Below are 56,012 nucleotides of genomic sequence, written 5' to 3'. Positions count from 1 at the left end.
AGCGAAACGCATTGGGTTGGTCGATAAGCCGAACTATCGTAAACGTCACCAAGGATTAATTCCGTTGGTTGGCGGTATTGCGGTCTATGCCGGTCTATGTTTCGCTTTCTTTATATCGGAACAAAAGATTGCACACAGTGAACTTTACCTCACCTGCGCGGGCATTTTAGTGTTCATCGGTGCCTTGGATGACCGTTTTGATATCAGCGTTAAGATCAGGGCGTTAGTTCAGGCATTGGTAGGCATTGCCATGATGGTGTGCGCCGGTTTGTATCTGCGCAGCTTTGGCCATGTACTGGGTAACTGGGAAGTCTTACTGGGTCCCTTTGGCTATTTGGTGACGCTGTTTGCGGTATGGGCGGCTATCAATGCTTTCAATATGGTTGACGGCATTGATGGCTTGCTGGGTGGGTTGTCGTGTGTCTCCTTCGGTGCGCTAGGCCTGCTGCTGTACCTGAGCGGCCATAACGAGCTGGCGTTCTGGTGCTTTGCTATGATCGCTGCCATCGTTCCCTATATTTTGCTCAACCTCGGTATCCTCGGCCGCCGCTATAAAGTGTTCATGGGCGATGCCGGTAGCACCCTGATCGGCTTTACCGCCATTTGGTTGCTGCTGCAAAGTTCGCAGGGAGCCACTCGCTCGATCAATCCGGTGACTGCGCTGTGGATCATCGCGATTCCGCTGATGGATATGATAGCGATCATGTATCGTCGTTTGCGCAAAGGAATGAGTCCCTTCTCTCCCGATCGTCAACATATTCACCATCTGATCATGCGCGCCGGTTTTACGCCAAGGCAGGCTTTTGTGCTCATCACTCTGGCTGCCGTGTTGTTAGCTGCGGTTGGTGTGATCGGCGAGCGCCTGACTTTTATCCCTGAGTGGATTATGTTGGCATTATTCTTGCTTGCTTTCTTCCTGTACGGTTACTGCATCAAGCGCGCCTGGCGGGTTGCGCGGTACATTAAGCGTATCAAGCGTCGCCTGCGGCGTTCGAGCGATAACAAGCAAGTATCTTAACCAGAGGCTTTTTGGCTGTGATGAATCCAGAAACAACGTCTGACAAGCATACCCCGGCGGTGGATAACGAACTCGATATCCGCGGCCTGTGCTGCACCCTGTGGCGCGGCAAACCGTGGATTATCGGCATTGCGGTGCTGTTCGCGGCGGTCGCGTTGATCGTCTCTTATCTGGTTAAGCAAGAGTGGAGCGCGACCGCCATCACCGACAAACCCACGGTGAATGCGTTGGGCGGTTACTACTCCCAACAGCAGTTCCTGCGTAATCTGGACGTGCGCACGCTGCCGGCGACGGCCGGCGATCAGCCGAGCATCGCGGATGAAGCTTACAATGAGTTCATCATGCAACTGGCGGCTTACGATACGCGTCGCGATTTCTGGCTGCAGAGCGATTACTACAAGCAACGTCAGGAAGGGGATGCTCGCGCCGATGCGACGCTGCTCGACGAGCTGATCAACAACATCCTGTTTACGCCCCGCGACGACAAGAAAGTGCCGAACGACGGCGTGAAGCTGACGGCGGAAACCGCTGCGGACGCCAACCGCCTGCTGCGTCAATACGTGGCTTTCGCCAGCCACCGCGCTGCCCTGCACCTGAATGAAGAGATTCAGGGGGCGTGGGCCGCTCGCACCACCTCGATGAAAGCGCAGGTCAAGCGCCAGGAAGCGGTGGCGGAGTCGGTTTACAAGCGCGAGCTGAACACCACGCAGCAGGCGCTGAAAATCGCCGAAAGCCAGGGGATCAGCCGCGCGCAAACCGACACTCCGGCCGAGCAACTGCCGGATTCGGATCTGTTCCTGCTGGGCCGGCCAATGCTGCAGGCGCGTCTGGAAGGCCTGCAGGCCTCCGGCCCGACCTATGACCTGGATTACGATCAGAACCGTGCGATGCTGGCGACGCTGAACGTTGGCCCGACGTTGGATGAGAAGTTCCAGACCTATCGTTATTTGCGCACGCCGGAGGAGCCGGTAAAACGCGACAGCCCGCGCCGGGTATTCTGGCTGATTTTGTGGGGCGCGATGGGCGCTTTGGTCGGCGCGGGTGTTGCCTTGGCGCGTCGGCCGCGTAGTTAAAAAATAATATAATAATCTGATGCGGGGCGCGTGAGCGCCCCATTCGCAGGCGGGGCCTGCGATTAACCGACCAAAAGAGATTCGCTGTGAAAGTGTTGACTGTTTTCGGCACCAGACCTGAAGCCATTAAAATGGCACCGCTGGTACATGCACTGGCCCAGGATGAGGCTTTTGACGCAAGAGTCTGCGTAACGGCACAGCATCGTGAGATGTTGGATCAGGTATTGCGGTTGTTTGAGATCACGCCGGATTACGACCTGAACATCATGAAACCCGGCCAGGGGTTAACGGAAATCACCTGTCGTATCCTGGAAGGGCTGAAAGGGGTGCTGGAAGAGTTCAAACCGGACGTGGTGCTGGTGCACGGCGATACCACCACCACGCTGGCGACCAGCCTGGCGGCGTTCTATCAACGGATTCCCGTTGGGCATGTCGAGGCCGGGCTGCGCACCGGCAATCTGTATTCTCCGTGGCCGGAAGAGGCCAACCGCAAACTGACCGGCCATCTGGCGATGTACCATTTCGCGCCAACCGAGAACTCGCGCCAAAATCTGTTGCGCGAGCTGCTGCCGGACAACCGTATTTTCGTGACCGGCAATACGGTGATCGATGCGCTGTTCTGGGTGCGTGACCGTGTGATGAGCGATGCCGCGCTGCGAGCTGACTTGGCGCAGCGTTACCCGTTCCTCGATGCCGACAAGAAACTGATTCTGGTCACCGGCCATCGCCGCGAAAGCTTTGGCGGCGGCTTTGAGCGAATTTGCAGCGCGCTGGCGGAAATCGCCCGCAATCACCCGGAAGTGCAGGTGGTGTATCCGGTGCATCTCAATCCGAACGTCAGTGAGCCAGTGAATCGCATTTTGAAAGGCATCGACAACGTCATGCTGATCGAGCCGCAGGATTATCTGCCGTTTGTCTATTTGATGACCCAGGCTTACATGATCCTGACCGATTCCGGCGGCATTCAGGAAGAGGCGCCATCGTTAGGCAAACCGGTGCTGGTGATGCGCGAAACCACTGAACGCCCGGAAGCAATAGATGCGGGCACGGTGCGTCTGGTCGGCACCGATGTGGCCAAAATTGTTGAAGCGGTGACCCGGCTGTTGACGGACGAAAGCGAATATCACGCGATGAGTCGGGCGCACAACCCATACGGTGACGGACATGCCTGTCAGCGTATCCTCGAAGCTTTAAAGAATCATCAGGTGACACTATGAGTTTTGACACTATTTCGGTTATCGGCCTGGGTTATATCGGCTTGCCAACGGCGGCGGCGTTCGCTTCCCGCAAGAAAAAAGTGGTGGGTGTAGATGTTAACCAACATGCGGTAGATACCATTAACCGCGGTGCGATCCACATCGTCGAGCCGGATCTGGACAAAGTGGTCAAGGACGCCGTCGACGGCGGTTTCCTGCAAGCGGTAACCAAACCGCTGGCGGCCGATGCGTTCCTGATCGCGGTGCCTACGCCGTTCAAGGGCGATCACGAGCCGGATCTTGCTTATGTCGAAGCGGCGGCGAAATCGCTGGCGCCGGTGCTGAAAAAAGGCGATCTGGTGATCCTGGAGTCCACCTCGCCGGTAGGTGCCACCGAACAGATGGCGGAATGGCTGGCACAGGCGCGCAGCGATCTCAGCTTCCCGCAGCAAGCGGGCGAAGCGGCGGACGTGAATATCGCCTACTGCCCGGAGCGCGTGTTGCCGGGGCAGGTGATGGTGGAGCTGATTCAAAACGACCGTGTGATCGGCGGCATGACGCCAAAGTGCTCGGAACGAGCCAGCGCGCTGTACAAGATTTTCCTCGAGGGCGAATGCGTGATCACCAACTCGCGCACTGCCGAGATGTGCAAGCTGACGGAAAACAGCTTCCGCGACGTGAATATCGCCTTTGCCAACGAATTGTCGTTGATCTGCGCCGAACAGGGGATCAACGTCTGGGAACTGATCCGCCTGGCGAACCGTCATCCGCGGGTGAATATTCTGCAGCCGGGGCCGGGCGTAGGCGGTCACTGCATCGCCGTTGATCCGTGGTTTATCGTGGCGCAAAACCCGCAGCAGGCGCGCTTAATTCACACCGCACGCCTGGTGAACGACGGTAAACCGCTGTGGGTGGTCGACCGGGTGAAAGCGGCGGTAGCCGATTGCCTGGCCGCCACCGACAAGCGTGCGTCCGAGGTGAAAATTGCCTGCTTCGGCCTGGCCTTCAAGCCGAATATCGACGATCTGCGTGAAAGCCCGGCGGTAGAAGTGGCGCACCTGATCGCCGAATGGCACGTCGGTGAGACGCTGGCGGTGGAACCGAACGTTGAACAGCTGCCGAAGTCGCTGGCGGGCCATGTGACGCTGACGCCAATCGCTGAGGCGTTGCAGCAGGCCGATGTGATCGTGATGTTGGTCGATCACCAGCAGTTCAAGGCCATCCGGCCGGAAGAAATCAAACAAACCTGGGTGGTCGATACCAAGGGAGTCTGGCGTTGAAACGTATCTTGGTGACCGGTGGTGCCGGCTTTATCGGTTCTGCGGTCGTGCGACACATCATCGAAGCCACCGATGACAGCGTGGTGGTGGTGGATAAGCTGACCTATGCCGGCAACCTTGAATCGCTGGCGGTGGTGGCCGAGAGCGAGCGCTATGCTTTCGAACAGGTCGACATCTGCGATCGCGCCGAGCTGGATCGGGTATTTGCCCAGTATCAGCCGGACGTGGTGATGCACCTGGCGGCGGAAAGCCATGTCGATCGCTCTATCGATGGCCCGGCGGCGTTTATCGAGACCAATGTGGTCGGCACTTATACCCTGTTGGAAGCGGCGCGCCACTACTGGCAGCCGCTGGCGACGGAGAAGAAGCAGGCTTTCCGTTTCCATCATATCTCCACCGACGAAGTATACGGCGACCTGCACGGCACCGACGATCTGTTCACCGAAACCACGCCGTATGCGCCGAGCAGTCCCTATTCCGCCTCCAAGGCGTCGAGCGATCACCTGGTTCGCGCCTGGTTGCGCACCTACGGTTTGCCGACCCTCGTGACCAACTGTTCGAACAACTACGGCCCTTATCACTTCCCGGAGAAGTTGATTCCGTTGGTGATTCTGAATGCGGTAGCCGGCAAACCGTTGCCGGTATACGGCAACGGCGCGCAGGTGCGCGACTGGCTGTATGTCGAGGATCACGCGCGCGCGCTCTATCAGGTCGTGACCGAAGGCGTGGTAGGCGAAACCTACAATATCGGTGGCCATAACGAGCGCAAGAATATTGAAGTGGTGCAGACCATTTGTGATCTGCTGGAAGAACTGGCGCCGAACAAGCCGCAGGGCGTGGCGAACTACCGCGATCTGATCACTTACGTGAAGGATCGCCCTGGCCACGATATGCGTTACGCCATCGACGCCGGCAAAATCGATCGTGAGTTGGGTTGGCGGCCGCAGGAAACGTTCGAAAGCGGCCTTCGCAAAACCGTGGTTTGGTACCTGAACAACGAAACCTGGTGGCGCCGGGTGCAAGACGGTTCTTATGCCGGCGAGCGTTTGGGGCTGTCAGATTAATCTAACGCCGCGCCGCTTTGCGGCGGCGCGGCGGGTTTTGGAGTACGTATGAAAGGTATTATTCTGGCTGGCGGTTCCGGTACGCGTCTGCATCCGATTACTCGTGGTGTGTCCAAGCAACTGCTGCCGATCTACGACAAGCCGATGATCTATTACCCGTTGTCGGTGCTGATGCTGGCGGGGATCAACGACATTCTGATTATCTCCACGCCGGAAGATTTGCCTTCATTCAAGCGTTTGTTAGGCTGCGGAGAAGCATTCGGCATCACTCTCAGCTATGCCGAACAGCCAAGTCCCGATGGCCTGGCTCAGGCATTTTTGATCGGTGAAGAATTTTTGGCCGGTGAGCCGAGCTGTCTGGTATTGGGTGACAATATTTACTTTGGTCAGGGGTTCAGTCCCAAGCTGAAAAGCGTTGCGGCTCGTTCCACCGGCGCGACCGTGTTTGGCTATCAGGTGATGGATCCCGAACGCTTTGGCGTGGTGGAGTTTGACGACCACTTCCGCGCGCTGTCGATCGAAGAAAAACCGGTTAAACCGAAGTCTAACTGGGCGGTGACCGGCCTGTACTTCTACGATAGCCAGGTGGTGGAGTTTGCCAAACAGGTGAAGCCTTCGGAGCGCGGCGAGCTGGAAATCACCAGCATTAACCAGATGTATCTGGAACGCGGAGAGCTGAACGTCGAGCTGCTGGGGCGTGGTTTCGCCTGGTTGGATACCGGCACGCACGACAGCTTGCTGGAAGCCAGCAGCTTCGTGCAGACGGTCGAGAAACGCCAGGGCTTTAAAATCGCCTGTCTTGAGGAGATCGCCTGGCGCAATGGCTGGCTGGATGACGAGGGCGTGAAACGCGCGGCTCAGACGCTGGCCAAAACCGGTTACGGCAAATACTTACTGGATTTATTGCATGCGCGTCCACGCCAGTATTGAACCGCTGCAGTGGGAGAGCGACTTCTTCCACTTGGAAAGCGCCAAGTTACATTTCGATAACTCGGCGGCGTCTGTAGCTGAAGCTGATTTGAACGCTTATGCATTGGTGCAGGCCAAAATCCCCGCTTGCCGCCTGGAGTGGGCCGATGCGCTGTCGGCGCTGGGATTCCGGCTGGTCGAAGGGGAAGTGGACGTGGCACTGAACGTTGCGCCTGAAAGCACGACGGCCGATGGCGCTTCGGCGGCTGCGGTGCGTCTGGCCGTTCCCGAGGATATCCCGTCATTGCGCGCTGCCGCCGGTGAGGTGTTCGCCGCCAGCCGGTTTCGTGCACCGTGGTACGATCGCGCCGATAGTGGGCGATTCTATGCGGCCTGGATCGAAAAGGCCGTTCTGGGCACTTTTGATCATCAGTGCCTGTTGGCGCTGGGCGAACAGGGGCAACCCGAAGGCTTTGTCAGCCTGCGTGACATTGGCGGTCAGGAAACGCGCATCGGCCTGCTGGCGGCTTTCCCTGGCGCATCCGGCCGGGGCGTGGGCGCCAGGCTGATGGCCGCGGCGATCGCCGAATGTCGGCAGCAGGGGATGCAGCGCCTGCGGGTTGCGACACAGGTAGGCAATATCAGCGCATTACGACTCTATCAACGACAGGGTGCCGTGATTGAAAGCACCGCGTATTGGTTATACAGAGGTAGACATGATTCCATTTAACGCTCCACCGGTTGTTGGCACTGAACTGGAATATATGCAGGCTGCCATGGGCAGCGGCAAATTGTGCGGCGATGGCGGTTTCACCCGTCGCTGCCAGCAGTGGATGGAACAGCGTTTCGGCAGCGCGAAAGTGTTGTTGACGCCTTCCTGCACCGCGTCGTTGGAAATGGCCGCCATCCTGCTGGATATCCAGCCGGGTGACGAAGTGATCATGCCGAGCTTTACCTTCGTTTCAACCGCCAACGCCTTTGTGCTGCGCGGCGCCAAAGTGGTGTTCGTCGACCTGCGTCCAGACACCATGAACATCGACGAAACCAAAATTGAAGCGGCAATCACCGATAAAACCCGCGCGATTGTGCCAGTGCACTATGCCGGCGTTGCCTGCGAGATGGATACCATCATGGCGCTGGCGAAGAAATATAACCTGTTCGTGGTGGAAGACGCCGCGCAGGGCGTGATGTCGACCTACAAAGGCAAGGCATTGGGCACCATTGGCCATATCGGCTGCTTCAGTTTCCATGAAACCAAAAACTACACCGCCGGCGGCGAAGGCGGCGCGACGCTGGTGAACGATCCGGCCCTGATCGACCGGGCGGAAGTCATCCGCGAAAAAGGCACCAACCGCAGCCAGTTCTTCCGTGGCCAGGTCGATAAATATACCTGGCGCGACATCGGTTCCAGCTATCTGATGTCTGACCTGCAGGCCGCCTACCTGTGGGGCCAGCTGGAAGTGGCGGAACGCATCAACCAGCGCCGTTTGGCACTGTGGCAGAAGTACTACGACAGCTTCCTGACGTTAGCGCAGTCAGGGCGCATCGAGTTGTCGATCGTCCCGGCGGACTGCGAGCACAATGCGCACATGTTCTATATCAAGCTGCGTGATATTGAAGAGCGCACGGCCTTTATCGACTACCTGAAGGAAGCCGAAATCATGGCGGTGTTCCACTATATCCCACTGCACGCGTGCCCGGCCGGTGAACAGTTCGGTCGCTTTGCCGGTGAAGATCGTTACACCACACAGGAAAGCGCGCGCCTGGTGCGTTTGCCGCTGTTCTACAATATGTCTGATGTCAATCAGCGTACGGTAATCAATACCATTCTGAGCTTCTTCGCCTGATATGTCGTTGGCAAAAGCATCGATATGGACCGCCGGCTCCACGCTGATCAAAATCGGCGTGGGGCTGTTGGTAGTGAAACTGCTGGCGGTGGCGTTTGGCCCCAGCGGGGTGGGGCAGGCGGGTAACTTCCGCCAGTTGATTACCGTGCTGGGCGTGCTGTCCGGCGCGGGCATTTTTAACGGCATCACCAAATACGTGGCGGAGTACCACCAGGATCCGCAGCGTCTGCGTCTGGCGGTGGGCACCGCGTCGAGCATCGTGCTGGTTTTTTCGACCTTGCTGGCGCTGGTGTTTCTGTTCGCTGCCGAACCGATCAGCATTGGGCTGTTCGGGCATGCCGATTACGTCGATGTAGTGCGCGCCGTCGCCTTCATTCAGATGGGCATCGCCTACGCCAACCTGTTCATGGCGGTGCTGAAAGGCTATCGCGACGCGATGGGCAATGCGCTGGCGGTGATCGGCGGCAGCCTGATTGGCGTGGTGGCTTATTACCTGTGCTTCAAGCTGGGGGGCTATGAAGGCGCGCTGGCGGGGCTGGCGCTGGTGCCCGCGTTGGTGGTGTTGCCTGCCGGGCTGATGCTGTGGCGGCGCAAAACGCTGCCGCTGCGCTATCTGGCGCCGCGTTGGGACAAACTCGTGGCCGGCAACCTCGGCAAATTCACCCTCATGGCGTTGATCACCTCGGTGACGCTGCCGGTGGCCTACGTGATGATGCGTAACCTGTTGGCCGCCCATTACGGCTGGGATGAGGTGGGGATTTGGCAGGGCGTCAGCAGCATTTCCGATGCCTATCTGCAGTTCATCACCGCCTCGTTTACCGTCTATCTGCTGCCGACGCTGTCGCGGCTGACGGACAAGGGCGCTATCGCGCGCGAGATCGTGCGCTCGCTGAAATTCGTGCTGCCGGCGGTAGCGGTGGCGAGCTTTACGGTTTGGGTGCTGCGCGATTTCGCTATTTGGCTGCTGTTCTCGGACAAGTTTGTTGCCATGCGCGATCTGTTTGCCTGGCAGCTGGTGGGCGACGTGCTGAAAGTCGGGGCCTATGTGTTCGGCTACCTGGTGATCGCCAAAGCGTCGCTGCGCTTCTATATCCTGACGGAAGTCAGCCAGTTTCTGCTGCTGACGCTGTTCTCGCACTGGCTGATCCCGCTGCATGGCGCGCTGGGGGCGGCTCAGGCCTATATGGCAACCTACATCGTGTATTTCGCGCTCTGTAGCTGCGTGTTTCTTATTTATCGTAGACGAGTATGACCACACTGATTCACGTTCTGGGATCCGATATCCCGCATCATAACCAGACGGTGCTGCGCTTCTTCAACGACGTGCTGGCGCCGCGTCTGCCTGCTGAGCAAACGCGGCATTTTATGGTGGCGGCCAAGGATGTGGCGGCACTGGGGGATTTCCCCGCCCTGAACATTGAGCCCTACGCAGACAAGAAAAGCCTGGCGGCAGCGGTCATCGCCCGCGCCCAGGCCGATCGCGGCGCACGTTTTTTCCTGCACGGCCAGTTCAATCCGGGGCTGTGGCTGGCGCTGTTGAGCGGCAAAATCAAGGCGCGTCAGGTCAGTTGGCATATTTGGGGCGCCGATCTGTATGAGGACGCCACCAGCTGGAAATTCCGTCTGTTCTATCTGTTGCGCCGCATTGCGCAGGGGCGAGTAGGGAACGTGTTTGCCACTCGCGGCGACGTGATTCACTACCAGCAGCGCCATGCGCGGGTGCCGGCCTCACTGCTGTACTTCCCGACCCGCATGGATCCGGCGCTGACCGACGTTCACGTTGAGAAAAACCTGGCCGGGCCGATGACGATTCTGGTGGGTAACTCCGGCGATCGCAGCAATCGGCATATCGAAGCGCTGCGGGCGATTCATCAGCAGTTCGGCGCCGACGTGCGCGTGATCCTGCCGATGGGGTATCCCGCCAACAACGATGCCTACATCGAGCAGGTGCGCGCCGCCGGGTTGCCGCTGTTCGGCGAGAAAAACCTGCAGCTGCTCACGCAACAGGTGGCGTTCGAGGACTACCTCAATATTCTGCGCGCCTGCGATCTGGGCTATTTCATTTTCAATCGCCAGCAGGGGATTGGCACCCTGTGCCTGCTGATTCAGTTCGGCGTGCCTTTTGTGCTCAGCCGGCAAAACCCGTTCTGGCAGGATTTGGCGGAACAGCATCTGCCGGTGCTGTTCTACGGCGATTCGCTGGACGAGGCGGTGGTGCGCGAAGCGCAGCGTCAGCTGGCGGCGGTGGATAAACAGGCGATCGCCTTCTTCAATCCGAACTATGTCGACGGCTGGCAGCAAGCTCTGGCGTTGGCGGCGGGAGAAAGCTCATGACGTTGGCGCAATTCGGCGGCCTGTTTGTCGTCTATCTGGTCAGCCTGACGTTTATCCTGACGCTGACCTACCAGGAGTTTCGGCGCGTGCGCTTTAACTTCAACGTCTTCTTCTCGCTGCTGTATTTGCTGACGTTCTATTTCGGTTTTCCTTTGACCTGCCTGCTGGTGTTCCAGTTTGACGTCGAGGTGGTGCCGGTGGAGTTTCTGCTGTACGCCCTGCTGTCGGCGACGGCGTTTTACGCCATCTATTACGTCACCTACAAGACCCGGCTGCGCAAGCGCCGCACGGAGCCGCGCGCGGCGCTGTTTACCATGAACCGGGTAGAGACTCATATGACCTGGGTGCTGCTGGCATTGGTGGCGATCGGTACCGTTGGGATCTTCTTCATGCAGAACGGCTTCCTGCTGTTCAAGCTCAATTCCTACAGCCAGATTTTCTCCAGCGACGTGTCCGGCGTGGCGCTCAAGCGGTTCTTCTACTTCTTCATTCCGGCGATGCTGGTGGTCTATTTCCTGCGGCAGGATCTGCGCGCCTGGTTCTTGTTCCTGGTGGCGACGGTGGCGTTCGGTATTCTGACCTATGTGATCGTCGGCGGCACCCGCGCCAACATCATCATCGCCTTCGCGCTGTTCCTGTTTATCGGCATCGTGCGCGGCTGGATCACGCTGTGGATGCTGGCGGCGGCGGGCATATTCGGCGTGGTCGGCATGTTCTGGCTGGCGTTGAAGCGCTACAGCCTGGACGTCAGCGGCGCGGAAGCGTTCTATACCTTCCTCTACCTGACCCGCGATACCTTCTCGCCGTGGGAAAACCTGGCGCTGCTGCTGCAAAATTACGACAAGATCGATTTCCAGGGCCTGGCGCCGATCTTGCGTGATTTCTACGTCTTTATCCCAACCTGGCTATGGCCGGGCCGGCCGGACGTGGTGCTGAACTCGGCCAACTATTTCACCTGGGAAGTGCTGAACAACCACTCCGGGCTGGCGATTTCGCCGACGTTGATCGGTTCGCTGGTGGTGATGGGCGGTGCGCTGTTTATCCCGCTCGGTGCGATTCTGGTGGGCATGATCATCAAGTGGTTCGACTGGTTGTATGAGTTGGGCAAAACCGAGCCGAACCGTTATAAGGCGGCCATTCTGCAGGGGTTCTGCTTCGGCGCGGTGTTCAACATCATCGTTTTGGCGCGCGAAGGGGTGGATTCATTCGTGTCGCGCGTGGTGTTCTTCTGCATTATTTTCGGCACCTGTCTGGTGTTGGCGAAGTTGCTGTATTGGCTGTTCGATACCGCCGGGCTGATCAAGGCCAGAGTGACGCGCGCCCGCGCGCTGGCGTCTCCGCCTCGGGCCAACGGTCTTTTGTAAGGGTAATGAGAACGATGGAAGCAAAGATTTCGGTGCCGCAGTATGAGCTGCGCGGTTTCAGCCTGTGGGGCTTTCGCGATATGGCGCACTGTATGGACTTTTTGTTCGACGGCGGCCGGGTAAAACAGGGCACGCTGGTGGCTATGAACGCGGAAAAGATCCTGAAGGCGGAAGAGGATCAGGCGCTGCATGCGTTGCTGGATGAGGCGGAGTATAAGTACGCCGACGGCATCAGCATGGTGCGTTCGATTCGTCGCAAATACCCGGCGGCGGACGTTTCGCGCGTGGCGGGCGCCGATCTGTGGGAAGCCTTGATGCAACGCGCCGGCCGTGAAGGCACGCCGGTCTTCCTGGTCGGCGGCAAGCCCGAGGTCTTGGCGCAAACCGAGCAAAAGCTGCGCAGCCAGTGGAATGTCAACCTGGTGGGCAGCCAGGACGGTTATTTCAAACCGGATCAGCGAGAGGCGCTGTTCGAGCGTATACGCGCCAGCGGCGCCGCTATCGTGACGGTGGCGATGGGATCGCCGAAGCAGGAGATCCTGATGCGCGACTGCCGCAAAGTGCATCCGCAGGCGCTGTATATGGGCGTGGGCGGCACTTACGATGTGTTTACCGGCCATGTGAAGCGTGCGCCCAAGGTGTGGCAGAACCTCGGTCTGGAGTGGCTCTACCGCCTGCTCAGCCAGCCCAGCCGCATCGGCCGGCAGTTGAAGCTGTTGAAGTTTGTCGGCTACTACTACAGCGGCAAGATGTAACCCCTCATCCGGGGCAGAAAGTGCTGTTCCGCTCCGGTCTGCTGTACCAATAATCTGCTTTTGCACGTTTCTCCCGCATATCTATAACCCCCGGCCCTAAACGTCGCCGCATTTATTCCATAAAGTTTTAAATTGCGGTTTGCTTATAGCGGCGAAATGCGAAACGATACCGCCCGGAAATTATCCCTGGCCGCTGAAGCCTGATGCGACAGCGCTGAACGATGTCCTTCTCACGGTAACTTCGCTCCGACTACCCGTTGATGTCAACCCGATCGGCAGGGGATGATTTATTCTTTTAATAATGACAATAACGACCGGCAGCAGCCGGCAGGCAAACACAACCCGAGAAAAATTATTGAGGATTTATGGCACACAAAGAGAAACCGCAAGGGCTACACCGGGGCCTTGAGGCCCGGCATATCGAGCTTATCGCTCTGGGGGGCACCATCGGTGTCGGCCTGTTTATGGGGTCGGCCAGTACGCTGAAGTGGGCGGGGCCGTCGGTGCTGCTGGCTTACATCATCGCCGGGCTGTTCGTGTTCTTCATTATGCGTTCGATGGGAGAAATGCTGTTCCTCGAGCCGGTCGCCGGGTCGTTTGCCGTTTACGCGCACAAGTACATGAATCCCTATTTCGGTTATCTGACCGCCTGGGGCTACTGGTTTATGTGGATTGCCGTCGGTATTTCCGAGATCACCGCCATCGGGGTGTATGTGCAGTTCTGGTTCCCGGAAATACCGCAGTGGGTGCCGGCGCTGATTGCCGTGGCGATGGTCGCGCTGGCCAACCTGGCGGCGGTGCGCCTGTATGGGGAGCTGGAGTTCTGGTTCGCCATGATCAAGGTCACCACCATCATCGTGATGATTCTGGTGGGGTTGGGGGTGATCTTCTTCGGTTTCGGCAACGGCGGTGAACCTATCGGTTTCGCCAATTTGACGGCGCACGGCGGTTTCTTTGCCGGCGGCTGGAAAGGCTTCCTGTTTGCGCTGTGCATCGTGGTGGCGTCCTATCAGGGGGTTGAGCTGGTGGGCATCACCGCCGGCGAAGCCAAGAATCCGCAGGTGACGCTGAAACGCGCGATCAACAATATCCTGTGGCGCATCCTGATCTTCTATGTCGGCGCTATCTTCGTCATCGTCACCATCTTCCCGTGGAACGGCATCGGCACTACCGGCAGCCCGTTCGTGCTGACCTTTGCCAAGATCGGCATCGTCGCCGCCGCCGGCATCATCAACTTCGTGGTGTTGACCGCCGCGCTCTCCGGCTGCAACAGCGGCATGTACAGCGGCGGCCGCATGCTGTACGCCCTGGCCAAGAACCGCCAACTGCCGGCGGCGCTGACCAAGCTTTCCGCCAGCGGCGTGCCGGTGAACTGTATCGCCGTCACCATCGCCTGTCTGTTGGTGGGTTCCGCGCTGAACTACATCATCCCTAATCCGGAGCAGGTGTTCGTGTATGTCTACAGCGCCAGCGTGCTGCCGGGCATGGTGCCGTGGTTCGTGGTGCTGATAAGCCAGCTCTATTTCCGCCGCGCCCATAAGGAAGCGATCAAAACCCACAGCTTTAAGTCGATCATGTTCCCGTATGTGAACTATCTGACCATCGCTTTTCTGGTTTGCGTGCTGGTCGGCATGGGAATCAACCCGGATACGCGGATTTCCCTGCTGGTCGGGGCGATTTTCTTAGCGGGCGTCAGCCTGTGCTACTTCGCTTTCGGCATGCATAAGAAATATCATCCGGCTGAAAATCGGGCAGAAACGCGGCAATAAACGGTGAAAAGGGGCTACGGGGTACGCTTTTGCGCGCGGGAGTGAGCAAAGCGTAATCAAACGCAACATTTCTGCGAAAAAGCACTAGACAGAATTGGCGTAAATCCGTAGTATCCCCTCCCGCAACGGCGCTACGCGCCCGTAGCTCAGCTGGATAGAGCGCTGCCCTCCGGAGGCAGAGGTCTCAGGTTCGAATCCTGTCGGGCGCGCCATTAAGTTTGTGCGCAGGAGCTGCGGTGGTAATATTACCGCGTGAGTAAGAAGAAGTAGTAATGGTGGCTATAGCTCAGTTGGTAGAGCCCTGGATTGTGATTCCAGTTGTCGTGGGTTCGAGTCCCATTAGCCACCCCACTTCCTAACGAAGTGAAGATTTAGCAGTATTTTGTGACAGTGCGAAGGTGGCGGAATTGGTAGACGCGCTAGCTTCAGGTGTTAGTGTTCTTACGGACGTGAGGGTTCAAGTCCCTCTCTTCGCACCACGCAAAATATCTGATAAATATAAGATTTATATGGACAACGGTCTGATAAATCGGGTAGTATGAGCAACACAAATCGGCGAGTAGCGCAGCTTGGTAGCGCAACTGGTTTGGGACCAGTGGGTCGGAGGTTCGAATCCTCTCTCGCCGACCACATTCGAAAAACCTGCTTTTTAAAGCAGGTTTTTTTTCGCCCGTAGTTTATGAGGATGAGCACCTCCGCAGGAGGTTCGAGCCTCGCGAAGCGAGACAACGTTGCTTCAGTAACGGCCCGCAGGGCGCGCATCAAAGATGCGCGTAATCCTCTCTCGCCGACCACTTTCAAAAAAAACCGACGCAAGTCGGTTTTTTTACGCCTGCAGTTTATGAGGATGAGTACCTCCGCAGGAGGTTCGAGCCTCGCGAAGCGAGACGAGAAGGCAGGCCCGTGCAGCAATGCGCGGGCTTTTTGCGTATCTGAGGATGAGCATTTTGTCTCTGCCTGCAAACGTGTTGGTTTTCAGCGACAACGTCATCCTGCACTGTCGTCAGGTTGAGACAAATAATCCATTGATTTAAAAAGATAAATCCAGCTTCGGCTTAAGTCGTCGTTTCGAGGCGACAACTTGATAAAGGCCGCCGACAAGGAACGCCAGAGAGTCGTTTTTGACGGAAAAGGGCGAGTTAAATAAAAAATCAATATTTTCAATATATTGAAATCTATTTTTCTATGAGGGGAGCCCAATTTAAAAATTGGCACGCCAAATGCTACATCTTTAGCGTAGATGCTCATTCCACCTCTTATGTTCGCCTTAGGCCTCATAAACCCTGGGAATGACGCAGAGCCGATTTAGGGTGCCTATCGCCCACGAGAACGATGACTAACCCGTCATCACGCTCAGGGCAGAACGTTGAGTGAGGCACCGCCCCTGTTGTCCTAGACCTGATTGCTTCTTTATACACTTGCCCTACGGCAAGTGTTTTTTTTGCGCCACAGAAAACCCCAGGGCAAAAAAAAGCGCGGCATCGGGGCCGCGCTTTTCTCACTCACTCGGGCAGGGCGTTATTCGCCGCCGTTCTGTTTCAACGTCAACATCAGCCCCTCACGACGCATCTGTGCCGCCTCATCCGAACGATGCAGTTTCTCCAGCGTATCGGCTAACCAGGCGTAGTCGTAAGCATCCGGGCGCTGTTTCAGCGCTTCGCGGAAGGCGTCGGCCGCTTGCTGCCACTCGCCGTGCTTCATCAATAGCTGCCCCAGCGTGCTGTTCAACAGCGGCGTCGCGCCGTGTTGTTTCATCTGCTGACGCAGCGCTCTTTCCAACTGCTCGGGGTTGCCGGATTTGAGCCGCGGCAGCAACAGCACCAGGCGCTCGTCGTATTGGCGCTTCAGGCTGTCGAGCACAATCTCCTGCGCCAGTTCGTGGTCGTTGCATTCGATCAGGTGTTCCACCATCGCGATTTGCAGCGGCACCTCGTGACGCGTCTTGCGGCTCTGATCTTTCCACCAGCGCTTCAGACCTTCACTGCCTTCGTCCGCCATCGCCTGATTCATCAGACCGATGTAAGCCTGCTGCTGCAACGCCAGTAGTTGTTCTTCGCTGTGCAGTTCGATTTTACGCATCGACGGCAGCACTTCCAGCAGCGACGCATAGGCGCCGGTGCGTAGATAGGCTTGTTCCGCCAGACGCAGCACTTCCGGATGACGCGGCGCCTGATTCAGCAGGCGATCGACACCGTGGCGCGCGGCGTGGTTCTCGCCCTGCGCCAGCTGGATGCGAACCCGGGTGATGTCCACCGGCAGTTGATCGGTGTCGGCCGCTTCGGCTGCGCGCTCCAGATACTGATTGGTGCGGAAGTCGTCGCCGCGTTGCTGTGCGGCCTCGGCGGCCAGCAGGTAGTTCACGACCGGCTGTTCGGCGTGGTCGGCGTTGCGCGTCATCAGCTTCTCGACCTGCTTGTAGTCGCCTTCCGCCAGCTTGATCAGCGCGGCTTTGGTTTGCTGGCGCGCGCGGGTGCGCTTGCGGCCGATAAACCAACCGCGCGTGCGGGCGCCGGTACGGAAGATGCGGCGCAGGATCCACTCGATCGCCAGCAGCACCACGAACAGCAGCACCAGCATAATCACCAGGCCGGTGACGCTGGTTTCAATATTGTAATTGTCGGTCTGGATCAGCACATAGCCCTGATGCCCGGCCAACATCGGCCCGAGCACCACGCTGGCGATCACCACCAGGAACAGAAATAGCACGCGTAACATGGCTTAACCCTCCTGGTGAGCGGCAGGGGACTGGGTCATCAGGTTGCGCACCCGGGTCTGCATCACTTTTTCCAGCAGCGGCTGGCTTTTCAGCTGATCCGGCACGTCCATCGAGATCGGCTGTTGGCTCAGGCTGTCCAGCTCTTCCAGGAAGGCCTTGGTCGCCGGATCGGTGGTGTCGAAATAGGCGCGCACCCAGGTGGAGACGGTTTCCAGCGACTGCTTGTAGGTCTCGTTCTGGTGGCGTGGGATGGCTTGTGCGGCCACCAGCAGGCGCGAACGGATATTTTCGCGCAGGTAGATGTCCTGGTTCGGCGCCAGCAGCGGTTCGGCGCTGGTATCACGGCGGCGAATGGTAATGAAGTCGGCCATGAAATTGCGCCAGCTCTTGGCCAGATTCTGCCGCCATTCGCCGATCGAACCGGAGAGCTCGCTGCTGTTTTGATCCATCGGCGCTTCGTCGGTGTCGTTGTCCGCCAGACGCAGGTTATCCACCTGATTGGACAGCTGATTGACCTTGAGGATGATGCCGTCGTAATCGACCTGGGTCAGCGTAAAAAGCGTGCTGATGTCTTCGGTAATGGCGCGGCGTACCTCGAGCAGGCTCGGATCGTTCATGTCCGCCAGGCTGGCGTCGGCGCTTTTCAGCAGCGCGGCGGCGCTGGTCACGTCCTGATCGCTCCACAGCTTGCGGCCGGCCATTTTCACCAGAAAATCGGCCTGCGCCAGCAGCCAGGTTTTGGCGTCGCTGCCGGAGATGGTCGCTACTTTTTCCTGCAGTTCGCTCAGTTGGCGCGCCAGGTTCGCCTGCTCACGATCGGCGGCGTCCAGGGTTTTACCCTGCTGCTGCAACAGGCCTTCCAGCGCATTTCTTTCCTGCTGCTGGCTCTGTTTCACGCCTTCAAGCTGCTGCTGCAGCGCCTGATTGGCGGCGATCAGCTGTTGCGCTTGCTTGTGCGTGTGGTAATAGCCGCCCGCGCCGAGGGCGATGACCAGCACGATAGCGATCGCGCCGAGCACCGGGCCGGTATTCTTGCCTTTGCGGCTGGCAGCGGCTGGCTGCTGGGAGCTCTCAACCGCGTTGGTTGGCTCTTCAACCGGGGCGGATGGGGTATTTTGTTCCGTCATAGTGGCACATCCCATAGTCAGATTATTGTAGCGCGCGGATCAGCGCGTCATTATCGGCGTTGTCAGCTACCCGAATCGTACGCCAGCCCAAATCCCGGGCGAGGGTAGCCAGGCGTTCGCTCACTACTACCAGGCGGCAACGCAGCAGCCATGAAGAACGATAGTAATCAGGAACTAAAGTATAGAGCTGTTGTAACATTTCACCGCTGGTCACCACCAGCGTATCCACACCGGCACGCTGCCAGTGGGCGCTTTGCTCGCTGCCGTCGTAGTGCACCGGGCTGCGTTGATAGCATTCATAATAGCTGACGTCGGCGCCGCGCTCGCTCAGCGTCGTGCCCAGCAGCTCACGGCCGCCGTTGCCGCGCAAAATCAACGCGCGTTTGCCCGCCAGTTTTTGCAGCGCCGGCAGCAGCAGCAGCGTTTCGCTGATCTCGCGTTCGCGCGGGTATTCCACCGGCAAACTGCTGATGCGGTGCAGCGCCAGCCCGGTGGTGCGGCCGATAGCGTAATAGGCCAGGTGCGCGGGCCAGCTCAGCCCGGCGCGGCCGATGACCGAATCGGCGTAGTTCACCGAATGCTGCGACAGCACGAACACCAGATCGCCGGCGCCAAGCTGCTGCAACGCCTGCGGCAGCTTAGGCAGATCGCCGCCGGGGGCGAAGTCGATCAGCGGTGCATGATAGGCAACCCGGCCGAGTGCGCGCAGCCGGCTCACTAACCGCTCGCCCGAAGGCGATGGGCGGGTTACCAGGATCGTCATGCCGGCGGATTTCCCTGGTAAACCTCGCGCAGGATCTCGCGCGCGCCGCGCGCCAGCAGCTCTTCCGCCAGCTCAACGCCCATCCGTTCGGCCTCGGTGGCCGGCCCGCGGCGTTCGCCGCGCACCATCTGGCTGCCGTCCGGCGCACCGACCAGGGCACGCAGCCACAGGCTGTCGCCATCCAGTTCGGCATAGCTACCGATCGGCACCTGGCAACCGCCTTCCAGACGGGTGTTCATCGCCCGTTCGGCGCGTACGCGGGTTTCGGTGGCCGCATGGTTCAGCGGCGCCAGCAGCGCGCGGGTGACGCTGTCGTCGAGGCGGCATTCAATGCCGACCGCGCCCTGGCCGACCGCCGGCAGACACTCTTCGGCGCTCAGCGGGCGGCGGATGCGTTGCTCCAGCCCCAGGCGTTTCAGGCCGGCCACCGCCAGAATAATCGCGTCGTAGTCGCCGTTGTCCAGCTTGGCCAGGCGAGTGCCGACGTTGCCGCGCAGGTCGCGCACGATCAGATCCGGGCGGCGTTCACGCAGCTGGCACTGGCGGCGCAGGCTGGAGGTGCCGACCACGCTGCCCTGCGGCAGCTGATCGAGCGAGGCGAAACGATTGGAAACAAAAGCGTCGCGCGGATCTTCGCGTTCGCAAATGGTGGTCAAACCGAGGCCGGCAGGGAAATCGACCGGCACGTCTTTCATCGAGTGCACGGCGATGTCGGCGCGGCCTTCCAGCAGCGCCAGCTCGAGTTCTTTAACAAACAGGCCTTTACCGCCGACTTTCGCCAGCGGCGTATCCAGAATAACGTCGCCGCGCGTCACCATCGGCACCAACTCGACCTGCAGGCCGGGATGGCTGGCCATCAGACGTTGCTGCACATAATGTGCTTGCCAGAGTGCAAGCGGGCTTTGTCGGGTGGCAATTCGAATAATTTTGTCTAACATGCTTGTTACCGTTTTTATATTTCGCCATCCATCCTACCACTGAGAGCCAATACTGTCAGTGCAAGAAGCCGGAGGCGGAAAAAGGACAACGGAATCAAAGGGACGTGTGATGTGCTTTGGGGCAGTTAACACTGCGGGTAAATCGTTTAGGGAAGCGCTACAATAATTGTGAAGCGTTACCTCCTTTACGGTCAATCAGCAAGGTGTTAAATTGATCACGTTTCCAGCAATAAGTCGCCAAATATTCTTCTTACACTAACGGCGCTTATGGAATACGGGTTTTTTTCTAAACACCGGGATAATCAGGCGAGACGTCTTGTACCTCTACATCGAGACATTGAAGCAGAGACTGGATGCGATCAATCAGCTACGCGTCGATCGCGCCCTGGCGGCTATGAAGCCCGCGTTTCAACGGGTATACAGTCTGCTGCCCACCTTACTGCACCACCACCACCCGCTGATGCCGGGTTACCTGAACGGTAACGTTCCCCACGGCATTTGCCTCTACACGCCTGATGAAACTCAACAAGATTACCTGAACGATTTAGAAGACAAATGGGGCAGCCCATTTGACAAACCTGCCAGCGGCGAGCTGCCGATCACCGGCGTCTACTCGATGGGCAGCACCTCGTCTATCGGCCAAAGCTGCAGCTCGGATCTCGACATCTGGGTCTGCCACCAGTCCTGGCTGGACAACGAAGAACGCACCCGCCTGCAGCAAAAATGCAGCCTGCTTGAGAAGTGGGCCGCCTCGATGGGGGTGGAAGTCAGCTTCTTCCTGATCGACGAAAACCGCTTCCGCCATAATGAAAGCGGCAGCCTGGGCGGCGAAGACTGCGGCTCGACGCAGCATATCCTCTTGCTCGACGAATTCTACCGCACCGCGGTACGCCTGGCCGGCAAGCGCATCCTGTGGAACATGGTGCCGGGCGAAGAAGAAGCGCACTACGATGAATACGTGCTGTCGCTGTACGCGCAGGGCGCGCTGACGCCGAACGAGTGGCTGGATCTCGGCGGCCTGAGTTCGCTGTCGGCAGAAGAGTACTTCGGCGCCAGCCTGTGGCAGCTGTACAAGAGCATCGATTCGCCTTACAAGGCGGTGCTGAAGACCCTGCTGCTGGAAGCCTATTCCTGGGAATACCCCAATACCCAACTGCTGGCGACGGACATCAAACACCGGCTGCATCAGGGTGAGATCGTCAGCTTCGGGCTCGACGCCTACTGCATGATGCTTGAGCGCGTGACCCGCTACCTGACCGACATCAACGACACCACCCGTCTCGATCTGGCCCGCCGCTGTTTCTACCTGAAAGTGTGTGAAAAGCTGTCGCTGGCCAAGGCCTGCGTCGGCTGGCGGCGCGAGATCCTCAGCCAGTTGGTCAGCGAGTGGGGCTGGAGCGAAGAGCGCCTGGCGATGCTGGACAACCGCGCCAACTGGAAAATCGAGCGGGTGCGCGAAGCGCATAACGAACTGCTCGACGCGATGATGCAGAGCTACCGCAACCTGATCCGTTTCGCCCGCCGCAACAACCTCAGCGTCAGCGCCAGCCCGCAGGATATCGGCGTGCTGACCCGCAAACTGTACGCGGCGTTCGAAGCGCTGCCCGGCAAGGTGACGCTGGTGAACCCGCAGATTTCGCCGGACCTGTCGGAAAACGATTTAACCTTTATTCACGTGCCGGTTGGCCGCGCCAACCGCACCGGCTGGTACCTGTATAATCAGGCGCCGGCTATGGATTCGATCGTCAGCCATCAGCCGCTGGAATATAACCGCTACCTGAACAAGCTGGTGGCCTGGGCCTATTTCAACGGCCTGCTGACCCCGCAGACCCGCCTGCACATCAAGAGCGGCAACTTGTGCGACACCGCCAAGCTGCAGGAACTGGTGGCCGACGTTTCCCATCACTTCCCGCTGCGCCTGCCGGCGCCGACGCCGAAAGCGCTGTACAGCCCGTGCGAAATTCGCCATCTGGCGATCATCGTCAACCTGGAAAACGATCCGACCGCCGCCTTCCGCAATCAGGTGGTGCACTTCGATTTCCGCAAGCTGGACGTGTTCAGCTTCGGCCAGCAGCAGCAGTGCCTGGTCGGCAGCATCGATCTGCTGTATCGCAACTCCTGGAACGAAGTGCGCACCCTGCATTTCAGCGGCGAACAGTCGGTGCTGGAAGCGCTGAAAACCATTCTCGGCAAAATGCACCAGGACGCCGCGCCGCCGGAGTCGGTGGAAGTGTTCTGCTACAGCCAGCACCTGCGCGGCCTGATCCGCACCCGCATCCAGCAGTTGGTGTCGGAGTGCATTGAGCTGCGCCTGTCCAGCACCCGCCTGGAGCCTGGCCGCTTCAAGGCGGTACGCGTCGCCGGGCAGACCTGGGGGCTGTTCTTCGAGCGCCTGAGTGTGTCGGTGCAAAAGCTGGAGAATGCGGTGGAGTTTTACGGTGCGATCTCCAACAACAAGCTGCACGGCCTGTCTATCAAGGTGGAAACCGATCAGGTGCATCTGCCGCCGGTGGTGGATGGGTTCGCCAGCGAGGGGATCATCCAGTTCTTCTTCGAAGACACCTCGGACGACAAGGGCTTCAACATCTATATTCTGGATGAGTCGAATCGGGTAGAGGTGTATCACCACTGCGAGGGCAGTAAAGAGGAGCTGGTGCGCGACGTCAGCCGCTTCTATTCCTCGTCGCACGATCGCTTCACCTACGGCTCCAGCTTCATCAACTTCAACCTGCCGCAGTTCTATCAGATCGTGCAGCTCGACGGGCGCACGCAGGTGATCCCGTTCCGCAGCAACGTGCTGTCCAGCCTGTGCGTGACGGTGGCCGATGGCGCCGCTCAGCCGCTGAAACAGCAGTTCCAGCTGCATTGACGCCGCAAGGGCTCGGTTGCCGAGCCCTGCATCGCCTCAGGAAAAATGCAGTTCCTCACCGGCCTGTGCGCTGGCCGCTTCGCTGAGTAGCTGATAAAACGGCTGCCCGCTGCGATCGCATAGCCAGACGCCGTCGCGGTAGTTGAAGTGGTAACCGCCGGCCTTGGTGGCGAGCCACACCTGGTGCAGCGGCTCCTGGCGGTTGATGACAATTTTGGTGCCGTTTTCGAAGCTCAGCGTCATCACGCCGCCATTGGTTTCGTAATCGATGTCCGCATCGCCGTCAAAATCGTCCAGTGTCTCTTCAATATTCAGCATCAGCTGGTCGGCCAACTGATGAAACTCGCTGTCGTTCATATTCAATTCCTATTGCTTTTCATGATCCACCTGCGATTATAGAGACCTTGGACGCATGAATTACAGGCATTAATGCAAATGAAAAAACAACTACGCTATGCGCTGATGGCAGTTCTGGTTACCGGCCTCGCCGGCTGTGGTCTGAAAGGCCCGCTTTACTTCCCACCTGCCGATCCCGCCAGCCAAAAGCCGGCCAAGCCGCCGGTGCAAACGGGCGATCAGGTGCAAAAGAACCAGCAGGAGCAGTCTGGCTCTCAGCAAAAACCGTCGATGGTCGACCAGTAACACCCTGTTTGCGGTAGCGAGCGCTGCCGCAAAATCAAGACGGATAGCGCGTCCAGATAGCGGAGTATGATATGCAGTTCTCCAAAATGCACGGTCTGGGCAACGACTTTATGGTGGTCGATGCCGTTACACAGAATGTCTATTTTTCACCTGAGCTGATCCGCCGGCTGGCCGATCGGCACCTGGGCGTCGGCTTTGACCAGTTGCTGGTGGTAGAACCGCCTTACGATCCCGAGCTGGATTTTCACTACCGAATTTTCAACGCCGACGGCAGCGAAGTGGCGCAGTGCGGCAACGGCGCACGCTGCTTCGCACGCTTTGTGCGGCTGAAAGGGCTGACCAACAAACGCGACATCCGCGTCAGCACCCAAACCGGGCGCATGGTGCTCAGCGTCACCGACGACGATCTGGTGTGCGTCAACATGGGTGAGCCGAACTTCGACCCGCAGGCAGTGCCGTTCCGCGCCGCCAAGGCTGAAAAGACCTACATCATGCGCGCGGCGGAACATACCGTGCTGTGCGGCGTGGTGTCGATGGGCAACCCGCATTGTGTTCTGCAGGTGGACGATGTAAAAACCGCCAAGGTGGAGCTGCTCGGCCCGGTGCTGGAAGGGCATGAGCGCTTCCCGGAACGGGCCAACATCGGCTTCATGCAGGTGGTCAGCCGCGATCACATCAAGCTGCGCGTTTACGAGCGCGGCGCCGGCGAAACGCAGGCCTGTGGCAGCGGCGCCTGTGCGGCGGTGGCGGTGGGGATCCAACAGGAATTGCTGTCAGAAGAGGTGCATGTAGAACTGCCGGGCGGCAGCCTGCATATTCGCTGGAAAGGGCCGGGCAACCCGCTGTTTATGACCGGCCCGGCAACCCATGTCTATGACGGATTTATTCATCTATGAAGAGCGTAGAAGAACAGAGCGTCGCCGGCCTGGCGCTGGATGACGACACCGTGATGCAGTATCTGCTGCAGAACCCGGATTTCTTTATTCGCAACGCACGCCAGGTTGAGCAGATGCGCGTGCCGCACCCGGTGCGCGGCACCGTTTCGCTGGTGGAATGGCATCTGGCCCGCCAGCGCAATCACATCGAACGGCTGGAAGAAGAGATCACGCTGTTGATGGAGCAGGCCAGCGCCAACGAAGGGCTGTTCGCCCGGTTGCTGCACCTGCAGGCCGATCTGGCCACCGCCGACAGCCTGCAGGACATGCTCAACCGGCTGCAGCGCTGGGCGCGCGGCTTCGGTTTGGCCGGTGCCACGGTGCGCCTGTTCGCCGAGCGCTGGAAGATCGGCGCGCCTTCCGACTTTACCCACCTGGCGCTGACGCGTTCGGCGTTCGAGCCGTTCCGCATTCAGCGACTGGGCAGCGAACAACACTACCTCGGCGGCCTGAACGGCCCAGAACTGCTGCTGCTGTTGCCGCAGGCCAAACAGATTGGCCAGATTGGCTCGGTGGCGCTGTCGATGCTGGGCGACGACGGCGAACTGGGCATGGTGATCTTCAGCAGCCGCGATACGCAACACTATCAGCAGGGCATGGGCACGGTGATGCTCAATCAACTGGCGCGCATGCTGCCGGAACTGCTGGAACGCTGGGTCGAACGTGCATGACGCCGATTGCGCCCAGCCTGCAGCAGCCGGTGGACGCTTTTCTGCGTTATCTCAAGGTAGAACGGCAACTCAGCCCGCTGACGCAGCTCAGCTATTCGCGCCAGCTGGCGGCGCTGATGCGCCTGGCGCAGGAGATCGGCGTCACCGACTGGACGGCGCTGGACGCCGCCCGGGTGCGCATGCTGGCGGCGCGCAGCAAACGGGCCGGCCTGCAGTCCGCCAGCCTGGCGCTGCGGCTTTCTTCGTTGCGCAGTTTCCTCGACTGGCTGGTCAGCCAGGGCGTATTGCACGCCAACCCCGCCAAAGGCATCCGCACGCCGCGCAGCGGCCGCCATCTGCCGAAAAACATCGACGTCGATGAAATGAACCAGCTGCTGGAGATCGATCTCAACGATCCGCTGGCGGTGCGCGATCGCGCCATGCTGGAGGTGATGTACGGCGCCGGTCTGCGCCTCTCCGAGCTGGTAGGGCTGGACTGCCGCCATGTCGATATGGCCGCCGGCGAGGTATGGGTGATGGGGAAAGGCAGCAAAGAGCGCAAATTGCCGATCGGGCGCACCGCCGTCACCTGGTTGGAGCACTGGCTGGCGATGCGCGATCTGTTCGGGCCGGAGGACGATGCGATGTTCCTGTCCAATAAGGGGCGGCGCATTTCGACGCGCAACGTGCAAAAGCGCTTCGCCGAATGGGGCGTGAAACAGGGCGTCAACAGCCATATCCACCCGCACAAGCTGCGCCACTCCTTCGCGACCCATATGCTGGAGTCGAGCGGCGATCTGCGCGCGGTGCAGGAGCTGCTCGGCCACGCCAACCTGACCACCACGCAAATTTATACCCACCTCGACTTTCAACATCTGGCGAATGTGTACGATGCCGCGCATCCGCGCGCCAAACGGGGGAAATCCTGATGCATTTTTATCGCCCGCTGCGCCCGCTGGCGGCGCTGACTTTCGATCTGGACGATACGCTGTATGACAATCGCCCGGTGATTAGACAGACCGAACAACAGTCGGTGGCCTTCCTGCAGAGCTACCATCCCGGCCTGAACAGCTTCCAGTCGGCGGATTTCCACCGCCTGCGCCAGGAGCTGCGCGAGCAGGATCCGGAGATCTACCACGACGTTACCCAATGGCGCTGGCGCGCCATTCATCTGGCGCTGAGCCGGCAGGGGCTGCGCGATGCCGACGCGGCGATCGGGGCCGATGCGGCGATGCAGAACTTCGCGCTGTGGCGCAGCCGCATCGAGGTGCCGGAAGCGACCCACGCCACGCTGAAGGCGCTGGCCGCGCGCTACCCGCTGGTGGCGATCACCAACGGCAACGCCGATCCGGCGCAGTGTGGCCTGGACGGCTACTTCCAGTTCGTGTTGCGCTCCGGGCCGGACGGGCGCGCCAAACCGTACCAGGACATGTACCGCCTGGCCGTCGAGCGGCTGGGCGTGGCGCCCGAGCAGATCCTGCACGTGGGCGACGATCTGACTACCGACGTCGCCGGCGCGCTGCGCGCGGGGCTGCAGGCCTGTTGGATCAACGATCGGCAACGGGATCTGATGCGGGCCGCCGACAGCCGCCTGCTGCCGCATATTGAGATTTCGCAGTTGGCATCGCTGACAGCATTGTTATAATCCCTGCCAGAACTCTGTATAAATTTCCAGTGAAAAACCCGTCAGCGGCGGGTTTTCCCTTAACCATTAGTGGTGCCTATGGACGTCTCCGATCTGCTCGACAGCCTGAATGAAAAACAACGTGAAGCCGTGGCGGCACCGCGCAGCAACCTGTTGGTTCTGGCCGGGGCGGGCAGCGGCAAGACCCGGGTGCTGGTGCATCGCATCGCCTGGCTGCTGTCGGTGGAGAACTGTTCGCCGTATTCGATCATGGCGGTGACCTTCACCAACAAGGCGGCGGCGGAAATGCGCCACCGTATCGAACATCTGATCGGCACCAGCCAGGGCGGCATGTGGATCGGCACCTTCCACGGCCTGGCGCATCGTCTGTTGCGCGCCCACCACCTGGAAGCCAACCTGCCGCAGGATTTCCAGATCCTCGACAGCGACGACCAGCTGCGGCTGCTCAAGCGCATCATCAAGGCGCTGAACGTCGACGAGAAGCAGTGGCCGCCGCGTCAGGCGATGTGGTACATCAACGGCAAGAAAGACGAGGGCCTGCGGCCACAACACGTCGAGACCTACAACAACCCGGTAGAGGCCACCTGGCTGCGCATCTACCAGGCCTATCAGGAAGCCTGCGATCGCGCGGGGCTGGTGGATTTCGCCGAGCTGCTGCTGCGCGCGCACGAGCTGTGGCTGAACAAGCCGCATATCCTCAACCACTACCGCGAACGTTTCACCAACGTGCTGGTGGACGAATTCCAGGATACCAACAGTATCCAGTACGCCTGGATCCGCCTGCTGGCGGGCGGCAACAGCAACGTGATGATCGTCGGCGACGATGACCAGTCGATCTACGGCTGGCGCGGCGCGCAGGTGGAAAACATCCAGCGCTTCCTGAAAGATTTCCCCGGCGCGGAAACCATCCGCCTGGAGCAGAACTACCGTTCCACCAGCAACATCCTGAAAGCGGCCAACACCCTGATCGCCAACAACGACGGGCGCATGGGCAAAAATCTGTGGACCGAAGGCGGGGAAGGCGAGCCGATTTCCATCTACTGCGCCTTCAACGAACTCGACGAAGCGCGCTTCGTGGTCAACCGCATCAAGACCTGGCAGGACAACGGCGGGGCGCTGAACGACTGCGCCATCCTGTACCGCAGCAACGCCCAGTCGCGCGTGCTGGAAGAGGCGCTGCTGCAGACGGCGATGCCGTACCGCATCTACGGCGGCCAGCGCTTCTTCGAACGCCAGGAAATCAAGGATGCGCTGGCTTACCTGCGTCTCATTTCCAACCGCAACGACGATGCGGCCTTCGAGCGCGTGGTCAACACCCCGACGCGCGGCATCGGCGATCGCACCCTCGACGTGGTGCGTCAGGCGGCGCGCGATCGTCAGCTGACGCTGTGGCAGGCGACGCGCGAGCTGATGCAGGACAAAGTGTTGGCCGGCCGCGCCGCGTCGGCGCTGCAGCGCTTTATCGAACTGGTGGAGTCGCTGGCGCATGAAACCGCCGACATGCCGCTCCACGTGCAGACCGACCGGGTGATCCGCGATTCCGGGTTGTTCATCATGTATGAGCAGGAGAAGGGCGAAAAGGGGCAGGCGCGCATCGAAAACCTTGAGGAACTGGTGACGGCGACGCGTCAGTTCAGCTATCAGGAAGAAGATCAGGATCTGATGCCGCTGCAGGCGTTCCTGTCGCATGCGGCGCTGGAGGCGGGCGAAGGCCAGGCCGACGCCTATCAGGACGCGGTGCAGCTGATGACCCTGCACTCCGCCAAGGGCCTGGAGTTCCCGCTGGTGTTTATCGTCGGCATGGAAGAAGGCATGTTCCCGAGCCAGATGTCGCTGGATGAAGGCGGACGTCTGGAGGAGGAGCGCCGTCTGGCTTATGTGGGCGTAACGCGCGCCATGCAGAAGCTGACGCTGACCTATGCCGAAACGCGCCGTCTGTACGGCAAAGAGGTTTACCATCGGCCGTCGCGCTTTATCGGCGAACTGCCGGAAGAGTGCGTGGAAGAAGTGCGCCTGCGCGCCAGCGTGTCGCGCCCGGTCAATCACCGCCGCATGGGCACGCCGATCAGCGAGAACGATACCGGCTACAAGCTGGGCCAGCGCGTGCGCCATCCCAAGTTTGGCGAAGGCACCATCGTCAATCTGGAGGGCAGCGGCGAGCACAGCCGGCTGCAGATCGCCTTCCCGGGCGAGGGCATCAAGTGGCTGGTGGCGGCCTACGCTCGCCTGGAAACGGTATAAGAGAGGGGAGAGTTGCAGGGGCACGCCCCTGCAATCGTTCATTATCAGTGAGGGTAGCGATCGCCGACCTGCGCGGTGGCATACCAGCGCATCACCGTTTCGGTGCCTTCGCCGCCTTCCTGCGGTGCCCACGGCATGCAGTCCTCTTCGGTCAGCGCCTGATACGGGCCCTGCTTCACTTCGAACACCACGCCGCCGGCATCGACCGACAGCACCGCATGCCAGGTAAATGCCGGCATCTCCAGCACTTTGGTTTCTTCGCCGAGCAGGGTGCGCTGCGTGACGACGCCGTCATCGTTGAACTGCAACACGACAAAACGGCCGCGCAGCGGCGTCAGCAGCTCCCAGGTTTGCGGGTGGCGGTGCGGGCGGATATAGGTGCCGGGTTCCATGGCGATCGCCAGGCGTTGCACCGGGTCGCTCAGCTCTTCGTGTAAGGTGCGGTGCGCGCGCAGGCGGGGCACGCTGGCGGCCTGTTCGCTCATCGCGGTCAGTTCATGGGCGGTAATCTGTTTCATCGTTTAAATCCGCATGCTTGTCGTACCATCAGGGTGATGTCATCTTAGCAACATTCTTGGTGGCGGTAAGCGATCGCCGCGACTTTTTCAGCACGGTTTACGCGCCATTTCTGCCATTGATCATCGTGATGATTTGTTGCGCAATTATCCCGCCTAACGTGTTGACAGGCTTTTTCTTCTCGGCGTAACATGCGCGCACTATTATCATTGAGGACAGACGCCTTGGACACACCCAGTAGATACTGGCTCACTGACCTGCGCCGCAGGTATAACTTCTAAGGCTCTCCGTTTTTGCTGATAGCCTTCGTGGTTGTCGGCGACCCCGCAAAGCGTCGCTATGAGTCAGATCTCTTCATGGTCTGAAACAATCGGTGATACGCATCCCCTCTGTTTCTGTGCTTCAACGCGTTGTCCGCACCCGTTACCTTCACGGAGTTTTGGCACATGCTGAGCGCTTTTAAATTAGATAACCGCCGCTTGTCCCGTCTGGAGCTGGACGACTCGGATGATCTCACGTCATCGCTGTGGGTTGACCTGGTCGAGCCGGAAGAGGGCGAGCGTGAGCGCGTGCAGAATGAGCTGGGACAAAGCCTGGCGACGCGTCCCGAGCTGGACGACATCGAAGCCTCAGCCCGTTTCTTCGAAGACGAAGACGGTCTGCATATCCACTCCTTCTTCTACTTTGAAGATGCGGAAGATCACGCTGGCAACTCCACGGTGGCGTTCACCATCCGCGACGGCCGCCTGTATACCCTGCGCGAGCGTGAACTGCCGGCGTTTCGCCTGTACCGCATGCGCGCCCGCAACCAGACCATGCTCGAAGGCAACGCCTACGAACTGCTGCTGGATCTGTTCGAAACCAAGATTGAGCAGTTGGCGGACGAGATAGAGAACATCTATAGCGATCTGGAACAGCTCAGCCGGGTGATCATGGAAGGGCATCAGGGCGACGAATATGACGCCGCGCTGTCGACGCTGGCGGAGCTGGAAGATATCGGCTGGAAGGTGCGTTTGTGTCTGATGGATACCCAGCGCGCACTCAACTTCCTGGTGCGCAAGGCGCGTCTGCCGACCGGCCAGCTGGAGCAGGCGCGTGAAGTGCTGCGCGACATCGAATCCCTGCTGCCGCACAACGAATCGCTGTTCCAGAAGGTGAACTTCCTGATGCAGGCGGCGATGGGCTTCATCAACATCGAGCAGAACCGCATCATCAAGATCTTCTCGGTGGTGTCGGTGGTGTTCCTGCCGCCTACGCTGGTGGCTTCCAGCTATGGCATGAACTTCGAATTCATGCCGGAGCTGAGGTGGTCATTCGGCTATCCGGGCGCCATCACCTTGATGATCCTGGCCGGTCTGGCCCCGTACCTGTACTTCAAGCGCAAGAACTGGCTGTAACCCGGCGACGCCGGGCTCAGCGCAGCTTGCGTTGGGTGTAGAGCGCATCGAGGGTGAACAGGATCAGTGCCGCCCAGATAAAGCCGAAGGTCACCAGCTTGTCCTGGCCGATGGTCTCACCGTAGAAGGTGACCGCCAGCAGGAACATCAGGGTCGGGCCGAGATACTGGAAGAAACCGAGCGTCGACAGGCGCAACCGGGTAGCCGCCGCGGTGAAGCACAGCAGCGGCACGGTGGTGACGATGCCGGCGGCGACCAACAGCAGGTTCAGCGACCACGGGTTGGCGCTCAGGTGGCTGGTAGGGCTGTCGGCGAACAGGAACAGATAGGCCGCCGCCACCGGCAGCAGCCACAGCGTCTCAATCAGCATGCCGGTCTGGGCGTCGATGGCGATTTTCTTGCGCAGCAGGCCGTAGAAGGCAAAGCTGAACGCCAGCCCCAGACCGATGATCGGCAACGAGCCGAACTGCCAGAGCTGCACCAGCACCCCGGTGAACGCCAGCGCCACCGCCACCCACTGCATGCGGCGGAAGCGCTCGCCGAGAAACAGCATCCCCAACAGCACGTTAACCAGCGGGTTGATGAAATAGCCCAGGCTGGCTTCCAGCATATGGTGGTTGTTCACCGCCCAGATGAACAGCAGCCAGTTGCCGCCAATCAACAGTGCGGTGACCGCCAGCAGCAGCAGCCGTTTGCGGTTTTGGCAGGCGGCGCGCACTTTCGGCCAGTTGCGGCCCAGTGTGATTAGCGCCAGCATGAAGAAAAACGACCAGATGATCCGGTGGGTGAGGATCTCGTCCGCGGATACTTGCTGGATCAGTTTGAAATAGGCCGGGGCGATGCCCCATATAAAATAGGCGGCCAGGGCGAAGAAAATGCCCTGACGCGTTTGCTTTGCGTCCATGACGTCACTCGGGTGGGGAACGTAAGATGCGGTGAGTTTACTGAAGACGCTCACCGCACACAATCATCAGCCGACCAGATAGGTGGCGGTGGCGGTCGCGATATGCAGGCCGTCGTGGTTATGCAGTTCTACGCGCGCGACGGCGACCTTGTTGCCGCTGCGCAGCACGCTGGCGGAGGCGACGAAGTGCTCGCCGCGGCCGGGGCGCAGGTAGTCGACGCGCAGATCGATGGTGCCCATGCGCGACAGCTTGGCGGCGATCTCTTCTTCAATCAGCGGCTCCATGCGTGTCAGCACGCCGCCGGCGCAGGCCAATCCGGCGGCGACGTCAAGCACCGCGGCGATCACGCCGCCGTGCAGAATTTCCTGTGCCGCGTTGCCCACCAGCTTGCGCTGGTTGGTGAAGCTCAGCTCGACGTAATCATCGTCGAAGCGGCGCAGCTCCAGGCCAAGCTCGCGGTTGAACGGCATGTGGTAGACAAAGATTTCGCCGATCTTGCGGCGGGCGGCTTCCAGGGTCAGTGCTGTGGTCGACATAGCGGGTTTCCGTTTTTCTTTTGCATTTTAAGGGAGCTAACTGGTCAGTCCAGGTTAATGGAGTGTTGATTTTATGCTTAACCTTTGTTGCTTTCCAGACTATTCCAATAAAACCGGCCTGCGCTGCGGTAACGCCTTCTTTGTGTGTAAAATGGCCTGATTTTTTCCGGGATTGCCCTTTTTCGTTGGAGTGAGGAGAGGTTATGCGCATTTTGTCAGGGATCGTTTCCGCCACGCTGCTGATGCCGGCGCTGGCATTGGCTGAGGAAGCCAAAGAGCAGCAGATTCACGATAAGCCGGCGGTGCGCGGCAGCATTATCGCCAACCTGCTGCAGGAGCACGATAATCCGTTCACGCTGTATCCTTACGATCCCAATTACCTGCTGTATACCGACACCAGCGATATCAACAAAGAAGCTATCAAGACGTACAACTGGGCCGACAAGGCGCGCAAGGACGAGGTGAAATACCAGCTTAGCCTGGCGTTTCCGCTGTGGCGGGGCATTGCCGGCGACAACTCGGTGCTCGGCGCGTCTTATACTCAGCGCTCCTGGTGGCAATTGTCCAACCGCGGCGAGTCTTCACCGTTCCGCGAAACCAACTACGAGCCGCAGCTGTTCGTGGGGTGGGCGACCGATTACCGCTTTGCCGGTTGGACGCTGCGCGATGTTGAAATCGGCGTTAACCACCAGTCTAACGGCCGCTCGGATCCGACGTCGCGCAGCTGGAATCGCGGCTATGCGCGGCTGATGGCGCAAAACGGCAACTGGCAGGTGGATCTCAAGCCCTGGTTCCGCTTCTCGGAGAGCTCGAGCAACGACGACAACCCGGACATCACCAAATACATGGGATACTACCGGCTGAAGGTCGGTTACGCCTGGGGCGACAGCGTGTTCAGCGTCGACAGCCACTATAACTGGAACAGCGGCTACGGCGGCGCGGAGCTGGGCTGGAGCTATCCGATTACCCGCAACGTGCGCTTCTATACCCAGGTGTTCAGCGGCTACGGCGAATCGCTGATCGACTATAACTTCCGGCAGACACGGGTGGGCGTTGGTGTCATGCTGAACGATATTATGTAATCATACCCGTTGGGTGTGTACCGATGAAAAAATGGGGAAGTGTGTGTCAACCGCAGCAGTGATTAACAGAGAGTTGCTGGCCGAACAGGTATTGCGCGATACCTTCGGCTACCAGCAATTCCGTCCGGGCCAACAAACGATTATCAACGCCGCGATCGGCGGGCAGGATTGCCTGGTGGTAATGCCGACCGGCGGCGGCAAGTCGTTGTGCTACCAAATCCCGGCGCTGGTGATGGACGGCCTGACCCTGGTGGTTTCCCCGCTGATCTCGCTGATGAAGGATCAGGTCGACCAACTGTTGGCCTACGGCGTTTCCGCCGCCTGCTATAACTCGACGCAAACCCGCGAGGAGCAGCTGGACGTTATGGCCGGCTGTCGCAACGGCACCATCAAGATGCTGTACATCGCGCCGGAACGGCTGATGATGGAAAGCTTCCTCAACCTGCTCGATCACTGCCCGCCGGCGATGCTGGCGGTGGATGAGGCGCACTGCATCTCGCAGTGGGGCCATGACTTCCGGCCGGAATATCGCGCGCTGGGCCAGCTGAAGCAGCGCTTCCCGGCGATGCCGGTGATCGCGTTGACCGCCACCGCCGACGAGTCCACCCGCGGCGATATCGTGCGCCTGCTATCGCTGCAGGATCCGCTGGTGCAGGTCAGCAGCTTCGACCGGCCGAACATCCGCTACACGCTGGTGGAAAAGTTCAAGCCGCTCGATCAGCTGTGGCGCTTCGTGCAGGATCAGCGCGGCAAGAGCGGCATTATCTATTGCAACAGCCGCGCCAAGGTGGAAGACACCGCCGCGCGCCTGCAAAGCCGCGGGCTGAGCGTTGGCGCCTACCACGCCGGGCTGGACAACGATCGCCGCGCGCAGGTGCAGGAAGCGTTCCAGCGCGACGATCTGCAGGTGGTGGTGGCCACCGTCGCCTTCGGCATGGGCATCAATAAACCCAACGTGCGCTTCGTGGTGCATTTCGACATCCCGCGCAATATCGAATCCTATTATCAGGAGACCGGCCGCGCCGGGCGCGACGGCTTACCGGCCGAAGCCATCCTGCTGTACGATCCGGCCGACATGGCCTGGCTGCGCCGCTGTCTGGAGGAAAAACCCGCCGGGCAGCAGTTAGACATCGAGCGCCACAAGCTGAACGCCATGGGCGCGTTCGCCGAGGCGCAAACCTGCCGCCGCCTGGTGCTGCTCAACTACTTCGGCGAAGGCAAGCACGAGAACTGCGGCAACTGCGACATCTGCCTCGACCCGCCCAAACGTTACGATGGGCTGGAGGATGCGCGCAAGGCGCTGTCCTGCGTGTACCGCGTCGGCCAGCGCTTCGGTCTGGGGTACATCGTGGAAGTGCTGCGCGGCTCTAACAACCAGCGCATTCGCGAATACGGCCACGACAAGCTGCCGGTGTACGGCATCGGCCGCGATCAAACCACCGAACACTGGACCAGCGTGCTGCGCCAGCTGATCCACCTGGGCTTTATCACTCAGAACATCGCCATGCACTCGGCGCTGCAATTGACCGAGGCGGCGCGCCCGGTGTTGCGCGGCGAGGTGGCGCTGCAACTGGCGGTGCCGCGCATCCAGAGCTTGAAGTCACGCGGCAGCGCCAACCAGAAATCCTACGGCGGCAATTACGATCGCAAGCTGTTCGCCAAGCTGCGCAAACTGCGCAAATCGATCGCCGACGAAGAAAACATTCCACCCTACGTGGTGTTCAACGACGCCACGCTGCTGGAAATGGCTGAACAGATGCCGATCAAGGCCGGCGATCTGCTGAGCGTCAACGGCGTCGGCCAGCGCAAACTGGAGCGTTTCGGCGCGCCCTTTATGGCGATGATCCGTGACCATCTCGACAATGATGAAGACTGAGGGCGATAAATCATGCTGATGCTGTTTCTTACCGTGGCGCTGGTGCATCTGATTGCGCTGATGAGCCCGGGGCCGGACTTCTTTTTCGTGTCGCAAACCGCCGCCAGCCGCTCGCGCCGCGAGGCGATGATGGGCGTGGTCGGCATTTCTCTCGGCATCGTGGTGTGGGCCGGCGTGGCGTTGATGGGTCTGCATCTGATCCTGCAGAAGATGGCCTGGCTGCATCAGATCATCATGGTCGGCGGCGGCATTTACCTGTGCTGGATGGGGTGGCAACTGCTGCGCTCCGCGCGGGCGCAGCAAGCGCAGCCGGCGGCGGAGGCCCAGGTGGCGTTGCCGAAGGCCGGGCGCAGCTTTATTCGCGGTTTCCTGACCAATCTGTCCAACCCGAAAGCGGTGATCTATTTCGGCAGCGTGTTCTCGCTGTTCGTCGGCGACAGCGTCGGCGCCGGGGCGCGCTGGGGATTGTTCCTGCTGATCGTCGCCGAGACCTTCGTCTGGTTCAGCCTGGTGGCGGTGGTGTTCGCGCTGCCGGCGATGCGCCGCGGCTACCAACGGTTGGCCAAGTGGATCGACGGGGTGGCGGGGGTGCTGTTTACCGGCTTCGGGTTACACCTGATCTTTACCCGCTAACCGCAGTGAAACGCCAAAGGCCGAGCAGCGATGCCCGGCCTTTTTTGTCAGGCTTTGCGGGCGGTCGCCAGCAGCCCCGCCACCAAAATGAACAGCGAACCGAATACCCGGTTGAGCAGCTGCATTTGGCGCGGCGTTCTCAGCCAGCCGGCGATGCGCGTTGCCAGGGTGGCGTAACCGATCATCACCAGAATATCCACCACCACGGTGGTGACGCCGAGCACCAGATACTGCTCGGCCTGCGGCTGATTGGGCAAGATAAACTGTGGGAACAGCGCGGCGAGAAACACGATGCTTTTCGGGTTGGTCAGGTTGACCAGCACCGCGCGGCGGAACAGACGGCGGCGCGGCATGCTGCCCGCCAGCGCATGCAGATCCAGCGCCCCGGCGGCGCGCCATTGCTGGATGCCGAGCCACACCAGGTAGGCGGCGCCCAGCCATTTCAGCAGCTCGAACGCCAGCAGCGATTGCGATATCAGCGCGCCGAGGCCGATGCCCACCAGCACGATGTGCGCGCTCAGCCCGACCTGCAGCCCGGCGATCGACGCGGCGGCGCCGCGATAGCCGTGGCTGATGCCGGTGCTCATGGTGTTGATGGCGCCTGAGCCGGGGGACAGGCTGAGGATAAGCGTGGTCAGCAGGTAGGTTAACCACCAGTCCAAGGTCATGGTTCTCGGCTCCCTGAAAGTGTCGTTTTGTGCCACAATGCGCCGAGGCGGCGCCGTTTTTTGTAAGAATTGAATCACAATACGCTAGTATGATTTCTTGTGCCAGCGGTCACATTTTCCGCCGGCCCCACAGGGAAAACGCTCTCGATGACCTCGTTCACTCTCAGCTCCGATGACTGGTTAACGCGTGAAACGCAGTTCGCTGCCTTCGCCACCGGGCCGCTGCTGGACTTTTGGCGGCTGCGGGAAGAGGGTGAGTTCAGCGGCGTGGACGGCGTGCCGATCCGCTTTGTGCGTTTTAGTTCCGCGCGGCATCAGCGGGTGGTGGTGGTCAGCCCCGGCCGCATCGAAAGCTACGTGAAATACCCCGAGGTGGCCTACGATCTGTTCCACTGCGGTTACGACGTGGTGATCGTCGATCATCGTGGCCAGGGGCGCTCCGGCCGTTTACTGGCGGATACGCACCGCGGTCATGTGGTAAACTTCGCCGACTACGTGGACGATTTCGAGCAGCTTTGGCAGCGCGAGGTCGAATCGCGCGGTTATCGGCAGCGCTTCGCGCTGGCGCATTCGATGGGTGGCGCGATCCTGGCGCAGTTTCTGCAGCGCCGGCCGCAGGCGTTCGACGCGGCGGCGTTTTGCGCGCCGATGTTCGGCATCCAGTTGCCGATGCCGGGCTGGCTGGCCGACCGCATTCTCGACTGGGCGGAGACCCGCCCGGCGATCCGCGACTATTACGCGGTGGGCACCGGCCAGTGGCGGCCGCTGCCCTATGTGGTCAACGTGTTGACCCACAGCCGCGAGCGCTACCGGCGCAGCCTGCGCTATTACGCCGATTACCCCGAGCTGCAGGTGGGCGGGCCGACCTACCATTGGGTGCGGGAGAGCATCCGCGCCGGCCGGCAGATTATCGCTCAGGCCGGGGAGATAACAACGCCGCTGTTGCTTTTGCAGGCCGGTGAGGAACGGGTGGTCGACAACCGTTCGCACCAGGCTTTTTGTCAGGCTCTGTCAGACGCGGGGCGCCCTTGCGAAGGGGAGCTCCCGTGGGTTATCAACGGCGCACGCCATGAGATCCTGTTCGAGCGGGACGCGATGCGCGCCGAAGCACTGAACGCAATCCTGCGCTTCTTTGCTCAACACTTAGGCGGCGCGCTGCCGCCGACAACTCCATCAGAGGTTAGAACATAACGCTATGTATCACGTCGTCGCTTCCGATTTAGATGGCACGCTGCTGTCTCCCGACCATACCCTGTCGCCGTACGCTAAAGAAACGCTGAAGTTGCTGACCCAGCGCGGTGTGCATTTCGTGTTCGCCACCGGCCGCCACCATATCGACGTGGCGCAGATCCGCGACAGCCTGGAGATCAGCGCCTTTATGATCACTTCCAACGGCGCGCGGGTGCACAACACCGCCGGCGAGCTGATTTTCAGCCATAACCTGGACGGAGATATCGCCCGCGATCTGTACGGCATGCTGCACGACGATCCGGAGATCACCACCAACGTCTACCGTAACGACGATTGGTTTACCAACCGCGAAAGCCCGGAGCAGGAAGAATTCTTCCAGGAGTCGGTGTTCAAATATCAGCTGTTCGAACCGGGCCTGCTGGAAACCGACGGCGTCTGCAAGGTTTACTTCACCTGTGAAGATCACGAGCGGCTGCTGCAGGTGGAAGACGCCATCAACGCGCGCTGGGGCGACCGGGTCAATGTCAGCTTCTCGTTCCCGACCTGCCTGGAAGTGATGGCGGGCGGCGTGTCGAAAGGACATGCGCTGGAAGAAGTGGCCAAGATCATCGGCTATACGCTGCAAGAGTGCATCGCTTTCGGCGATGGCATGAACGATCTGGAGATGCTGTCGATGGCCGGCAAGGGCTGCATCATGCGCGATGCGCATCAGCGCCTGAAGGATATGCTGCCGGAGCTGGAAGTGATCGGCTCCAACGTCGATAACGCGGTGCCGCACTACCTGCGCAAGATGTTCCTCTGAAATAACAAGGGCGCCTTGCGGCGCCCTTAAAGTCAATGATAAACCGGATGACGTTGCCGAGCTTGCAGAAGGCAATATCTAAAAAAACAAGGAAAATCAATTTATTGATTTTCGACTGATATCCACAAAGGAGGAAAAACCACGTTTTTTCCTCCTTTGTCAGCAATCCAAGGGCGCCTTGCGGCGCCCTTGTTATTACTTGTGCTGGCCCTGCTTCTGCAAGAACTGCACGCCCTTGTCAGGGAAGTCGGTGAACACGCCGTCGACGCCGGCCTGGTTGTAGATCACGTCATACAGCTGGTTCACGTCGGTCACGTACTTCGGCAGCGCATCGGCGCGGATGGTGAACGGATGCACCGCCAGCTTGCTGGCATGCGCTTCTTTCACCATGTCAGTCAGCACGATGTGGCCCGGCTTGGATTGATCCGCGACCACCAGCATGTGGTAGTCCGGCCCGATGCCGTCGGCATACTGAGCGATTTTCTTCATCGCGCCCGGCTTGAACATCCAGTCGTAGTCGTATTCTACCCACTTGCCGTCGGCTTTCTGCTCGTAGGTTTCCTGCCAGTCGTTATAGGCGATCAGCTGCACCAGCTTCAGATCCATGCCCAGCTTCGGCTCCAGATCGTTCTTGATGCGTTTGAGCTCGTTGGCGTCGAAGCACTGCAGGTAGACGTTATCGTTCTTGCCGGTATAGCCGTACTGCTTGAGCACCGCCAGCACTTTGCTGGAGATGTCTTTGCCTTCCTGTTTGTGGAACCACGGCGCCTTGATTTCCGGGTAGATGCCGATGTTTTTGCCGGTCGAATGGTTCAGACCCTGCACGAACTCGATCTCTTCCTGGAAGGTGTGTACGCGGAAGTCGGATTTGCCCATCGGGAAGCGGCCAGGATAACCCTGTACCTTCTTGCCGTTTTCGATTTCAAAGCCTTCGGTGAACTTCAGCGATTTGATCTCCGCCAGCGTAAAGTCGATGGCGTAGTAGCGGCCGTCTTTGCGCGCGCGGTCCGGGAAGCGTTCGGCGACGTCGGTGACGCGATCGAGGTAATGATCGTGCAACACCACCAGCTCGTTGTCCTTGGTCATCACCAGATCTTGTTCGAGGTAATCGGCGCCCTGGGCGTAGGCCATCGCTTTCGCCGGCAGGGTGTGTTCCGGCAGGTAGCCGCTGGCGCCGCGGTGGGCGATCACCACTTTGTCCGCTGCCTGTGCGGCGCTGACCATCGAGGTGGCGAGAATGATCCCTGTCAGCAGGGCTTTGACTTGAGTCCGCATTCCGTTTTTCTCCGTGTTGTTGGGGGCAGGGTAGTAAAAAGGCCGCAGGGCGGCCTTTAAATCATGCAAAAGTCGTGTGACGCTTAACCGCGCTTGGCGGCGATTTCCGCGTGGTGTTTCTTTTCGTTCAGCATGGTCAGCAGCAGCAGGATAACCGCCAGCACGCCGCCGCCGATCATCACCATGAAGCCGCCGTCCCAACCGAAGAAGTCCACGGTGTAACCGACGATGGCGCTGGCTGCAACCGAGCCGCCCAGGTAACCGAACAGGCCGGTGAAGCCCGCGGCGGTGCCGGCGGCTTTCTTCGGCGCCAGCTCCAGCGCGTGCAGGCCGATCAGCATCACCGGGCCGTAGATCAGGAAGCCGATGACCAGCATACAGATCATGTCCACGGTCGGGTTACCGGCCGGGTTCATCCAGAACACCACGGTGGCGATGGTCACCAGCGTCATGAAGAACACGCCGGTGGCGCCGCGGTTGCCTTTGAACACTTTGTCCGACATCCAGCCGCACAGCAGGGTGCCCGGGATACCGGCGTATTCATACAGGAAGTAGGCCCAGGACGACTTGTCCAGCGCGAAGTGTTTCACTTCTTTCAGGTAGGTCGGCGACCAGTCCAGAATGCCGTAACGCAGCAGATAGACGAACACGTTGGCGACCGCGATGTACCACAGCAGCTTGTTCGGCAGAATGTACTGCATGAAGATCTGCTTGGCGGTCAGCTCTTCTTCGTCTTTTTCGCTGTAGTCGTCCGGATAGTCGTTTTTGTACTCTTCAATCGGCGGCAGGCCACAGGATTGCGGGGTGTCGCGCATCAGGGCGAAGGCGATCAGGGCCACCAGGATGGCGCCGAAGGCCGGCATGTACAGCGCCGCGTGCCAGTCGTTGAACCAGGCCATACCCAGCAGGAACAGCAGCGGCGGCAGGCCGCCACCCACGTTGTGGGCGCAGTTCCAGATGGAAACGATGCCGCCGCGTTCTTTCTGCGACCACCAGTGCACCATGGTGCGGCCGCACGGCGGCCAACCCATGCCCTGGAACCAGCCGCACAGGAACAGCAGGACGAACATGATGGCGATGCTGGAGGTGGCCCATGGCACGAAGCCCATGAACAACATCACCGCCGCCGCCAGGATCAGGCCGGCGGGCAGGAACACCCGCGGGTTGGAACGGTCGGAGACCGAACCCATGATGAATTTGGAGAAGCCGTAGGCGATGGAGATGCCCGACAGCGCGAAGCCGAGGTCGCCGCGGCTGAAGCCTTGTTCGATCAGGTAAGGCATGGCCAGGGTGAAGTTCTTACGCACCAGATAGTAAGCGGCGTAACCGAAGAAGATCCCCAGGAAAATTTGCCAGCGCAGCTTACGGTAGAGCGGGTCTACCTTATCGCTCGGCACACGGGCGGTGTGTGCGGCCGGCTTAAAAATACTCAACATGAGCGCCTCCGATGGCTTTATCTGTTATCACATCAATATGACCTTTTACGTTCATTTGATGATTGAGCGGATATCGAATGTGGTGTTTTTGTGTTCCATAACGAGCGCCATTGTCGACAAATACGCCTGGTGTCGCTGTGACGAATGGCGCAATTGTTACACTTTCATGAAACCACGGCGGATTTTGAGCGATTCGTTAACGTTATGAAATAGAAAAACGTCCAAAAATCGTGATTATGATCACATTGATGGTTTTTTGTGGTCATTTTTATTTCGTTTTATGTTCGTTATTGTTCCTTATCAAACAAAGACCCTAATAACCGTGGCTCAATAGGCTCATAACTACCGATCCTGAGGGAGCGACATGAGCAGCTATTTTGACGGCGGCGAAACGGATGTAATCATCATCGGCGGCGGCGCCACCGGCGCAGGCATTGCCCGCGACTGTGCGCGGCGCGGCTTGCGCTGCATCTTGCTGGAGCGCCACGACATCGCCACCGGCGCCACCGGCCGCAACCACGGTTTATTGCACAGTGGCGCGCGCTATGCGGTGACCGATGGCGAGTCGGCGCGCGAGTGCATCGAAGAAAACCGCATCCTGAAACGTATCGCTCATCACTGTATCGAACGCACCGATGGGCTGTTCATCACCCTGCCGCAGGACTCACTGGACTATCAGCAACAGTTTATCGCCGCCTGTCGCCAGGCCGACATCGACGCCGAAGCGATCGACCCGCAGCTGGCGCTGCGGCTGGAGCCGGCGGCCAACTCGGCGTTGATCGGCGCGGTGCGCGTGCCGGACGGCACCGTCGATCCTTTCCGACTGACCGCCGCCAACATGTTGGACGCGCGCGAGCATGGCGCGCAGATCCTGACCTACCACCAGGTGGTGGGATTGTTGCGCAGCGGCGATCGGGTAACGGGCGTGCGCGTTTACGACCATCAGAATCAGCGGCGCTATGAGCTGCACGCGTCGGTGGTGGTCAACGCCGCCGGCATCTGGGGCCAGCAGATCGCCGAATACGCCGATTTGCGCATCCGCATGTTCCCGGCCAAGGGGGCGCTGCTGATCCTCGGCCACCGCATCAACAACATGGTGATCAACCGCTGCCGCAAACCGGCAGACGCCGACATCCTGGTGCCGGGCGACACCATCTCGTTGATCGGTACTACCTCGACCCATATCGACTACGACCAAATTGACAACATGCTGGTGACCCCGCAGGAAGTGGACATTCTGATCCGCGAGGGGGCGCTGCTGGCGCCCACCCTGGCGCAGACCCGCATTCTGCGTGCCTACGCCGGGGTACGGCCGCTGGTGGCCAGCGACGACGATCCCAGCGGGCGCAACGTCAGCCGCGGCATCGTGCTGCTCGATCACGCCAGCCGCGACGGGCTGGAAGGGTTTATCACCATCACCGGCGGCAAGCTGATGACTTACCGCCTGATGGCGGAGTGGGCCACCGACAAGGTGTGCGAGAAGCTTGGCGTAAACCGCCCGTGCACCACCGCGCAGGACGCGTTGCCCGGCTCCCGCCAGTCGGCGGAGGAAACGGTGCGCAGCGTGGTTTCACTGCCCGCCAGTATTCGCGGCTCAGCAATTTATCGCCACGGCGATCGCGCCAGCCAGGTGCCGGCGGCCGATCGGCTCGACACCAGCCTGGTGTGCGAATGCGAGGCGGTGACCGCCGGGGAAGTGCGCTATGCGGTCAACTCGCTGACCGTCAATAACCTGGTGGATCTGCGCCGCCGCACCCGCGTCGGCATGGGCACCTGCCAGGGGGAACTCTGCGCCTGCCGCGCCGCCGGGCTGCTGACGCGCTTTAACGTCAGCACGCCGCAGCAGTCCATCGCGCAGCTGTCGCAGTTCCTCAACGAACGGTGGAAAGGCGTACGGCCGATCGCCTGGGGCGATGCGCTGCGCGAGAGCGAATTTACCAGCTGGGTTTACCAGGGGTTATGCGGGCTTGAGGCCCAGGCCGACAAGGAGCAGGAGGCGGATGATGCGATTTGACGTAGTGATGATTGGCGGCGGCCTGGCGGGTCTGAGCTGCGCTATTGCCGTAGCCGAACAGGGCAAGCGCTGCGCGGTGGTCAGTTCTGGCCAGAGCGCGCTCTACTTCTCCTCCGGCTCGCTCGATCTGCTGGCGAGATTGCCGGACGGCACGCCGGTCGAGATGCCGCTGGCGGCGTTGCCGCAGTTGGCGCAGCAGGCGCCGCAGCATCCGTATGCCCTGATCGGGCCCGGCCGGGTGGCGGCGCTGTCCGCCGCCGCGCAGCGGCTGCTGGCGCGCTGCGGGCTGAACCTGCAGGGCGAGGGCGCCAATAACCATCTGCGCATTACGCCGCTCGGCACGCGCCGCGCCACCTGGCTCAGCCCGCAGGCGATCCCGACGCTGCCGCTGACCGGCCAACTGCCGTGGCGGCGCATCGCGGTGATCGGCATCGAAGGGTTTCTCGACTTCCAGCCGCAGATGGCCGCCGACTCCCTGAGCCGCGAGCTCGGCGTAGAGACGGAGGTGGCGTATCTGCACATGCCGGCGCTGGACAGATTGCGCAATAACCCCAGTGAGTTCCGCGCGGTGAACATTGCCCGGGTACTGGATTTGATGGAAAGCCTGCCGCCGATGGCCGAGGAGCTGCGGCGGTTGGCGGGCGAGGCCGACGCGCTCTTCCTGCCGGCCTGTTTGGGATTGGAGGACGACGCGTCGCTGGCGGTGCTGCAGGATGCGGTCGGCAAACCGATCCGGCTGCTGCCGACGCTGCCGCCTTCGGTGCCCGGCATGCGCTTGCATCAGGCGCTGCGGCGGCGTTTCCAACAGCTGGGCGGCGTTTTCATGCCTGGCGACAGCGTGCTGCGCGCCGAGTGTGAAGCCGGCCGCGTCACCGGCCTGTATACCCGCAACCACGGCGATATCCCGCTGCGGGCGCAGCAGGTGGTGCTGGCCAGCGGCAGCTTCTTCAGCAACGGGCTGGTGGCGGATTTTGACGGGGTGCGCGAGCCGATCTTCGGGCTGGACGTACACAGCCGCGCCGATCGCGCCGACTGGAGCCAGCGCGAGCTGTTCGCGCCGCAACCTTATCTGCAGTTTGGCGTGCGTACCGACGGCAGACTGCGGGCGATGAAACAGGGAATGCCGTTCGACAATCTGTATGCCATCGGCGCGGTCGCCGGCGGCTACGATCCGCTGCAGCAGGGCTGCGGCGCCGGCGTGTCATTGATCGGTGCGCTGCACGTCGCGCAGCAGATCGCCGCGGAGGAAAACGCATGAGCCTGCATCAGGACCACAGCTTTGAAAGCTGCATCAAATGCACCGTCTGCACCACCTACTGCCCGGTCGCCAAAGTGAACCCGCTCTATCCGGGGCCAAAACAGGCGGGGCCGGACGGCGAGCGGCTGCGGCTGAAAGATCCGGCGCTGTACGACGAAGCGCTGAAATACTGCACCAACTGCAAGCGTTGTGAAGTGGCCTGCCCGTCCGACGTCAAAATCGGCGACATCATTCAGCGCGCCCGCGCCGACTTCGCCCAGAGCAAGCCGACGCTGCGCGACGCCATCCTCAGCCACACCGACATCATGGGATCGCTGTCGACGCCGTTCGCGCCGATCGTTAACGCCGCTACCGGGCTGAAACCGATGCGCAAGCTGTTGGACAAGGCGCTGAAGATCGATCACCGTCGCGAACTGCCGAAATACTCGTTCGGCACCTTCCGCCGCTGGTACCGGCAACAGGCGAAAACTCAGCAGCGTTATGCCGAGCAGGTGGCGTTTTTCCACGGCTGCTTCGTCAACTATAACCATCCGCAGCTGGGCAAGGATTTGATCCGGGTGTTCAACGCGCTGGATATCGGCGTGCAGTTGCTGAAACGCGAGAAATGCTGTGGCGTGCCGCTGATCGCCAACGGGTTTATCGAGCAGGCCAAAAAGCAGGCCAGGGTCAACGCCGAGTCGCTGCATGAAGCGGTGCTGGAGCACGGCATTCCGGTGGTGGCGACCTCATCGAGCTGTACCTTCACCCTGCGCGACGAATACCCGCATCTGCTGGACGTGGACACCACCCCGGTGCGCGATCGGGTGGAGCTGGCGACGCGCTATCTCTATCGCCTGATCAATCAGGGGCGCAGCCTGCCGCTGAAGCACACGCCGCTGCGGGTGGCTTATCACACGCCGTGCCATATGGAGAAGATGGGCTGGACCGCCTACACGCTGGAGCTGCTGCGGCAGATACCGGGGCTGGAGCTGGTGGTGCTGGATTCGCAGTGCTGCGGCATCGCCGGCACCTACGGGTTCAAATCGGAGAACTACGCCACTTCGCAAGGCATCGGCGCGCCGCTGTTCCGGCAGATAGAAGAGAGCGGGGTGGATCTGGTGGTGACCGACTGCGAGACCTGCAAATGGCAGATAGAAATGTCCACCAGCAAGCGCTGCGAACATCCGATCACCCTGCTGGCGCAGGCGTTGGCATAAAAACTCAAGGGCCGGCAAGCCGGCCCTCTGTGGGATTACTGCTTCAGCTTCAGGGTGGAGATGATGCCTTCGGCTTCGGTCTGCGCCTGCTGCTGATTGTCCGCCGGCAGCGTTACCTGAATGGTCAGCATGTTGTTGTTCAGCGAACCGATCAGGACGGAGGAATAGGCTTTTTCACCGCCGCTGGTGATGATGCTGTCCAACTGACGCAGCGGCACGCCGTTGACGTCGAGCGCTTTGTTGGTGATCACCTGCAGGTTGGCGTCACGCGCGCGCTGGGTATTCTCCAGGCGATTGGCCAGGGTCTCCAGGCTGTCGGCGGTCTTGTCGCCCAGGATGACGATCACCGCGCGCTGGCCGGTGCTGTCTGCGTAAACATGCATGTTGTTGGCCTGGTTGCCCAGCTTGCCGCTCTGATCCGCCATGCCAACCGGCAGGGTGAACGCCAGTTTACCGTCCAGCAGGCTGACCTGCTGCTCAGCCGGCGCGCTGGCCGCCGCGCCGTCTGGCGCTGCCTTGGTGTCTTTGGTGTTGCCGTCGCAGGCCGCGAGGCCAAGCGCCAGCAGGCTGATACCCATCAATTTCGCTACTTTACGCATCGGGCTTCCTTATTCCTTTCCGGTAGGGATTCACTGCCGTATCGCAACCTATTCCAGGTTGAAATGCAAGGCAGATGTTGTCACAAGTTTTTTTCCAGTAATAGCCGATAATCAGCCACTTCGCCTTTCTTTTCCAGCTGAACAATCTGATAGTGGTGGGCGAGCAGCATCGTCAGCATGGCACGGAACCGGTTACGGGTTTTGACCGTCAGCTGGCGATAGCCCTGCGCCCGCGCCCAGCGTTCCTGTTCGGCCAACAAAGCCTGCGCCACGCCGTGGTGACGAAACGCCGGCAGCACCCCGCCCAGCCAGCTGTAAAACACCGTTTCCTGCCGTTGATAACCGAGCTTGAAACCGGCCGGTTGGCCGTCGATTTCGGCGATCAACAGGCTGGCGGGGGTGGCGCCGATGCGCCGCTGCAGATCGGCCAGGCTATGCAGGCCGCCGAATTCGGGGATGCGTTGGTAAAGGCGGTGGATTTCTTCGAGCGTGGCGGTGCGGACGATTGGGGTCATGAGCGGCCTCCAAAGGATAGGGCCGCCCAGAATAACACGACTCAGCTCGGCTGCAGGCTGCCGCTGCGCGCTGCGATGCGTTTGAGCAGCATGTTCAGCAACACGCCGTACATCGGCAGGAAGAACAGCAGGCAGATCATCACCTTGAAGCTGTAATCCACCAACGCGATCTCCACCCAGTTGTTGGCCATAAAGGGATCGCTGCTCTTGTAGAAGGCGATGAAGAAGAACGCCAGCGTATCGCTGATGTTGCCGAGGAACATCGCCGCCGCCGGCGCCACCCACCAGGCGCTGCGCTGGCGCAGGCGGTTGAAGACGTGAACGTCGAGGATCTGGCCGAGCACGTAGGCCATAAAGCTGGCCACGGCGATGCGCGCCACGAACAGGTTAAAACTGCCCAGCGCTGCGAAGCCCTGCCACTCTCCCTGATAGGTGACGGTGGAGATCACGTAAGAGATGAACAGCGCCGGCACCATCACCGCCAGGATAATCCGTCGCGCCAGCGGCGCGCCGAAGATGCGCACGGTCAGATCGGTTGCGAGGAAGATAAACGGGAAGGTAAAGGCGCCCCAGGTGGTATGGAAGCCGAAAACGGTGATCGGCAGCTGCACCAGGTAGTTGCTGGAGGTAATGATGGCGATATGAAACAGCGAAAGCCAGACCAACGCCGTGAAGCGCTGCTGTGCGGTAAACGAATACATGTTGTAGCCTTTTTAGCAGTGGGGTGAGGGAACCCAGTGTGTCTTGTCAAAACAGCAAAAAACGCTGCGCGGCGGCATGATACGCGTTTGCGCAACCAATGCAATGGTTAAATTTAACGCAAACGTTAACGCATCTTGCGCAGAAAAACTACCGGCGTAAACTAGGCGCTAATGAGATGCGGCGAGCGTTCGCCGCTCGTTTTTGAACGAGAAAAATTGCATGACTGACTTATTTGCCCAGGCAGACCAGACGCTCGACGCGCTGGGCCTGCGTTGCCCGGAACCGGTAATGATGGTGCGCAAAACCGTGCGCCATATGGACAACGGCGAAACGCTGCTGATTATTGCCGACGATCCGGCCACTACCCGCGATATTCCGGGGTTTTGCCGCTTTATGGAGCACACGCTGGTGGCGCAGGAGACCGAGCAGGCGCCATACCGTTATTTGCTGCGTAAAGGCGTATAACGGCGACAAGGTCGCGTTGATGAAGGAAAAGTCTCTTTCCCCGAAATGACAACGGGCGCAGTATGCCGCGCCCGTATTGGTTTCCGAACTTAGCTGCGCTTTTTCAACAGCCGCAGCGCGTTGGCGGTGACCAGCGCGGTGGCGCCGGAGTCTGCCAGCACCGCCAGCCACAAACCGGTCAGCCCCAGCAGGCTGGTGATCAGGAATACCCCCTTCAGCCCCAATGCGATGGTGATGTTCTGCCGTATATTGGCGTGGGTGGCGCGCGAGATGCGGATCATCTCCGCGACGCCCACCAGCCGGTTGTGGGTCAGGGCGGCGTCGGCGGTTTCCAATGCCACGTCGGTGCCACTGCCCATGGCGATGCCGATGCTGGAGGCCTTCATCGCCGGGGCGTCGTTGATCCCGTCGCCGATCATCGCCGTCGGGCGCAGTTCGCTCAGTTCGGTGACCGCGCTGACCTTATCTTCCGGCAGCAGACCGGCGCGATAGTCGAGGCCCAGCTCGCCGGCGATCGCCGCGGCGGCGCGCGGGTTGTCGCCGGTCAGCATCACGCCGCGAATACCCAGCGCGTTCAGTTCCGCTATCGCCTGTTTGGCGTCGCCGCGCAGGGTATCGCGCAGCGCCAGCAAGCCGATGGGCGCGCCGTCTTCCAGCACCACCACCGCCGTTTTGCCGGCGTTTTCCAGCTTGTCTACCTGGCTCTGCCATTGGGCGCCGAGCAGGCCCGGTGCCAGCTTGCCCGGCGCGCTGATCAGCACGGTCTTGCCGTCCACGATCCCTTCCACGCCGACGCCGGCCAGCGCGCGGCGTGCCTGCGCCAGCGGCAGCTCCGTCCCGCTTTCGGCGGCGCGGTTGATGATCGCCTGCGCCAGCGGATGATGTGAACCGGCTTCCACCGCAGCGGCAAGCTGCAGCAGCTGCTGTTCGGTGAGCGCGCCGATTGGCAGCACGTCGGTCACCGTCGGCTTGCCTTCGGTCAGGGTGCCGGTTTTATCGAAGGCGATAGTTTGGATCTGGCCCAGTTGCTCCAGCGCCGCACCGCCTTTAATCAGCGCGCCGCGCCGCGTGGCGGCCGCCAGCCCGGATGTAATGGCCGCCGGGGTCGAGATCACCAATGCGCATGGGCAGCCGATCAGCAGCAGCGTCAGGCCGCGATAGATCCAGGTCTCCCACGGCTGCGAGAACAGCAGCGGCGGCACCAAGATCACCGCGACGGCCAGCAGCATAATGGCCGGGGTGTAATAACGGCTGAACCGATCGAGGAAGCGTTCGATCGGCGCGCGGCGCTCTTCGGCCTCTTCAATCAGCTGCAAAATGCGGTCGATGGCGTTTTTGCCGGGCTCGGAGATCACCTTCATCTGCGCCGCCTGATCGACGGACAGGCTGCCGGCGGCCACTTTCTCACCCTGTTGGCGCTCGACCGGCACCGATTCGCCGGTCAGGGCGCTTTCGTCGAAGCTGGCGAACGGATTGAGCAGCTCGGCGTCGGCCGGCAGGCGCCCGCCGGGCGCGATTTCAATCACGTCGCCCGGACGCAGGCTGGCGACCGGCACGCGTTTGCGCTCCGCACCTTGCAGCAGCAGCGCATCTTCCGGCACCAGCTCCATCAGCGCCGTCACCCCGCGCCGTGCGCGGTTGGCGGCGTAGGATTCCAGCAGTTCACCGACCATAAACAGCAGCAGCACCATCGCCGCCTCGGCGGTGGCGCCGATGAACAGCGCGCCGATGGCCGCCACGCTCATCAGCGTTTCGATGGCGAACGGCGTGCCGGAACGAATCAGACGCAGCGCCTTGGCGGCGACCGGCGCCAATCCGACCAGCGTGGTGGCGATAAAGGCGATGCGGCCCAGCTCCGGGTTAACCCGATCCAGCACCCAGCTGACGATCATCAGGGTGGTTAACAGCAGCAGCGGTGCGAATTCGCCGAAGCGTGAGGTTTTCGGCGCGGCGGCTTTGGCGTTCTGAGTGCCGAGCAGGGTAAAGCCGGCCTGGGCGACCGCGTCCTGGATCCGTAGGCTGATGTCGGACTGTGCGTCGACCACCAGTTTCTCGGTGGCGAACAACACGCGCGCGCTGTCGACGCCGGGGAGTGCGGTGACGGCATTTTCGATTTTCTTGGCGCAGCTGGGGCAGTCCATGCCGGTGACTTTCCAGCTGAAACGTTGGCTACCGGAAGGGGGAGCGGCGGCCAGCCTGTCGCTTTCCTCGTCCGGATCGTCGGGCGCGGCGGTGCAGCAGCCGCTATCGCCATGATCGTGATGGTGGTGGGCATGTTCGGCCTGTGCGGCGGCGTTTTTCGGCTCGCTGCTGCAGCCATGCTGAGTTTTGCTGTGGCTGTGGTTGCAGCCGCATCCGCCTTCGGCGTGATGATGTTCCTGATGATTATGGTTTTGCTGGTTGTGCATAACGTCCCCCCTTCTGGGCTGTTAAACGGGTTTGCTCAGTTGACTCTACACCCTGGAGTCAACTCCAGAGTCAAGCGCCGGATGAGAACTATTGCTAACGGCGTTCGAGCCTATAAAGGGGTATTCATTCAATAATGAATAATGCGAATTTTAATCTATCGGCTTTTCTTATCCCCTATTTGGGTGAAAAGGCTCGCTGCCGTTAGTTTAAATAAGAAAATAATATTCCTATAGAAACTAAAGAGTCGCGCGACCTAATAATAAAGAGTTATTAATCTGTAACGCTTTAGCAAAATTTACCTTTTTACCGGTATCAAGCCAGCATGATTCGCTTGAGTCTGCAGGCCGCATTGCTATTGAAGTTTGGTGCCAACTTATCCTCATCAAGTTTCATTTGTTTTGTAAATAAGCCTAAAAAGCAGCATAACAAACTTTCGTTGTGATAATAAATGGTTGATTATTTTATGTACAGTTTTGCGGCCCTGCCTATAATTGGAATCGATTACCATTTTTAATGGCGATCTTATTTGCTGATATATATGCATTAATTCTACCTAACACACTGCCGGTAACGGCGCATAAGCCCCTTCCAGCAAGCTTAAGGTTCATTAACCGTGGCTTACGGGGAGGTTATGTCTATCTGTCTGATTGATATCAATCAGGTAATGAGTGGAATCGAACCAATGCAATCTACTAAAAAGGCAATTGAAATTACTGAATCCAGCCTTGCAGCCGCAACAACCGGCTACGATGCTGTAGACGACCTGCTGCATTATCATGAGCGGGGTAACGGGATTCAGATTAATGGCAAGGATTCATTTTCTAACGAGCAAGCTGGGCTGTTTATTACCCGCGAGAATCAAACCTGGAACGGTTACAAGGTATTTGGCCAGCCGGTTAAATTAACCTTCTCCTTCCCGGACTATAAGTTCTCTTCCACCAACGTCGCCGGCGACACCGGGCTGAGCAAGTTCAGCGCAGAACAGCAACAGCAGGCTAAGCTGTCGCTGCAATCCTGGGCCGACGTCGCCAATATCACCTTCACTGAAGTGGCGGCCGGTCAAAAGGCCAACATCACCTTCGGCAACTACAGCCAGGATCGTCCTGGCCACTATGATTACGGCACCCAGGCTTACGCCTTCCTGCCGAACACCATTTGGCAGGGCCAGGATCTGGGCGGCCAGACCTGGTACAACGTCAACCAATCCAACGTGAAGCATCCGGCGACCGAAGACTACGGCCGTCAGACGTTCACCCATGAGATTGGCCATGCGTTGGGCCTGAGCCACCCGGGCGACTACAACGCCGGTGAAGGCAACCCGACCTACCGCGACGTCACCTATGCGGAGGATACCCGCCAGTTCAGCCTGATGAGCTACTGGAGTGAAACCAACACCGGTGGCGACAACGGCGGTCACTATGCCGCTGCTCCGCTGCTGGATGACATTGCCGCCATTCAGCATCTCTATGGTGCCAATCTGTCGACCCGCACCGGCGACACCGTGTACGGCTTTAACTCCAACACCGGTCGCGATTTCCTCAGCACGACCAGCAACTCGCAGAAAGTGATCTTTGCAGCCTGGGATGCGGGCGGTAACGATACTTTCGATTTCTCCGGTTACACCGCTAACCAGCGCATCAACCTGAACGAGAAATCGTTCTCCGACGTGGGTGGCCTGAAGGGCAACGTCTCGATCGCCGCTGGGGTGACCATCGAGAACGCCATCGGCGGTTCCGGCAACGACGTGATCGTCGGCAACGCGGCCAACAACGTGCTGAAAGGCGGCGCAGGTAACGACGTGCTGTTCGGCGGCGGCGGGGCGGATGAGCTGTGGGGCGGTGCCGGCAAAGACATCTTCGTGTTCTCTGCCGCCAGCGATTCCGCACCGGGCGCTTCAGACTGGATCCGCGACTTCCAGAAGGGGATCGACAAAATTGACCTGTCGTTCTTCAATAAAGAAGCGCAGAGCAGCGATTTCATTCACTTCGTCGATCACTTCAGCGGCGCGGCCGGCGAAGCGCTGCTCAGCTACAACGCTTCCAACAACGTGACCGATTTGTCGGTGAACATCGGTGGCCATCAGGCGCCGGACTTCCTGGTGAAAATCGTCGGCCAGGTAGACGTTGCCACTGACTTTATCGTGTAACACAGCAACGGAACGCCCGGCGCAGTCTCGGCCGGGCGTAATGCGGGAGCCCGGTATGAAAGGTACTTTAACGCGCACCGCTTTGGCGGCGGGCGGCATGATGATGACAAGTGCGGTCATGGCCGGCAGTTTGGCGTTGCCGACCGCGCAGTCGCTGGCGGGGCAATGGCAGGTGGCCGACAGCGAACGCCAATGCCAAATCGAGTTTCTGGCGAATGAGCAAAGCGAGACCAACGGCTATCAGCTGGTGGATCGGCAACGGTGTCTGCAAAGTGTGTTTGCGGCGGAAGTCGTGGGCTGGCGCCCGGCGCCGGACGGCATCGCCCTGCTGCGGGCGGATGGCAGCACCCTGGCCTTCTTCTCGCGCGACGGCGATCTGTATCGCAATCAGTTGGGCGCCGATGATGCCCTGACGTTGAAAGCGCTGGCTTAATGAAGAAACGGGTTCGGCGCGCCGAACCCGCGGCAGAGAGTTACAGGTAGAGCGAACGCACGATCAGGAAGTGGCCGGAGAAGTAACAGAAAGCCACGATGGCGTCCGCCGCGCGGAAGGTGAAACGGTAGCGGTTGAGCAGCCAAACCACGTTGGCCAGCAGCAGCAGCGAGGTGCCGGTCAGCAGCGAGAAGCCGAAATCGGTGCTGCGCAGGAAATATTGCTCGCCCGCCAGCCAGACCATCAGCAGCGTCATCGCCACGTAGGTGGCGATCGGCCAGCGCATTTCTTCCAGCCGGGTCCAAAGGGTAGCCAGCAGCAACGCGCCGATCGCCAGCAGCGCCAGAGGCAGCGGCCAGAACAGACTGAACGTCATCTGGCTGGCGAAGCTCAGGGTATACAGCAGATGGGACAGGAAAAAGGCGCCGATGGCGTACAGCACCCGCTCGCGCGGCAGCAGGAGCAGCGCGTCGCCGATCAGGGTCGCCAACAGGCCGAGTACGATCAGATAACCTGCAGCGCCGAGCACCGGCGCCTGCCAGGCCAACAGCAACAGCAGCAGCAGCGTGACGGGTTTGAACACCCAGCGCTGCCAGCGCGGGCCACGGTAAGAGGCGTCGACGAACAGCCAACCGGAAAAGAATACGGCAAGGAACGGCCAACTCATTTATGTCTTCCTTATGCATGAGGGAGCCGCAATTACCGGCTCCAAACTGTCACCAATGTCACTTCTTCATTTCAGTGTAGGTAGCCTGCCGACGATCGACAATGCTTTCTTGAGAATGCTATGTTTACGCCGATTTGGCCGTGAAGGAAATGGGAAACCGATGAGCAAGCCACCGTTGTTTTTTGTCGCCGTGATTGCGTTGATTGCCGTGCTGGCCACGCAACGCTATTTCAAACAGCGCCAGCAGGAGGCGGAAAACGATCGTGCGCCGATGCGCAGTCTGCAGGTGACGGTGAGCGACAAGCTCAGCTTCCCGGTTGCCAAGACCCGTGCGCCGCAACGCGAACCGCTGGTCAATGAGCCGATGTATTACGAGGTGGTGTTCCGCCCGAATCAGGGCGGTGAAGACATCACGCTGCGGCTGAAACAGTGGCAATACAACCCGATAGAAAAAGGCGCGCAGGGCACGTTGAACATGCAGGGCACGCGCTTCGTCTCTTTCACCGTTCAGCCGTAGCGGTCACTTTTTCTTGATGGGCGGCTGTTTCTTCTGCCAGGCCAACAGCTCGAACACGCCAAAGATAAAGATCTTGGCTTCTTGCCAGTAGCTGATCGGCTGATCCTTCGGCTGGGTGGATTTTAGCAGCACCAGCTGCAGGCCGTGCATCACCACCATAAAGAACAGCGCCACGTCGATGAAATACTTCAGCGGCTTGGGAAACGGATGGAACAGGTTAGAGAGCAGGAAGCCCCACACGCACAGCATCAGCAGGCGGCCCAGATTAATCAGCATGGTCGGTTTTCTCTTGCGAACGAATATAAAGGCGATAGGCCACCTGGCCGGCGACTTTCTCCCGGTGCAGCTGCCAGCTGGCAGGCACGTCCGCCGCGGCGCTTTCCGCCTCGGCTTCTACATAGATCCAGGCCTCGTCGGCCAGCCAGCCTTGCTGCTCCAGCAGCAAGGCGGTTTCCGCCAGCAGGCCTTTGCGAAACGGCGGATCGAGAAACACCACGTCAAACGGTTGGCCCTCGCCCGCCAGCCAGCTCAGCGCGTTGGTGTTGATAACCACCCCTTTGCCCTGCAGCAGCGCCAGATTTTTTTCCAGCTGCTGCGCCACCGGCCGTTCGAATTCCAGCAGCGTGGCGCTGCCGGCGTAGCGCGACAGCGCTTCCAGCCCTAATGCGCCGCTGCCGGCGAAACAGTCCAGACAGCGCGCGCCCTGAATCACCGGCGCCAGCCAGTTGAACAGGGTTTCACGCACCCGATCGGTGGTGGGGCGCAGCCCCGGGCTGTTCGGCACCGGAAGCTTGCGACCGCGCCATTGGCCGCCGATGATGCGGATCTGTCCGGCTGTGGCCTGGGGCGATTTTTTGGCCGCCGCCCGTGGCGAGAGTCTTGTCATAAGCGTTGTTTGATTTCTTTTGCGGCGCGGGGCCGCAGAGGTTAACGAAAAGTTGCCCCTATTCTACCGGTGACGGGCGTCGGGGGGAACGGTAAAACTTTGTTGTCTGATTTCACACCGGAAAGCATGCCGGATGCGTGTTGCTGCGCGAGGGAAAGTGATAGACTCGGCGGATTATTGTCAGCATATATCCTTCAGGTATGTAGGGTAAGCGAGCCTTCGGTACGGAGTAGAGTCATAACATGGCAAAAGATAAGAAACGTGGGTTTTTCTCCTGGCTGGGCTTTGGCCAGAAGGAAAAGGAAGAAGAGCAACAGCAACCTGAGCAGCCGGTAGAGCAGGCGGAGCCTCAGGCCGCGGAGACGCCGGCTGAACCGGCAGCCGCCAAGCTGGATGACAAGCTCCCCGCCCAGGAATCTGAACCTGCCGCCTCCGTCGACACCCCGGGAGAGTGGGATAACGGTCAGGCCGGCGAACCCATCGCGGAAAGTCTGCCGGCGGCGGCTGAACATCCGGCGGCGCCGCAAGCGTTGGCCGAAGAGATCGTCAGCGTCACCGAGCAGGTGGTGGCGCAGCAGCAGCCGATCGCCGAACCCGAGCCGGTTGTCGAACCTGAGCCGGTCGTTGAGCCAGAGCCAGTTGTTGAGCCCGAGCCGGTCGTTGAGCCAGAGCCGGTTGTCGAACCTGAGCCGGTCGTTGAGCCAGAGCCAGTTGTTGAGCCCGAGCCGGTCGTTGAGCCAGAGCCGGTTGTCG

General features: G+C 60.1%; 52 protein-coding genes, 4 tRNA genes, 1 other RNA gene and 1 pseudogene (1 of these 58 running past the window's edge). 39 read left to right on the top strand and 19 right to left on the bottom strand.

Features of this window, described 5'->3' with window-relative positions; genetic code table 11:
• The 18 genes from wecA to ACUTSC_RS17820 all read left to right on the top strand — a co-directional run.
• Positions 1-1,018, top strand: the 3' portion of a protein-coding gene (gene wecA / locus ACUTSC_RS17905) for a UDP-N-acetylglucosamine--undecaprenyl-phosphate N-acetylglucosaminephosphotransferase (RefSeq protein ID WP_197768289.1). Its footprint begins 80 nt before the window's first position; only the last 1,018 of its 1,098 coding nucleotides appear in the window; the start codon falls outside the window, past its left edge; it ends in the stop codon at positions 1,016-1,018.
• A gap of 20 nt (positions 1,019-1,038) precedes the next feature.
• A complete protein-coding gene (gene wzzE, locus ACUTSC_RS17900) occupies positions 1,039-2,091 on the top strand; it encodes an ECA polysaccharide chain length modulation protein (protein ID WP_197768288.1) in 1,053 nt (350 codons plus the stop codon).
• An 86-nt stretch (positions 2,092-2,177) separates the two neighbouring features.
• Positions 2,178-3,308: a non-hydrolyzing UDP-N-acetylglucosamine 2-epimerase gene (wecB, locus tag ACUTSC_RS17895; protein WP_197768287.1), complete on the top strand. Its 1,131-nt coding sequence runs from the start codon at positions 2,178-2,180 to the stop codon at positions 3,306-3,308.
• Entirely contained in the window at positions 3,305-4,567 is a 1,263-nt protein-coding gene (gene wecC / locus ACUTSC_RS17890; protein WP_197768286.1) for a UDP-N-acetyl-D-mannosamine dehydrogenase, read from the top strand. The genes wecB and wecC overlap by 4 nt, the downstream gene beginning before the upstream one ends.
• Positions 4,564-5,631 (top strand): dTDP-glucose 4,6-dehydratase, encoded by a 1,068-nt coding sequence (gene rffG / locus ACUTSC_RS17885; protein ID WP_197768285.1) that lies wholly within the window; start codon positions 4,564-4,566, stop codon positions 5,629-5,631. The genes wecC and rffG overlap by 4 nt, the downstream gene beginning before the upstream one ends.
• Positions 5,632-5,679: 48 nt before the next feature.
• Complete coding sequence (rfbA, locus tag ACUTSC_RS17880) at positions 5,680-6,561, top strand: glucose-1-phosphate thymidylyltransferase RfbA (protein WP_197768284.1); 882 nt, start codon at positions 5,680-5,682, stop codon at positions 6,559-6,561.
• Positions 6,539-7,270 carry a dTDP-4-amino-4,6-dideoxy-D-galactose acyltransferase gene (gene rffC, locus ACUTSC_RS17875; protein ID WP_197768283.1) on the top strand — a complete coding sequence of 244 codons (732 nt, stop codon included), beginning with the start codon at positions 6,539-6,541 and terminating at the stop codon, positions 7,268-7,270. Before rfbA ends, rffC begins: the two co-directional genes overlap by 23 nt.
• Positions 7,257-8,387 carry a dTDP-4-amino-4,6-dideoxygalactose transaminase gene (rffA, locus tag ACUTSC_RS17870; protein ID WP_197768282.1) on the top strand — a complete coding sequence of 377 codons (1,131 nt, stop codon included), beginning with the start codon at positions 7,257-7,259 and terminating at the stop codon, positions 8,385-8,387. The genes rffC and rffA overlap by 14 nt, the downstream gene beginning before the upstream one ends.
• A 1-nt stretch (position 8,388) precedes the next feature.
• Complete coding sequence (wzxE, locus tag ACUTSC_RS17865) at positions 8,389-9,639, top strand: lipid III flippase WzxE (RefSeq protein WP_197768281.1); 1,251 nt, start codon at positions 8,389-8,391, stop codon at positions 9,637-9,639.
• Entirely contained in the window at positions 9,636-10,721 is a 1,086-nt protein-coding gene (locus ACUTSC_RS17860) for a TDP-N-acetylfucosamine:lipid II N-acetylfucosaminyltransferase (protein WP_197768280.1), read from the top strand. Before wzxE ends, ACUTSC_RS17860 begins: the two co-directional genes overlap by 4 nt.
• Complete coding sequence (wzyE, locus tag ACUTSC_RS17855) at positions 10,718-12,085, top strand: ECA oligosaccharide polymerase (RefSeq protein WP_197768279.1); 1,368 nt, start codon at positions 10,718-10,720, stop codon at positions 12,083-12,085. Before ACUTSC_RS17860 ends, wzyE begins: the two co-directional genes overlap by 4 nt.
• Before the next feature lie 14 nt (positions 12,086-12,099).
• Entirely contained in the window at positions 12,100-12,840 is a 741-nt protein-coding gene (gene wecG / locus ACUTSC_RS17850) for a lipopolysaccharide N-acetylmannosaminouronosyltransferase (protein ID WP_197768278.1), read from the top strand.
• A 365-nt stretch (positions 12,841-13,205) separates the two neighbouring features.
• A complete protein-coding gene (gene thrP, locus ACUTSC_RS17845) occupies positions 13,206-14,609 on the top strand; it encodes a bifunctional threonine/serine APC transporter ThrP (protein ID WP_197768277.1) in 1,404 nt (467 codons plus the stop codon).
• Between the two features lie 135 nt (positions 14,610-14,744).
• Positions 14,745-14,821 (top strand) — tRNA-Arg (locus ACUTSC_RS17840).
• Positions 14,822-14,884: 63 nt separating this feature from the next.
• Positions 14,885-14,960, top strand: a tRNA-His gene (locus ACUTSC_RS17835).
• 41 nt (positions 14,961-15,001) lie between these two features.
• Positions 15,002-15,088, top strand: a tRNA-Leu gene (locus ACUTSC_RS17830).
• Between the two features lie 74 nt (positions 15,089-15,162).
• Positions 15,163-15,239 (top strand) — tRNA-Pro (locus tag ACUTSC_RS17825).
• Positions 15,240-15,274: 35 nt separating this feature from the next.
• Positions 15,275-15,403, top strand: a non-coding RNA gene (locus ACUTSC_RS17820) — RtT sRNA.
• 193 nt (positions 15,404-15,596) lie between these two features.
• Here ACUTSC_RS17820 and ACUTSC_RS17815 read toward each other — a convergent pair.
• The 5 genes from ACUTSC_RS17815 to hemC form a co-directional block, all read right to left on the bottom strand.
• The gene (locus ACUTSC_RS17815; protein ID WP_197768276.1) at positions 15,597-15,857 is read right to left on the bottom strand and encodes a hypothetical protein; all 261 of its coding nucleotides are present in this window, start codon (positions 15,855-15,857) and stop codon (positions 15,597-15,599) included.
• 270 nt (positions 15,858-16,127) lie between these two features.
• The gene (gene hemY / locus ACUTSC_RS17810; protein WP_197768275.1) at positions 16,128-17,324 is read right to left on the bottom strand and encodes a protoheme IX biogenesis protein HemY; all 1,197 of its coding nucleotides are present in this window, start codon (positions 17,322-17,324) and stop codon (positions 16,128-16,130) included.
• 3 nt (positions 17,325-17,327) lie between these two features.
• Complete coding sequence (hemX, locus tag ACUTSC_RS17805; protein ID WP_445653484.1) at positions 17,328-18,452, bottom strand: uroporphyrinogen-III C-methyltransferase; 1,125 nt, start codon at positions 18,450-18,452, stop codon at positions 17,328-17,330.
• Positions 18,453-18,474: 22 nt separating this feature from the next.
• A complete protein-coding gene (gene hemD / locus ACUTSC_RS17800; protein WP_063989080.1) occupies positions 18,475-19,215 on the bottom strand; it encodes a uroporphyrinogen-III synthase in 741 nt (246 codons plus the stop codon).
• Complete coding sequence (hemC, locus tag ACUTSC_RS17795) at positions 19,212-20,153, bottom strand: hydroxymethylbilane synthase (RefSeq protein ID WP_197768273.1); 942 nt, start codon at positions 20,151-20,153, stop codon at positions 19,212-19,214. Before hemC ends, hemD begins: the two co-directional genes overlap by 4 nt.
• Before the next feature lie 316 nt (positions 20,154-20,469).
• Between hemC and ACUTSC_RS17790 the strand changes: the two genes are divergently transcribed.
• On the top strand, positions 20,470-23,022 hold the full coding sequence (locus ACUTSC_RS17790) for a class I adenylate cyclase (RefSeq protein WP_019452546.1): 2,553 nt from the start codon (positions 20,470-20,472) through the stop codon (positions 23,020-23,022).
• A 36-nt stretch (positions 23,023-23,058) separates the two neighbouring features.
• On the opposite strand, the gene cyaY is transcribed toward ACUTSC_RS17790, so the two are convergent.
• The gene (gene cyaY / locus ACUTSC_RS17785; protein ID WP_004934237.1) at positions 23,059-23,379 is read right to left on the bottom strand and encodes an iron donor protein CyaY; all 321 of its coding nucleotides are present in this window, start codon (positions 23,377-23,379) and stop codon (positions 23,059-23,061) included.
• 78 nt (positions 23,380-23,457) lie between these two features.
• Between cyaY and lptM the strand changes: the two genes are divergently transcribed.
• The 6 genes from lptM to uvrD all read left to right on the top strand — a co-directional run bounded on the left by lptM (position 23,458) and on the right by uvrD (position 29,135).
• On the top strand, positions 23,458-23,664 hold the full coding sequence (lptM, locus tag ACUTSC_RS17780; protein WP_004934241.1) for an LPS translocon maturation chaperone LptM: 207 nt from the start codon (positions 23,458-23,460) through the stop codon (positions 23,662-23,664).
• Between the two features lie 71 nt (positions 23,665-23,735).
• A complete protein-coding gene (gene dapF / locus ACUTSC_RS17775; RefSeq protein WP_197768272.1) occupies positions 23,736-24,560 on the top strand; it encodes a diaminopimelate epimerase in 825 nt (274 codons plus the stop codon).
• Positions 24,557-25,270, top strand: coding sequence for a DUF484 domain-containing protein (locus ACUTSC_RS17770; RefSeq protein WP_038874100.1), 714 nt, complete (start codon positions 24,557-24,559; stop codon positions 25,268-25,270). Before dapF ends, ACUTSC_RS17770 begins: the two co-directional genes overlap by 4 nt.
• Positions 25,267-26,178 (top strand): tyrosine recombinase XerC, encoded by a 912-nt coding sequence (gene xerC, locus ACUTSC_RS17765; protein ID WP_197768271.1) that lies wholly within the window; start codon positions 25,267-25,269, stop codon positions 26,176-26,178. The genes ACUTSC_RS17770 and xerC overlap by 4 nt, the downstream gene beginning before the upstream one ends.
• Positions 26,178-26,894, top strand: a complete 717-nt coding sequence (gene yigB, locus ACUTSC_RS17760; protein ID WP_197768270.1) for a 5-amino-6-(5-phospho-D-ribitylamino)uracil phosphatase YigB — start codon at positions 26,178-26,180, stop codon at positions 26,892-26,894. Before xerC ends, yigB begins: the two co-directional genes overlap by 1 nt.
• A gap of 78 nt (positions 26,895-26,972) precedes the next feature.
• Entirely contained in the window at positions 26,973-29,135 is a 2,163-nt protein-coding gene (uvrD, locus tag ACUTSC_RS17755) for a DNA helicase II (protein WP_038874108.1), read from the top strand.
• Between the two features lie 44 nt (positions 29,136-29,179).
• On the opposite strand, the gene ACUTSC_RS17750 is transcribed toward uvrD, so the two are convergent.
• Positions 29,180-29,653 (bottom strand): WbuC family cupin fold metalloprotein, encoded by a 474-nt coding sequence (locus tag ACUTSC_RS17750; protein ID WP_197768269.1) that lies wholly within the window; start codon positions 29,651-29,653, stop codon positions 29,180-29,182.
• 444 nt (positions 29,654-30,097) lie between these two features.
• Between ACUTSC_RS17750 and corA the strand changes: the two genes are divergently transcribed.
• The gene (gene corA, locus ACUTSC_RS17745) at positions 30,098-31,048 is read left to right on the top strand and encodes a magnesium/cobalt transporter CorA (RefSeq protein ID WP_063989074.1); all 951 of its coding nucleotides are present in this window, start codon (positions 30,098-30,100) and stop codon (positions 31,046-31,048) included.
• 16 nt (positions 31,049-31,064) lie between these two features.
• Here the strand turns inward: corA and rarD are convergent, their stop codons facing one another.
• Both rarD and ACUTSC_RS17735 read right to left on the bottom strand, forming a co-directional pair.
• Positions 31,065-31,952, bottom strand: a complete 888-nt coding sequence (rarD, locus tag ACUTSC_RS17740) for an EamA family transporter RarD (RefSeq protein ID WP_197768268.1) — start codon at positions 31,950-31,952, stop codon at positions 31,065-31,067.
• A gap of 66 nt (positions 31,953-32,018) precedes the next feature.
• On the bottom strand, positions 32,019-32,489 hold the full coding sequence (locus ACUTSC_RS17735; RefSeq protein ID WP_004934267.1) for a thioesterase family protein: 471 nt from the start codon (positions 32,487-32,489) through the stop codon (positions 32,019-32,021).
• Between the two features lie 203 nt (positions 32,490-32,692).
• Here ACUTSC_RS17735 and pldA point away from each other — a divergent pair, with 203 nt between their 5' ends.
• Genes pldA through rhtC form a run of 3 tightly spaced genes read left to right on the top strand, consistent with a single transcriptional unit; the run spans position 32,693 to position 36,080 of the window.
• Positions 32,693-33,571, top strand: coding sequence for a phospholipase A (pldA, locus tag ACUTSC_RS17730; RefSeq protein WP_004934270.1), 879 nt, complete (start codon positions 32,693-32,695; stop codon positions 33,569-33,571).
• A 43-nt stretch (positions 33,572-33,614) separates the two neighbouring features.
• Entirely contained in the window at positions 33,615-35,447 is a 1,833-nt protein-coding gene (gene recQ, locus ACUTSC_RS17725; protein ID WP_164040155.1) for an ATP-dependent DNA helicase RecQ, read from the top strand.
• A 12-nt stretch (positions 35,448-35,459) separates the two neighbouring features.
• Entirely contained in the window at positions 35,460-36,080 is a 621-nt protein-coding gene (rhtC, locus tag ACUTSC_RS17720; RefSeq protein ID WP_016929486.1) for a threonine export protein RhtC, read from the top strand.
• A gap of 47 nt (positions 36,081-36,127) precedes the next feature.
• On the opposite strand, the gene rhtB is transcribed toward rhtC, so the two are convergent.
• The gene (rhtB, locus tag ACUTSC_RS17715; RefSeq protein WP_025304879.1) at positions 36,128-36,748 is read right to left on the bottom strand and encodes a homoserine/homoserine lactone efflux protein; all 621 of its coding nucleotides are present in this window, start codon (positions 36,746-36,748) and stop codon (positions 36,128-36,130) included.
• A 147-nt stretch (positions 36,749-36,895) separates the two neighbouring features.
• On the opposite strand from rhtB, the gene pldB reads away from it, so the two are divergent.
• Entirely contained in the window at positions 36,896-37,939 is a 1,044-nt protein-coding gene (gene pldB / locus ACUTSC_RS17710; RefSeq protein WP_197768267.1) for a lysophospholipase L2, read from the top strand.
• 4 nt (positions 37,940-37,943) lie between these two features.
• Positions 37,944-38,741 (top strand): sugar/pyridoxal phosphate phosphatase YigL, encoded by a 798-nt coding sequence (gene yigL, locus ACUTSC_RS17705; protein WP_151264850.1) that lies wholly within the window; start codon positions 37,944-37,946, stop codon positions 38,739-38,741.
• 195 nt (positions 38,742-38,936) lie between these two features.
• Here yigL and glpQ read toward each other — a convergent pair whose 3' ends face one another.
• Together glpQ and glpT are read right to left on the bottom strand one after the other, a co-directional pair.
• Positions 38,937-40,016, bottom strand: coding sequence for a glycerophosphodiester phosphodiesterase (gene glpQ / locus ACUTSC_RS17700; protein WP_197768266.1), 1,080 nt, complete (start codon positions 40,014-40,016; stop codon positions 38,937-38,939).
• Positions 40,017-40,099: 83 nt separating this feature from the next.
• Positions 40,100-41,452 carry a glycerol-3-phosphate transporter gene (gene glpT, locus ACUTSC_RS17695; RefSeq protein ID WP_047729425.1) on the bottom strand — a complete coding sequence of 451 codons (1,353 nt, stop codon included), beginning with the start codon at positions 41,450-41,452 and terminating at the stop codon, positions 40,100-40,102.
• A 364-nt stretch (positions 41,453-41,816) separates the two neighbouring features.
• On the opposite strand from glpT, the gene glpA reads away from it, so the two are divergent.
• Genes glpA through glpC form a run of 3 tightly spaced genes read left to right on the top strand, consistent with a single transcriptional unit; the run spans position 41,817 to position 45,920 of the window.
• Positions 41,817-43,466 (top strand): anaerobic glycerol-3-phosphate dehydrogenase subunit A, encoded by a 1,650-nt coding sequence (gene glpA / locus ACUTSC_RS17690; RefSeq protein ID WP_197768265.1) that lies wholly within the window; start codon positions 41,817-41,819, stop codon positions 43,464-43,466.
• On the top strand, positions 43,456-44,724 hold the full coding sequence (glpB, locus tag ACUTSC_RS17685; protein WP_197768379.1) for a glycerol-3-phosphate dehydrogenase subunit GlpB: 1,269 nt from the start codon (positions 43,456-43,458) through the stop codon (positions 44,722-44,724). Before glpA ends, glpB begins: the two co-directional genes overlap by 11 nt.
• Positions 44,721-45,920: an anaerobic glycerol-3-phosphate dehydrogenase subunit GlpC gene (gene glpC / locus ACUTSC_RS17680; protein ID WP_197768264.1), complete on the top strand. Its 1,200-nt coding sequence runs from the start codon at positions 44,721-44,723 to the stop codon at positions 45,918-45,920. The genes glpB and glpC overlap by 4 nt, the downstream gene beginning before the upstream one ends.
• Before the next feature lie 35 nt (positions 45,921-45,955).
• On the opposite strand, the gene ACUTSC_RS17675 is transcribed toward glpC, so the two are convergent.
• The 3 genes from ACUTSC_RS17675 to ACUTSC_RS17665 form a co-directional block, all read right to left on the bottom strand.
• The gene (locus ACUTSC_RS17675; RefSeq protein ID WP_445653483.1) at positions 45,956-46,519 is read right to left on the bottom strand and encodes a DcrB family lipoprotein; all 564 of its coding nucleotides are present in this window, start codon (positions 46,517-46,519) and stop codon (positions 45,956-45,958) included.
• A gap of 80 nt (positions 46,520-46,599) precedes the next feature.
• Complete coding sequence (locus tag ACUTSC_RS17670; protein ID WP_197768262.1) at positions 46,600-47,034, bottom strand: GNAT family N-acetyltransferase; 435 nt, start codon at positions 47,032-47,034, stop codon at positions 46,600-46,602.
• A gap of 41 nt (positions 47,035-47,075) precedes the next feature.
• Positions 47,076-47,735, bottom strand: a complete 660-nt coding sequence (locus ACUTSC_RS17665; RefSeq protein WP_197768261.1) for a 7-cyano-7-deazaguanine/7-aminomethyl-7-deazaguanine transporter — start codon at positions 47,733-47,735, stop codon at positions 47,076-47,078.
• Positions 47,736-47,955: 220 nt separating this feature from the next.
• On the opposite strand from ACUTSC_RS17665, the gene tusA reads away from it, so the two are divergent.
• Positions 47,956-48,201: a sulfurtransferase TusA gene (gene tusA / locus ACUTSC_RS17660; protein WP_025304890.1), complete on the top strand. Its 246-nt coding sequence runs from the start codon at positions 47,956-47,958 to the stop codon at positions 48,199-48,201.
• A gap of 89 nt (positions 48,202-48,290) precedes the next feature.
• Here tusA and ACUTSC_RS17655 read toward each other — a convergent pair whose 3' ends face one another.
• A complete protein-coding gene (locus tag ACUTSC_RS17655; protein WP_197768260.1) occupies positions 48,291-50,609 on the bottom strand; it encodes a zinc/cadmium/mercury/lead-transporting ATPase in 2,319 nt (772 codons plus the stop codon).
• A 683-nt stretch (positions 50,610-51,292) separates the two neighbouring features.
• On the opposite strand from ACUTSC_RS17655, the gene ACUTSC_RS17650 reads away from it, so the two are divergent.
• Together ACUTSC_RS17650 and ACUTSC_RS17645 are read left to right on the top strand one after the other, a co-directional pair.
• Complete coding sequence (locus ACUTSC_RS17650) at positions 51,293-52,756, top strand: serralysin family metalloprotease (RefSeq protein WP_063989064.1); 1,464 nt, start codon at positions 51,293-51,295, stop codon at positions 52,754-52,756.
• Between the two features lie 55 nt (positions 52,757-52,811).
• The gene (locus ACUTSC_RS17645; protein ID WP_063989063.1) at positions 52,812-53,189 is read left to right on the top strand and encodes an AprI/Inh family metalloprotease inhibitor; all 378 of its coding nucleotides are present in this window, start codon (positions 52,812-52,814) and stop codon (positions 53,187-53,189) included.
• Between the two features lie 40 nt (positions 53,190-53,229).
• Here ACUTSC_RS17645 and ACUTSC_RS17640 read toward each other — a convergent pair whose 3' ends face one another.
• Positions 53,230-53,856, bottom strand: coding sequence for a lysoplasmalogenase (locus ACUTSC_RS17640; protein WP_063989062.1), 627 nt, complete (start codon positions 53,854-53,856; stop codon positions 53,230-53,232).
• Positions 53,857-54,016: 160 nt separating this feature from the next.
• Between ACUTSC_RS17640 and ACUTSC_RS17635 the strand changes: the two genes are divergently transcribed.
• On the top strand, positions 54,017-54,373 hold the full coding sequence (locus ACUTSC_RS17635) for a DUF2500 domain-containing protein (RefSeq protein WP_445653482.1): 357 nt from the start codon (positions 54,017-54,019) through the stop codon (positions 54,371-54,373).
• A gap of 3 nt (positions 54,374-54,376) precedes the next feature.
• On the opposite strand, the gene ACUTSC_RS17630 is transcribed toward ACUTSC_RS17635, so the two are convergent.
• Together ACUTSC_RS17630 and rsmD are read right to left on the bottom strand one after the other, a co-directional pair.
• Positions 54,377-54,649 (bottom strand): DUF1145 family protein, encoded by a 273-nt coding sequence (locus tag ACUTSC_RS17630; RefSeq protein ID WP_004934327.1) that lies wholly within the window; start codon positions 54,647-54,649, stop codon positions 54,377-54,379.
• A complete protein-coding gene (rsmD, locus tag ACUTSC_RS17625; protein ID WP_197768258.1) occupies positions 54,639-55,259 on the bottom strand; it encodes a 16S rRNA (guanine(966)-N(2))-methyltransferase in 621 nt (206 codons plus the stop codon). The genes ACUTSC_RS17630 and rsmD overlap by 11 nt, the downstream gene beginning before the upstream one ends.
• Positions 55,260-55,501: 242 nt before the next feature.
• On the opposite strand from rsmD, the pseudogene ACUTSC_RS17620 reads away from it, so the two are divergent.
• Positions 55,502-56,012: pseudogene (locus ACUTSC_RS17620) on the top strand (signal recognition particle-docking protein FtsY); the annotation flags it as partial.

It is taken from the genome of Serratia sp. TSA_105.2 (genome assembly GCF_052692115.1).
This window is presented reverse-complemented; position numbering and strand designations above follow the sequence as displayed.

Bases quoted from the DNA above. Each gene is read 5' to 3' on its own strand.
- rsmD (WP_197768258.1), bottom strand. From the start codon at position 55,259: ATGACAAGACTCTCGCCACGGGCGGCGGCCAAAAAATCGCCCCAGGCC.
- dapF (WP_197768272.1), top strand. From the start codon at position 23,736: ATGCAGTTCTCCAAAATGCACGGTCTGGGCAACGACTTTATGGTGGTC.
- ACUTSC_RS17665 (WP_197768261.1), bottom strand. From the start codon at position 47,735: ATGTATTCGTTTACCGCACAGCAGCGCTTCACGGCGTTGGTCTGGCTT.
- ACUTSC_RS17655 (WP_197768260.1), bottom strand. From the start codon at position 50,609: ATGCACAACCAGCAAAACCATAATCATCAGGAACATCATCACGCCGAA.
- rfbA (WP_197768284.1), top strand. From the start codon at position 5,680: ATGAAAGGTATTATTCTGGCTGGCGGTTCCGGTACGCGTCTGCATCCG.
- ACUTSC_RS17770 (WP_038874100.1), top strand. From the start codon at position 24,557: ATGAAGAGCGTAGAAGAACAGAGCGTCGCCGGCCTGGCGCTGGATGAC.
- ACUTSC_RS17735 (WP_004934267.1), bottom strand. From the start codon at position 32,489: ATGTCGACCACAGCACTGACCCTGGAAGCCGCCCGCCGCAAGATCGGC.
- rffA (WP_197768282.1), top strand. From the start codon at position 7,257: ATGATTCCATTTAACGCTCCACCGGTTGTTGGCACTGAACTGGAATAT.
- thrP (WP_197768277.1), top strand. From the start codon at position 13,206: ATGGCACACAAAGAGAAACCGCAAGGGCTACACCGGGGCCTTGAGGCC.
- ACUTSC_RS17640 (WP_063989062.1), bottom strand. From the start codon at position 53,856: ATGAGTTGGCCGTTCCTTGCCGTATTCTTTTCCGGTTGGCTGTTCGTC.
- ACUTSC_RS17815 (WP_197768276.1), bottom strand. From the start codon at position 15,857: ATGAGCATCTACGCTAAAGATGTAGCATTTGGCGTGCCAATTTTTAAA.
- pldB (WP_197768267.1), top strand. From the start codon at position 36,896: ATGACCTCGTTCACTCTCAGCTCCGATGACTGGTTAACGCGTGAAACG.
- ACUTSC_RS17635 (WP_445653482.1), top strand. From the start codon at position 54,017: ATGAGCAAGCCACCGTTGTTTTTTGTCGCCGTGATTGCGTTGATTGCC.
- yigL (WP_151264850.1), top strand. From the start codon at position 37,944: ATGTATCACGTCGTCGCTTCCGATTTAGATGGCACGCTGCTGTCTCCC.
- rarD (WP_197768268.1), bottom strand. From the start codon at position 31,952: ATGGACGCAAAGCAAACGCGTCAGGGCATTTTCTTCGCCCTGGCCGCC.
- rhtC (WP_016929486.1), top strand. From the start codon at position 35,460: ATGCTGATGCTGTTTCTTACCGTGGCGCTGGTGCATCTGATTGCGCTG.
- rffC (WP_197768283.1), top strand. From the start codon at position 6,539: ATGCGCGTCCACGCCAGTATTGAACCGCTGCAGTGGGAGAGCGACTTC.
- uvrD (WP_038874108.1), top strand. From the start codon at position 26,973: ATGGACGTCTCCGATCTGCTCGACAGCCTGAATGAAAAACAACGTGAA.
- xerC (WP_197768271.1), top strand. From the start codon at position 25,267: ATGACGCCGATTGCGCCCAGCCTGCAGCAGCCGGTGGACGCTTTTCTG.
- wzyE (WP_197768279.1), top strand. From the start codon at position 10,718: ATGACGTTGGCGCAATTCGGCGGCCTGTTTGTCGTCTATCTGGTCAGC.
- corA (WP_063989074.1), top strand. From the start codon at position 30,098: ATGCTGAGCGCTTTTAAATTAGATAACCGCCGCTTGTCCCGTCTGGAG.
- wecG (WP_197768278.1), top strand. From the start codon at position 12,100: ATGGAAGCAAAGATTTCGGTGCCGCAGTATGAGCTGCGCGGTTTCAGC.
- cyaY (WP_004934237.1), bottom strand. From the start codon at position 23,379: ATGAACGACAGCGAGTTTCATCAGTTGGCCGACCAGCTGATGCTGAAT.
- lptM (WP_004934241.1), top strand. From the start codon at position 23,458: ATGAAAAAACAACTACGCTATGCGCTGATGGCAGTTCTGGTTACCGGC.
- glpQ (WP_197768266.1), bottom strand. From the start codon at position 40,016: ATGCGGACTCAAGTCAAAGCCCTGCTGACAGGGATCATTCTCGCCACC.
- ACUTSC_RS17675 (WP_445653483.1), bottom strand. From the start codon at position 46,519: ATGCGTAAAGTAGCGAAATTGATGGGTATCAGCCTGCTGGCGCTTGGC.
- glpT (WP_047729425.1), bottom strand. From the start codon at position 41,452: ATGTTGAGTATTTTTAAGCCGGCCGCACACACCGCCCGTGTGCCGAGC.
- ACUTSC_RS17650 (WP_063989064.1), top strand. From the start codon at position 51,293: ATGCAATCTACTAAAAAGGCAATTGAAATTACTGAATCCAGCCTTGCA.
- hemC (WP_197768273.1), bottom strand. From the start codon at position 20,153: ATGTTAGACAAAATTATTCGAATTGCCACCCGACAAAGCCCGCTTGCA.
- rhtB (WP_025304879.1), bottom strand. From the start codon at position 36,748: ATGACCTTGGACTGGTGGTTAACCTACCTGCTGACCACGCTTATCCTC.
- tusA (WP_025304890.1), top strand. From the start codon at position 47,956: ATGACTGACTTATTTGCCCAGGCAGACCAGACGCTCGACGCGCTGGGC.
- glpA (WP_197768265.1), top strand. From the start codon at position 41,817: ATGAGCAGCTATTTTGACGGCGGCGAAACGGATGTAATCATCATCGGC.
- wzzE (WP_197768288.1), top strand. From the start codon at position 1,039: ATGAATCCAGAAACAACGTCTGACAAGCATACCCCGGCGGTGGATAAC.
- hemD (WP_063989080.1), bottom strand. From the start codon at position 19,215: ATGACGATCCTGGTAACCCGCCCATCGCCTTCGGGCGAGCGGTTAGTG.
- ACUTSC_RS17670 (WP_197768262.1), bottom strand. From the start codon at position 47,034: ATGACCCCAATCGTCCGCACCGCCACGCTCGAAGAAATCCACCGCCTT.
- ACUTSC_RS17645 (WP_063989063.1), top strand. From the start codon at position 52,812: ATGAAAGGTACTTTAACGCGCACCGCTTTGGCGGCGGGCGGCATGATG.
- ACUTSC_RS17630 (WP_004934327.1), bottom strand. From the start codon at position 54,649: ATGCTGATTAATCTGGGCCGCCTGCTGATGCTGTGCGTGTGGGGCTTC.
- hemY (WP_197768275.1), bottom strand. From the start codon at position 17,324: ATGTTACGCGTGCTATTTCTGTTCCTGGTGGTGATCGCCAGCGTGGTG.
- pldA (WP_004934270.1), top strand. From the start codon at position 32,693: ATGCGCATTTTGTCAGGGATCGTTTCCGCCACGCTGCTGATGCCGGCG.
- yigB (WP_197768270.1), top strand. From the start codon at position 26,178: ATGCATTTTTATCGCCCGCTGCGCCCGCTGGCGGCGCTGACTTTCGAT.
- hemX (WP_445653484.1), bottom strand. From the start codon at position 18,452: ATGACGGAACAAAATACCCCATCCGCCCCGGTTGAAGAGCCAACCAAC.
- glpB (WP_197768379.1), top strand. From the start codon at position 43,456: ATGCGATTTGACGTAGTGATGATTGGCGGCGGCCTGGCGGGTCTGAGC.
- ACUTSC_RS17750 (WP_197768269.1), bottom strand. From the start codon at position 29,653: ATGAAACAGATTACCGCCCATGAACTGACCGCGATGAGCGAACAGGCC.
- wecC (WP_197768286.1), top strand. From the start codon at position 3,305: ATGAGTTTTGACACTATTTCGGTTATCGGCCTGGGTTATATCGGCTTG.
- glpC (WP_197768264.1), top strand. From the start codon at position 44,721: ATGAGCCTGCATCAGGACCACAGCTTTGAAAGCTGCATCAAATGCACC.
- ACUTSC_RS17860 (WP_197768280.1), top strand. From the start codon at position 9,636: ATGACCACACTGATTCACGTTCTGGGATCCGATATCCCGCATCATAAC.
- wzxE (WP_197768281.1), top strand. From the start codon at position 8,389: ATGTCGTTGGCAAAAGCATCGATATGGACCGCCGGCTCCACGCTGATC.